Origin of the sequence: Bacillus sp. FJAT-45066 (assembly GCF_002335755.1) — a bacterium.
GTDB classification, from domain to species: Bacteria; Bacillota; Bacilli; order Bacillales; family Bacillaceae_I; genus Bacillus_CD; species Bacillus_CD alkalisoli.
Genome location: NZ_NISQ01000001.1, coordinates 57,672 through 115,342, shown reverse-complemented (window position 1 = coordinate 115,342; position 57,671 = coordinate 57,672). Strand labels below are relative to the sequence as shown.

The window sequence follows — 57,671 nt, the reverse complement described above, 5'->3', positions numbered from 1 at the left end:
AGCAGCATGACTAATAGGACATGTCGTACTGTTTTTTAATAATAAAAAGGTGTCGTTTTTTTCCACAACTTCGTTGAATTCTTCAAGAGTATTTACTTTTACTTTTTTCATTATAGTTTCAACATCCTTCCGGTTAATACACACAAAATAAAGCGGCGAAGTAATCATATCACTTCACCGCATCTTGAATCAAATTATCCGTTTATTTTCTTTTCCACTTCATCAATAGCAGTTTTTGTATCTTCTAATCGTTTTTGTACTTCTTCTGTCATTTCTTCAGATCCACTTTCAATTGCTGAAGCAGCTTCATCAATTATCTCTTGAACTTTTTCTTTAATTTCTTCGGATGCATCTTTCGTTTGCTCTTTTAAGATTTTCACTTTTTCCATTACTTGTTGGGACTGGTCCGTAATAACTTGTGAAAGGTGTTCCGATTTTTCTTTTGCGGTTTGAGCAATCTCATTTGTGTATTGAACAGCTTGTGTTGTCCACTCATCTGTTTTTTCTTTTAAGTGTGTTGCTTGTTCCTGAAGATCATCGCGTAACTCTTTACCTGATTTAGGGGCTAAAAATAGAGCAGTAGTAGCTCCTACAATTCCACCAATTAACGTACCGATTAAAAAATCTTTCGTATTGATCTCTTTACTCATTGAATATTCCTCCCTTTATTCATTATATTGACGCTTTTTTCTTTCATTCCACTTCTCAACAAGTTCCATGACAACATTTGACCATTGAACAACTTGTGTAACTTTTTCTTGGTTTTTGTCCATTTGAAACGTGACATTATTAGATAACCGTTGAACGGAATGATTAAAACCTTGAATAGATGTTCCAACATCTTTTACTGCGACTACAACAGAGTTTAGCTGTTCAGACTTGTCTTGAATATCTTCCATCAATACATTTGTTTTATGTAATAGTTGTTCTGTTTCTGTTGTAATTCCTTGCATTTGTTTTTCAATTCCACCTAGTGTCCCTGCAACTTGATCTAGCGTGCCTTGTACTGATCTTAGTGTTTTAGAAACATAAATCACTAGTACAAAGAAAGCTATTGCGACAATAAGTGCACTAATGTAAAGTAAATTCACCATGGGCTTTTGACACCTCCTGTTGACATATTAAACTATACCCCATGTACATTATTGTAAACATCTTACCTTATAATTCTATTTTGAACATAAAATACCTTCATAAGAATTTTTTATCATACAAAACATTCTACAATTTCTCCTTTTTCGGTTAAAATAATAGTTGTACGTCATATACTACTAGTTATTCTTGAAAAATTCCAGTAAGTAGCATTTTATTTGGTTACTAACCTTGTCTGTTGATTGTAGTGGCAGGAGCTCGCTTTCCGCGGATGGTCTCGTGAGCCTCCTCGGCGCACGGCGCCTGTGGAGGCTCACGAGACGCTCTTCTCCCGCAGGACAAGGACTGCTACGACAGCGGTACATAGCACGAAGAAAATGCGGAGGCATTTTTGAGGAGTCTCGCACCTGCCACTACAATCAACATTAGGTATTAAATTTATGTTTATTTGCAAAAAATTTGCACTTACTAATCATTCAATCACAAAAAGGGAGGAAATAATAATGAAGGATCCTCGTATTCAAACTTTAGCAAAAAATTTAATTAATTATTCCGTACGTCTACAAAAAGGAGAAAAAGTTTTAATTGAAAACTTTGGACTACAAAAGGAACTTGTAACAGCACTAGTTCAAGAAGCATACAAAGCAGGTGGCTATCCATTTGTTTCTTTAAAAGATCACCAAGTTGATCGTGCTTTATTAATGGGGGCACAGGAAGAACAATTTAACATGATTGCTGATTTTGAAGCAAATGTTATGGAAAAAATGGATGCTTACATAGGTTTACGTTCTGGTGATAATATTAACGAACTTGCAGACGTTTCAGATGATAAATTAAAAATTCAAGGAAATACAGTTGGTAAACGCGTGCACCGCGACATACGTGTTCCTAAAACAAAATGGGTTGTATTACGCTATCCGAATGCTTCAATGGCTCAACTTGCGAAAATGAGTACAGAAGCGTTTGAAGACTTTTACTTTGACGTTTGTAACTTAGATTATGGAAAAATGAGCACGGCAATGGATAATCTTGTTGAACTTATGAACAAAACAGATAAAGTCCATATTACTGGAGTAGGAACGGATTTAACATTCTCCATAAAAGATATCCAAGCTATAAAATGTGCTGGTCAAATGAATATACCTGATGGAGAAGTTTATACGGCACCTGTAAAAGATTCAGTTAATGGAACGATTACTTATAACACGCCGTCACCTTATCAAGGTTTTACATTTGAAAATGTAAAGCTGACTTTTAAAGATGGGAAAATTGTTGAGGCAACTTCAAATGATTCAGAACGAATTAACAAAATTTTCGATACGGATGAGGGAGCTCGCTTTATCGGTGAGTTTGCGATTGGAGTAAACCCTTACATCCTTCATCCAATGCAAGACATTTTATTTGATGAGAAAATTGATGGAAGTTTCCATTTTACACCAGGCCAGGCTTATGAAGATACATGGAATGGCAACAGCTCTAACATTCACTGGGATATGGTTATGATTCAACGCCCTGAGTATGGCGGTGGGGAAATTTACTTTGATGAAGTATTAATACGAAAAGATGGTCGTTTCGTTTTACCTGAATTAGAGTGTTTAAATCCAGAAAATTTAAAATAATTTTGACAGCCCCGTTTAACTAAAAGTTTGGCGGGGATTTTTTACGAAAAGCTATGTTAAATCTTAGTGTTGCTATTTAAAAACTAACCTGTTGATTTCCGTGCAAGGCTGAGACTCCTGCGGGAAAAGCAGGGAGCGGGAGACCCCACAGGCGCTTGCGCCGAGGAGGCTCCCGGCCTGCCCGCGGAAAGCGAAGCCTTGCACGGAAATCAACAGTGGCCTTTAACATACCCTAACGAAAAAATGCCCTCCCCACGCACTGTAGAGAGAGTACTTTCCCATTGATTCTATAATTGAGCCTCAAATGCTTGCTGGAATTTTTGAATGTCTCCAGCACCCATAAAAATAATAACGCTATTATCGTGCTTATTTAACACTTTAATATTATCTTCAGAAATAGTTGCACTGTTTTCAATCTTATCTTTTAAATCATTAATAGATAGCTTACCTTGATTTTCCCTTGCCGAACCAAAAATATCACATAAATAGACGTAATCTGCTTTACTTAACGTCTCAGCAAATTCATTTAAGAAAGTTTGTGTTCTACTATACGTGTGTGGCTGAAAGACTGCGATAATATCCTTTTCTGGATACTTTTGTCTCGCTGCTTGTATAGTTGCGCGTATTTCAGTTGGATGATGTGCATAGTCGTCAATTAACACTTGATCTCCAACTATTTTTTGAGAAAACCTTCTTTTAACTCCATTAAAAGTAAGCAATCTATCCTGAATAACCTCTACACTTATACCTTCATAATGGCATAGTGCTATTACAGCTAACGCATTTAAGATGTTATGATCTCCATAACCAGTTATGGAAAATGTCGCATAAGGATTGTTACGTACAAATACATCAAAAGTGGTTCCTGCCGTTGATTTTTCAATAGAACGAGCTTGGAAGTCATTTTCTTCTCCAAAACCATAATAAATCACTGGAACTTTTGCTTGTATTTTTTGAAGATGTTCATCATCTCCACATGCAATGATTCCTTTTTTAACTTGTAGTGCCATGTCTTGAAAGGCACTAAATACATCATCTACACTATGGAAATAATCAGGGTGATCAAAATCAATGTTTGTCATGATGCAATAGTCTGGATGATAGGATAAGAAATGCCTTCTATATTCGCATGCTTCAAAAGCAAAATATTGACTATCTTCTTGTCCTTTACCAGTTCCATCTCCAATTAAATAGGATGTAGGCGCAGCTCCTTGTATTACATGAGCTAACAATCCAGTTGTAGATGTTTTTCCGTGTGCACCAGTAACAGCAACACTCGTAAACTTTTCCATCAACTGTCCTAAAAATTGATGATAACGAATAACTTGTAAACCATGTTCTTTTGCAGTAACTATTTCTTCATGTGTATCTGGGAATGCATTCCCAGCAATAACAATCATATCTTCTTTAATATTGTCCGGATCAAAAGGTAAAATACTGATTCCTTTTTCTTCTAACCCTTTTTGTGTAAAAAATGTTTTTTCTAAATCCGAACCTTGAACATGTAATTTCATATCATGAAGAATGTGTGCTAAAGCACTCATTCCCGTCCCTTTTATACCAACAAAATGATAAATGGTCATGCATAGAACCTCCAACATTTATCTGAGTTGAAAACAACTCATCTATCTACTTTTTTTAAAACAATTTTATCCAAGTTATTATCTATGTACATAGTATATGAAGAATGCCTAAATATGCTATTGTAAAAGCGGCAGACGTTTTCTTACAAGCACTTTCTTTTGTATGCCCAACTTTCCCATACATTCAAACACTTTTTTGTCATTCCATACTATTCTTATTCAACATCATAGCTAACTTATTACAATCTTGCTTTCCAACATCATAAAATTATAGCATTAATGCAACTATAACTCCATGAAAATAAAAAGCTTAATAGTACTTTAATATTTTTATTCGTTTTAGTTTTTACGAAACTGCTTAAGATTACACCTATTTAGGATAAAGTTCAAAAAATTAAAAGCTGACAGAAGAGTATTATCTATCAGCTTAAAGACATTATATGAATAACTTAATAGGTTTTAGTCTACTTTTTCCAGACGCGGATTAAAGCGATATTTTCGCCCTGCTTTCGCTTGTGGTTTTCCGTCTAACATAACGTTGTCTCCAGTGAATCCAACATGGATTTTCAGTAAACTGCTACCTACTCCATAAATATCAACTGGAACTTCTTGTTCTTCAAACTCTTTAATTCTACTTTCGTTAAATCCACCACTTACGACAATCTTCACATGTTGAAAACCTTCTTCGTCAAGCGCTTTACGAAGAGCAAATATTAATGGAGCATTGACTCCACGCGGGTCAAAAGTTCCAAGAACGTCTTGGTTTCTAATGAAGTATTGATCAATCATCGTTTTCGATGTATCAACTCTTACACCCTTTAATTCTGTTCCATATTCTCTTGCTACTTTCAGAGCATCTGTAATGACATCGTTATTATAGTCAACCAATACTAGTAAGTCGTCTTCTGGGAATGTTTCTTTATATGCTTTAGTTGCTGCTACTACATCACCGTTAAACAATTGAATGAGGGCGTGAGGCATTGTGCCCATTCCCTTTTTGCCCCACCATTCATTCATAGCATGTGTTGCCTGTGCAGTTGACCCACCAATATGTGCTGCATAACCGTCACCAGATTGTTGGGTAAAGTGGTCGTCACGGTCTCCCATAAAAATGACTGGTTTCTCACCTGCTGCTTTGACAACATTGTATACATTCGTAGAAACAGATGTTCTCCGAGCTAATATACCATCAATGACTCCTTCTAAGTATCCGAAGTTTTGGTACGGCCCAGTTATCGTTAGCACTGTTTCAAATGGACTGATTTTATCTCCATCTTTTAACGAATAAATTTCTAAAGAATCTGGATCATCAGCAAATGTTTTAATTAGTGCAATCACTTCATCTGTACCACATAGGACAGCATGGTTTTTCTGAAAAAATTGCATGGTTACAACATTATTCGGTTTCGTAGCTTTGACGATTTCACGAGTTTTTAGAAAATAAACCGCTGAGAACCATCCTTCTTTGACTCTTTCGTCAAATTTGAATGTGTTGTTTGTTAAGCGTTTTATTTTTCCATGTAGTTTAAGTTCTATTTCCTTCATCCTATTAAAGCTCCTTACGTCACCAATTATTTTTCTACCAACTATAATATATAAGTAAGAGGTACTTTACAACTATACTTTGTTATTAGAGGCTGTTGATTTCCGCTAATGTCTCCGCTTTCCGCGGGCGGTAAATAGGAAGGTTATTTTCACTGACGTGAAAAAACCTACTCCTCGGCGAAAGCGCCTGTGGGGTCTCCCGCTCCCCGCTTCTCCCGCAGGAGTCTGCGACATGCGCTCCAATCAACATCTAGATTGAATATATAAGTTAATAATAATGTTTTACAAAGTATAGCAATAAATAAATTGGGGCGAAAATAATTGAAAAATAATACTTTAATTATTCATTTGTTACCTTATTATGCAACTCACGCTCGGAAATTAGTACATCTCTTGCTTTACTTCCGTTTGCACCAGTAATTATTCCGTTTGCTTCCATCATATCAATTAGGCGAGCTGCTCGATTATAACCAATTCTGAATTTCCTTTGAAGGCTTGAGGTTGAAGCTGTAGTTTGTTCTACGACAAATTCACAAGCTTCATAAAACAAGTCGTCTTCTTCCTCCTGAACTTTTAGCTCTTGTAAAAGTTCTTCTTGTTGAAATAGGTAGTTTGGCTTTTGTTGTTGTTTCACATGCTCTACAATACGTTCCATCTCTTCATCACTAACAAAGTTACCTTGAACACGTCTAGGCTTTGTCGCGCCATTCTCTAAAAGCAACATATCTCCTCTTCCAAGCAACCTCTCCGCTCCACCAATATCAATTATCGTTCGCGAATCTACTTGTGAGGAAACAGAAAAAGCAATTCTAGTTGGAACGTTAGCTTTAATTAAACCAGTAATAACATCTACGGATGGCCTTTGAGTAGCAATAAGTAAGTGAATTCCACATGCCCTAGCCTTCTGAGCGATTCTACAAATGGATTCCTCTACATCACCAGGAGCCATCATCATTAAATCTGAAAGCTCATCAATAATAATAACTAAATATGGTAGCTTTTCTTGATTATGAGATAGTGCTTTTTCGTTAAACCTAGCAATATCTCTTACTTGTGCATGAACAAACAATTCATATCTTCTTTCCATTTCTTCCACTGCCCATTTAAGCGCAGCAGTAGCCGCTTTTACATCTGTTATTACAGGACTGACTAAGTGCGGAATATGATTGTATGGTGTTAACTCTACCATTTTTGGATCAATTAATAATAGTTTTACTTCATCTGGTCTCGCTTTATATAACAAGCTAATAATAATGGAGTTTACGCAAACACTTTTCCCTGATCCTGTCGCTCCTGCAATTAGTCCATGTGGCATCTTTTGTAAATCTAAAACAACCGGGCTACCAGCAATATCAAGTCCTAAAGCAACAGCTAATGGTGATGGATTTTGAATAAATGATGGATGTCTTACAATTTCTCTCAGCACTACAGGTTGACTAACTCTATTAGGCACTTCGATTCCAATCGTATTTTTTCCAGGTATAGGTGCTTCCATGCGAATGTCCTTTGCCGCAAGACTTAATTTTATATCATCACTTAGATTGGTTATTTTATTTACTTTAACACCAGGCTCGGGGTGTACTTCGAATTGAGTTACACTAGGTCCTTGTGTTGCATTGACAACTGTTGCACCAACTTTAAAATGATGTAAGGTTTCATTCAGCAATCTTCGTTGTTCTTCCACCCACTCATCGTTATCGTCTGCTCTCTTAATAGGAGGATTTAACAATGTAATAGTCGGTAGTTTGTAAGTAGACTCATTCATGCTCGGAGATTGTTGTTCTACTTTCTTCTTCTCTAACATACGTCTATCTTGTTTTAACATCAACACGTTGTAAGGAATAGGTGAGCGTTTTCGTTCTTCCCTTTGTCTATTGCTTACTGTTTGGTTCTTTGAATCTATTTCTCTATTATTATTAGAACTAGTAGTAGTAACTAAGGTGATTTCTTCTTCCTGTTGTACTATTTCCGCTTCATCCATTTCACTTATCTCTGCCACTTCTACTACTTCAATAAGTTCATGAGAATCACTATTTTCATCATAAAAATTATTCTCTTCTAATTCGACCGAAGTATCTTCCACTTTTAAAAGCACTTCATTTGTCTCTTTTTCCTCTATAAATGTTTGTTGTTCTATTCCGTCCGTATCGACAACAAAAGTTGGCTGCCAGTTGCTTTTTAATTCAAACTCAGGTATAGCATCTAGCTCTATTTGCTTTTTTCGCCTATTGAAGCCATACACAGGGGATGGTACCTCTGTCGGATAAAATGGTCTTTTTTTCAATGCTTGTGCTTTTAACGCTTTTTCCCACTGTTTTTCTTCTAATGGTTTTTCTATTAATGGTACACTTTCTTCTTTTTCTTGTTCTTTGTTTCTTTTACTTGTATTGTTTTTCTTGTTAAATGTAGTCTCATTATTTCTTTCATTATTTCTTCTAATTCTTTTAGGTGGCTTTTGTTTTGTTTCTTGCAACACAGGAAATAGATCCGACTTTTCAGGATATTGGTATTTTACTTTTGTTTTAATATCTATTGATTCGATTGGGCTTTCTGCTTCTACTGAATTACTAGAAGTTTTACGTACCTCTTGTTCATTTTCTTCCTTCCATAAAGAACGAACTTTATCTAACCATTTCAACATACATCACACTTTCTATAATCTTTTGAAAAAACCACTAGAAAAAGATCTAGTGGCATTTTATTATTACTCATTTTCTTCCGTATCTTTTTCTACTTTAATATTTCCTAAAATAAAAATAGGTTCTAATTTACCTTCTTCATATAAGAATGATAAAGCAGTGATTGGTACTTTTCCGTTAACGAAAAATCCCATTGTCATTTGAGCCAATATATCATAACCTGTTTTGTTTTCAATATCACCGATAATTAATACGTCTTGGTGAGGAACAGAAATCGTCATAGTTCCCTTAACACTTTGTTTCATGTGCTGTAAAAATGACTCATTTAAAATTCTACTAGCATCATAACCGTCTTTAGTGTTTAAGAAATAATAAGAGTTTCCAGCGACACGATCTTCTTTCATCTCTGTTGAAAGCGAACGGACATTGAACATGGCCATTTCTCTTATTGTTTCATTTGTTAAATCCTCTTTAGCAGCCATACGTTCATCGATAAGACGGTAAGTACTTCCAAGGTCTATAGCATAGTAGACTCTAGTTTCAGCAGTATGGTCATCATAAACCAACGAAACATCATCACTATTTACTATCGGAAAAGAAGTGGAACGAATAACAGGGAAGATGTGGCGTTCCTGTCCATTTAGCGTTATTTGCTTTCTCATACTTGTTAAAGTTTCTTGTACATAGTATACGTACTCTTCTACTGCTTTCTGGCCATTCTGTTCGTATTTTGCAATTAGACCAGAAAGTGAAATAGTAATTCCTTTACTAGAATTTTTATCTTCTACCCTCACAGAGTCTTTCTCTCTATTATATGTAAATATCCAGTTAGGATGGTCTAAACTCTCTTGCAACAGTTTCTTCATTTTTAAACTTGTCATTTTGGTCAAGGTTGTTTCCCCTTTCCATTTCTTAATTGCTACATTTATTTCCAAAAAACATACAAATAAACACGCATACTATATTGTACAATAAAGTTGATTTAATAAGAAGGAAAAAGAAACCTGCTATAGACGCTTCCTCACTTTTTTATTTTTACAATCAATGTAGACAACCTATTTTTCTCTTGTTAAATAATTTGCACTAGGTTTTTTAACCAAACATTTAAACAAGTGGTATCAAGTCCTATTTTTTAAAATTTTATTAGATGACTTATTTCCTCTTTATTCTTCTAGGCATATATTCAATAGGGTAAAATCCATATTTTTATTAATTTAATTTTCGGTTCCCCATCTCTAGTAATTTTTATCTAGTAAATTACTATATGTAAAAAATACCTATATTCTCAATTTATGTTAATCCATCAACGCTTTTAGCCTTACTCCACAAAATTACTTTAGACTCTCATCCATTTCTTTATCCCTATGACAAAAAACGAGCTGTACGACGTTTCTATCATTTTTAGAATATTCAGAAATATTAATTGTTTTTTCGACATTTTTTTTTCACATTGTTTAATACGCTTTACTTGTCACCACGACTTTTACATAAGCCTACTTAGCTGAAAAGCATTAAGGCATACTCTTTTATCCTATTGATAAATAGAGTAAAGGTCAGACAAATACAACGGTGGAAGGAGGGTTTTTCATAGCTTTTCATATCTATTAAAACAAAGGGGATGGGTAAATGAAGTGTCGAACGAAAAAAGTTTTTTCTAAATTTTTACTAGTAGCAATGTGTTTCATGCTAATTGTACCAAGTTTTTTGGCAAGTAATGCATCAGCTCAATCAAAAGGGGCTAGCACTTCCTTTTCGACGGATGCAAAAGAAGCAGCTGCTAATAAAATTAGCAATAAACTCCAAAGTGAGTTTTCAAAAGATGAAATGGTTACATTCCTTGTAAAGTTCAAGGATCAAGTAGATACAATGGAAGTAGCAGCTGAAATGGAGAAAAAAGCACAACTTCAAAAAAACACTCCAGCTCAAACTACTTTAATGAAACGTCATGCAATTGTTTCTGAGCTTCGAGCTACAGCAATTGAAACTCAGGCAAATGCTCTTTCTTACTTAGAAAAAGCAGAAGCAAAAGGAATTGCTAAAGATGTTCAATCTTTCTTCATTGTTAACGGTCTTGCAGTGACTGCTACTAAAGAAGTAATGGAACAATTAGCAGCATTTCCTGAAGTAGAAAAAATCACGCCAAATGAAGAAGTAGAATTATATCCAGCAATTGAATCACCTACTGCATCGGTTGGAGTTGAGGCAGATGTTCCTGAGCCTTCATCCGAAAATGTAGAGTGGAATATTCAACAAGTAGGAGCTCCACAAGCTTGGGAAATGGGTGTTGACGGGCAAGGTACTGTTGTAGCAATAATGGACACTGGTGTTCAATGGAATCACCCAGCATTAATGCACCAATATCGTGGATTTGATCCTAACAATCCTAACAGTCCATCTCACGCTTACAACTTCTTTGATGCTGTTAACGGTCAATCAGCTTCTTACGATGACCATGGTCATGGTACACACGTAGCTGGTACAGCTGTTGGCGGAGAGCAAAACGGCACGAATAAAGTTGGTGTTGCTCCTGGCGCAAAATGGATAGGAGTAAAGATTTTAGCTGCATCTGGTGGAGGAACTCAAGCTCAGATTTTAGCAGGAGCTCAATGGTTACTAGCTCCAACTGATGCAAATGGTACACCAAATCCAGCTATGGCTCCTGATATTGTAAACAACTCTTGGGGTGGCGGTGCTGGAATGAACGAATGGTTCCGTCCTATGGTGCAAGCATGGAAAGCAGCGGACATCTATCCTGTATTCGCAGCTGGAAATACAACAGCAACTAACCCTGGTGGTCCTGGATCTGTAGCCGTTCCAGCAAACTACCCTGAGTCATACGCAGTTGGTGCAACTGACGTTAACATGAACTTAGGTAGCTTCTCTTTACAAGGTCCTTCTCCATATGGAGAAATGAAACCAAATGTTTCTGCTCCTGGTGTAAGTATCCGATCTTCAACCCCCGGAAGTGGATATACTGGTGGATGGAACGGTACTTCCATGGCTGCTCCACACGTAGCTGGTGCAGTTGCATTATTAAAACAAGTAAATGCTTCTCTATCCATTGATGAGATTGCAGAAATTTTAGAAACAACAGCAACTCCAAGAACTAACTCTCAATACCCTGAAGCACCAAACAACGGCTTCGGTCATGGGATTATTAATGTACATGATGCTGTTTCTTCGATTATCTCTGGATTAGGAAAAATTAAAGGGCAAGTTGCAAAAGATGGTGAAGATAACGAACCTCCGACTTTCGAACATGCAGCACCTTCTGAAACATACGCTGGCATGACTTTACCTTTAAGCATTAACGTACAAGATAACGTAAGTATTTCTGCTGTAACATTACAGTATGAAAATCAAGATGGCCAATGGGTAGATGTTGCTGCTACTCGTACTTCTGGTACGTACAATAACGCTACTTTCCGTGCAGCTATTTCTGGTGAAGACATTGCAGTACCAAGTGTATCTTACCGATTCCACATCGTTGATTTTGGTGGAAACGAAGTAACAACAGATACTTATGAAGTAAGTGTTCAACCAGGTATTTCTATCGGATATTTCCAAGACTTTGAGTCTGATCCAGTTGGTTGGTATTCTTTCGGTAACAACAACAGCTGGGAGTGGGGAGTTCCTACAAGCGGTCCTAATGGTGCATTTTCTGGCGAAAAAGTATATGCAACAAACTTAGCTGGTAACTATGCGAACAATGCGAACATGACGCTAGTAATGCCTCCAGTAGAATTACCTGCAAACAGTCCAGCTTATTTACAATATAAGAGTTGGCATAACCTAGAAACTCGTTGGGATTTCGGTCATGTGTTTGTTTCGACTGACGGCGGAGATTCTTGGACTCAAGCATATCGTTTTGATGATGTAACAAATGGATGGGTTGACCGTGAAGTTGACTTATCACAATATGCTGGTCAAACTATTTTAATTGGATTCAACGTAACAACCGATGGTAGTGTTGTACGTGTAGGTTGGTATTTAGATGACGTTCATTTAGCTGATGAGTCACTTAACTTATCTAGTACACATGTAAATGCTACACCTGATAAATCAGTTGCAGCAAAAGAATTAAAAGTAGATCCTAGCAAGATTGTTCCTGCTGGTTCACTTCAAGAATTTAAGGAAGTAAAAGTAAATGAATATCATCCAAACGTACTTCCGCTTGGTGCAACAGTAACGGTAGTGGAATCTAACCGTTCTATTCAAACAAATCCTGCTAATGGCTATTACGAGCTGTTACATGCTGCTGGAGAATATACGGTAAGAGCTGAAGCTTACGGTTATCATTCAGCTGAACAAACTGTTGATATCCCAGCTGATGGTGAAGCAGTTGCTAACTTTGTACTTGAAGAATTAGCTCAAGGTACAGTAAGTGGTACAATCACAAACAGTGCTACTGGTCAACCTGTTACAAACGCAACGCTTCTTCTTGTAGAAGATGCAGCAGTTGCTCCAGTAACTACTGATGAAAATGGGCATTTCTCCATCACTGCTTATGAAGGAGATTACACGTTACGTATTATGGCTCCTTCTTACTACAGTGAAACAATCGAGGTAACAGTTTCTGGTGACACAGAGCTTAACTTAGAATTAAGACCATTTATCGGATACCCTGGTGAAATTGGTTACGATGATGGAACAGCAGAAAATGCACGTGCATTCTTTGATGCTGGTAACGGTTGGGCTGTAAAAATGTCTTTACCTGAAAATCAAGATCAAGCTCTTGTAGCTGGTGGATTATTCCGATTCTGGGATACTTCATGGCCAACTCCTGGTGGAACAGCATTTAAAGTAGCTGTATACGATGCAACTGGTCCAGATGGAGCACCAGGTCAGAGACTAGCTGGTCCAATTGACGCAATTGCGCAACGTGATGGCGGATGGACAGAAGTTGATTTATCTGAATTAGGTATCATCGTAGAACAAGACTTCTACATGGTATATATACAAGCGAATCCAAATCCTAATGCACCTGGTTTAGGTACAGATGAAAACGGACCAAATGCAGGTCGTAGCTGGCAATATGTTGGCGGTGCATGGTCACCTGCTCCTGCGGCAGAAGGTAACTATATGATTCGCGCTATCGTTAATTACGAAGTAACAGCACCAGCTATTACTTCTCCTAGTGATGAAACTTACACTAGCAATGAGAATGTTACAGTAGAAGGTAAAGCTGCTCCGACTACAACTGTTCACTTATTCAATAATGGTGAAGAAGTTGGTACAACAACAGCTACAGAAGCTGGAACATTTACAATTGATACAACATTAACAGAAGGTACAAACACGTTCACAGCTAAAGCTTCTACAGATAGCGGAATAACAGACGAATCCGCACCAGTTACAGTTGTTTTAGATCAACATGCTCCTGAGCTAGCAATTACAAGCCCAGAGAATGGAGATAAAACAAATCGTGAAACAGTTACAGTTACAGGTACTGTAGCAGATACAAACTTAGATTCTGTGAAAGTGAACGGTCAAAACGTAACTGTTACAGATGGTTCTTTCTCTCACCGAGTAATGCTTGAAAATGGGGAAAACCATATTGTAGTAGTTGCGTTAGACAAAGCAGGTAACTCCTCTACGGAAAGTGTAGTAGTATACGCAAACTACGATGCACCAGAAATTTCTAATGTCAAACCTGATCAAGACGTTCACTTAAATGCAGGTCAGACGGTAAAAATTGAGTTAACTAGTGAGCCAGGATTACAAGCATCTTTTACAATCCGCATGCCGCTAACTAACTTAGGTAGTGAGGTCGAAGTTGCAAATGCGATGGAATTACCATTAGTTGAAACATCTCCTGGTAATTACGAAGGTTACTGGACAGCAACTTCAAGTGTCGTTGCAGAAGGCGCTGAAATTGAAGTGAAAGTGGCTGATGAATACGGTAACGTTACACGTCAAATTGCTGATGGAAAGCTATTCATCAATGTAGGTAGTGATAATGACGGCCCTGGAAAGCCAGATAAACCTGGAAAACCAGATAAGCCAGGTAAAGGGAACGGACGAAACTAATACAAAAAAAGGCTTAGTGGCCACTCGTGGCTAACTAAGTCTTTTTTTTCATTATAATGATTGTAAAAACGATTCAATTTCTTGTTGCGTTTTACGGTCTTTGCTTACAAAGCGCCCTGCCTCTTCTCCACCTTTAAAAGCTACAAAGCTTGGGATACCAAAGACACTTAACTCACTACATAAATCAATAAATTCATCGCGATCTACATATAAAAATTTATATTGAGAGAACTTTTCCATGATTTCAGGTAATACTGGCTCAATTATCACACAATCTGGACACCAGCTTGCAGAGAACATAAGTACTACATTTTCCGTTTCTTTTAATGTATGAAATTGCTCCATTGATTGTAATTTTTCCATTCTTCCTTATCCCCCTAAATTAATTTTCATGTCGCCATCTTTAATGTAAGATTTTTTCCTCATCCATTCGGATATGATTAAACTTATCACAGCAGGACCAACAATGTGAAGCATCAACACTTGTAAGAATACAGCGGTTGTAAACCCCATCGCATTGAACGTCATTATTTGGCCAACAAAGCCACTCGTACCCATTCCAGCACCAGCTGCAATGTTCGTCATTGAAAACAATGCAATTCCAATTGGAGCTAAAATAGCACCTGCTACTGTTGGCGGTATTAAAATGAGTGGATTTCTAATAATATTAGGGACTTGTAACATAGACGTACCGATTCCTAATGCAAACAATCCAGAAACTTTGTTGTCTCTATAACTACTCACTGCAAAGCCAACCATTTGAGCTGCACATCCGATCGTAGCTGCTCCAGCTGCCAACCCTTCAAGTCCCAACATTAACGCAATGGCTACACTTGAGATTGGTGCAGTTAAAGCTAATCCCATTAACACAGCAACTATCACACCCATTATAATAGGTTGTTGTTCTGTTGCCCACATAATAACTTCTCCGAAATATTGTAATCCAGTACTGATTGGTGGTCCAATAAATGTACCAACTAAAAATCCAACAAATATAGTTACGAATGGGGTTATGATAATATCAACCTTTGTTTCTTTAGAAACAAGCTTCCCAAATTCTGTCGCTAAAAGAGCCGCAATAAAACTACCTGCTGGTCCACCAAGTGGCGCGCCAGCTGCCCCTGCTACTAGTGCAGAAAAAATTACTAATGGAGGTGCTTTAAGTCCAAAAGCTACCGCAACACCTATACCTGGTCCCATCAACCCCATGGCTAGTACACCCATGTCTTGAAAATATGTACCAATAGTAAAGAAATTAGGAATTAACTGAAGCTGTTCCCCAATTGTTTTAATAATTAAGCCGATAATTAAAGTTGAAAACAACCCTAAAGCCATGAAAGATAAACCATCAATCAAATAAACTTTTGGAGATAAAGTAACACCTTTTTTAGTAAAAAATCTTTTCAAATAATTTCATCTCCTTTCTAACTTAATAATAGCCTATATTCTACCGATATCAATATTACAAGGCTACACAATAAAAATATTTTATTGAGAAATACGTAGAATTATGTCTATAATTGTCTTAAAATATCAGATAATTATCAAAATACATATAATTCGAATTTAGTCGATTTATTATGGGGGTGCAGAATGAAAACAATTAGAGGAAGAGTAAGATTTATTTTAGCAACTGCAATTGCTGGTTTGGTAATCGTGCTATTATGTAACTTTTTATTTTATTTTATTCAGTCAAATGCTAAACAACAAGAAGTTGCGCTACTAGAAACCGTTAATGGCAGTAAAGAAATTAAATTTTCATTTGCTGAAACTAGACGATTTGAGCAAGAATTTTTACGTCAGCCTACCGATGGAACTGCAGAAAAAATTAAAGAAACAGCTGCTTCCATCAATGACATGTCTCAAACATTGTCAACTAATTTTACGGATCAAGAGGAAATTTTAGGTCAATTCCAGCAAATTGAACGAGCAACAAATACATATATTGCTGAATTCGAAGAGTTAGAAAGCTTGTACCGCGAGATAGGCTTTAGCGAGTTTCAAGGTTTGAGAGGAGAAATTACGAGCTTAGCTAGAAACTTGACTGCTAACACTAGAGGTTTGAGTGATCCAGAAATGGATGAACTCCTAACAAATATTCGTTTATATGAACAACAATATTTAACTTTACGTCATGACACTATTTTTAGAGACTTTACAAATGCAACGAACACTTTTAGGCAGTTGCTAACAGAAGGTGATTATTCGGAATCTAATAAATCTACTATTGTTCGATTATTTGATCCTTATGTAGAATCCATGAAAACTATTCAGGATAACTACATGCAATCTTCTAGTTTAATTCGTAATTTTGAACAGATTAGTACAACAGTAGAATTAAGTGTGAGTAGAGTGGAAGATAGTATTTCTACCCTACAACAAGAAATTCAAACGGAACTAAACAATACTTTACAAACAACAATGCTTGCCACAGTTATTTTAAGTATTATCATTTTAATTTTCTTAACGATTATCGGTTACTTTTTAAATAGAAATATATATCGTTCTATTAAGTCATTAAAAGAAGGCGCATCGAAAATAGGAGAAGGCAACTTTGCCCACCGTGTGCCTATTACAACGAAAGATGAAATGGCGGAACTCGGCGAAACTTTTAATAAAATGGCGGAAAAGATGCAATTATCTCTAATTAAAGTAATGGATGCAACAGATATGCTCCATTCTTCGTCTCAAAATTTGGCGGCTATTTCGGAGGAAACGACAGCACAATCAACAGAAGTGAATGAAGCGATAAAACAAGTTGCCATTGGATCAAGTGATCAAGCAAGACATTTAGAAGAAAGTAATGATATTTTACAGCATGTACAAAGAGCTATAAATGAGACGATGAGATTAACGCTTGTTATTAAAGAAAAAGCTGGACAGGCGCAGTTACAAGGTGAAGAAGGATTAGGTATTGTTCAAGAACTTAAGGCCTCATCGAATCAATTCTTACAATTAGCAAATCATTTAACGGAACAAGTTCAAACAGCAACAAATCAATCACAACAAATCAGCTCTATTGTTGGTACCATACAAGAAATTGCAGAAAATACTGACCTACTAGCATTAAATGCAGCCATTGAATCAGCTAGAGCTGGTGAAGCTGGTAGAGGTTTTGCTGTAGTAGCTCAAGAAGTCCGCAAGCTAGCAGAACGTTCCAAAGCGGAAGCATTATCAATTAAAAAGCTAGTTTCTACTATGGGATCACAAATGACAAAACTATCAAAAGAGGCGGAACAGTTCAGCGAGTACCGAAACTTACAAGAAAAATCAGTGGAAGTGACTCAACAATCTTTCGTATCCATTGCTTCTAATGTAAAAGAAATACATGGAAAAGTCGAAGAAGTAGAACAATCTATGAATGCAGTTCATGTAGCAAACAACTCTTTAACAGAAAAAATCTCAGAAGTTCAATACATTTCAGAAGAAGCAGCAGCAACTTCCGAACAAGTAAGCGCTTCAAGTGAACATCAAATTGTTGCAATAGAACAAGTGAACTATGCAGCGATCTCGTTAACTGATATTGCAAATGAATTACAAGATGAAGTTAGTCAGTTCATTGTAAAAGAAGAAATGTCATTTGAAAACTCAGAAGAAAAAGAACCAATTATTTCGGAAGAAGAACTAACGTTTGAAGATAATGAAGCTACAGATGAAAGTGTAGAAGATAACAATATGGAGGAAGAAATTCTTCATACAGAAAAAGATTCGGAAGAACACTACCAGAAATAGAAAAAGGAGACCAATAGTTTAACTACTGGTCTCCTCTTTTTTGTAAGCTTTGATTATAAAATGGATCCTTATTGTTTAATGTTAACCGAATTAATAATATCTATCATATCTTGAACGCTTTGTTTCATATTTGCAGCAGATGTGATGGTAGTCATCTTCATTCCGCCGATACCAACTATTACTTCGTAAGTCTGTTCACTAGGCCCATTGTCTACTATAAAGAATATAAAGTGTTCCTCATTGTTTAATTGTTTATTAACAATAGGATCTTCATAAAAACCTAGTGTTGTTTCATATACAACAACAGATGAAACAGATTCTAAAGGATTAACAAATAAAATGTATGTTTGATCATTATTTTCAATGACAATATTGTTATTTACTTCACTTTCAATGGTAAATGCAGATGGTAGATAATAAGAGATGTTTTCTGTTTCTGTATTAGCTTCTTTCGTTTCTTCAGCTAATGAAGACTCAACAATTTGAATAGAAGCATCAACCGCTTCTTGTTCAGTTATACTACAACCAGCTAAAGAGATTATTATTAATGAAAATAATGATAAATATAATATTTTATGTATGAAGCTATTCTTATTCAACAATACTTCCACTCCTTAGTACATTTCTACTATCTTTCTTTAATACTATCATAACTATCAATGTATAGTGTGACAACATATTTTAAAAATTTACTTAATTCTTTTTCTTATGTTAAAATTTGATAGTTGAATACTTTTTATTCAGAATCTAAGGAGGCGTGTGAGCAGATGAACTTAACCGTATACTTAGCAGGAGAAATTCATACAAATTGGCGTGAGGAATTAAAAGAAAAAACGAAGGCATTAAACTTTGATATCCGATTCGTTGGTCCTATGACAGACCACGATAAATCGGATAATATTGGGGAAATGATCTTAGGAGAGCAACCAAACCCAGTTGCAAAAGATGAGGCCGCATCTAAAATTAACAATGTAAGAACACAAATACTTATGCAAAAATCAGATTTAGTCATTGCTTTGTTCGGTGAAAAATATAAACAGTGGAACACTGCTATGGATGCTAGTACTGCTATAACGATGAATAAACCACTTATCTTAATAAGGCCAGAAAATTTACACCATCCATTAAAAGAACTTTCTAACAAAGCAAATGTTACAGTAGAAACTGTTGATCAAGCATTAAAGGTTTTACATTATATCTTTGAATAAGAAAAAATAAAACAGAGCTTGGGATAAAACTAATTCTCATTCTTAAATAAAATACTAATGTAACTTACCTTTTAAATACCGCAGATGATTGGAGCGCAAGCCTTCGCTTTCCGCGGGCGGTAAAAAGGTAGGTTATTTTCACTGTCGTGAAAAAACCTACTCCTCTGCGCAAGCGCCTGTGGGGTCTCACTTAACACGCTTTCCCGCAGGAGTCTTCGGCTTGCACTCCAATCATCTGCTGGAAAGTTAAGAATGTAAAATTCCATTTTGAAAAATTTAAAAAATCCGAAAAACCCTCGATTTATTAGGGTTAATGTTCGGATTTTACTTATATTAATTTAGTTTTGGCTCAGCCTCGTTTTATTAAATTGCCATTGTCCAATCAACAATTTACATACATGTTCAAACATTTCAATTCGGTTTATTGCTCCATTAGTAAAAATACCAACTGCACCTTCTTTTTTACTAATATCATTTCGATTGCAAAAATCATTCATAATTTGCCCAAGTTCTCTTCCACCTTTAAGCTCCGCTTGAAAATGGTCAGGCAATGGTATTCTTGCTCCACTCGCCAAAAATACGTTTCCTTCCTTATCTACTAACGCACCCCAATTACAAACAATTAACTGTTCATTTACTATATCAATACCACCTTCAAGTCCAATCGCAAAAACAGTCTCATCTTCAGTTGAGCAGTTAAACGCTCTATTTTTAGCGCCTTGTAACGTTTCCGAATCCGTCATAGGCTGAGCTGAAACTCCAGACTCGACTTCTTTTCCAATCACCGTAAGATGTAAACCAAGGGCCTTTATTGCATTTTCAACAGCTTTTATTTTTGCCGGATTCCTCGAACCGATAACCACCTTATCTTCCACAATACCTCAGACTCCTTAAATTAAATAGAGAAAAGCGATGAGAGAAATATCCCATCGCTTGTAAAAATCATCTCACTTTTATTGCATCAACTGTTGCTCTGTCAGCAGATTTCACTAGTTTCACAATTAGTTCTTTTGCTGCAGCGTAATCATCTACATGTACGATAGAAGCATGTGTATGAATATAACGAGAACAAATTCCAACTACCGCAGAAGGAACACCTTCATTAGAAGTATGAACTCTTCCTGCATCTGTTCCGCCTTGCGAAATAAAATATTGGTATGGGATTTTATTAGTTTCAGCTGTATCCAAAATAAAATCTCTCATTCCAACATGTGTAATCATGGAACGGTCGTAAATTCTTAAAAGCGCTCCTTTACCTAAGTGGCCAAACTCATTTTTGTCACCAGTCATATCATTCGCTGGTGATGCATCTAGTGCGAAGAAAATGTCAGGCTTAATCATATTTGCAGCTGTTTGCGCACCACGTAATCCTACCTCTTCTTGCACTGTTGCACCAGAATATAAAACGTTTGGTAATTTTTCGTTTTGTAATTCTTTTAACAGCTCAATAGATAGTCCGCATCCGTAGCGATTGTCCCATGCTTTTGCTAATACTTTCTTTTCGTTTGCCATTGGTGTAAATGGACAGATTGGAACAATTTGTTGTCCAGGTTTTACACCTAAGCGAAGTGCATCTTCTTTATCGTCAGCACCAATATCAATTAGCATGTTTTTCATATCCATTGGCTTACTACGTTTTGCTTCATCTAAAAGATGTGGAGGAATGGAGCCGATCACACCGATAATAGGACCGTTATCAGTAATAATTTGTACACGTTGTGCTAATAGTACTTGGCTCCACCAGCCACCTAATGTTTGAAAGCGTAACATACCATTTTCTGTAATGGATGATACCATAAAACCAACTTCGTCCATGTGACCTGCTACCATTACAGTTGGACCAGTTTCGTCTCCTCTTTTTACCCCGAAAATACTTCCTAATTTGTCTTGAACAATTTCATCTGAATACTTTTCTAATTCTGAACGCATGAATTTGCGTACTTGATGCTCAAATCCAGGTGCTCCTGGTAGCTCTGTTAATGTTTGAAAAAGTGCTTTTGTTTCGTTATTCATTATGTACTCCCCTTTGTAAGTATGTAGTGAATTTTATTTCGTTTAGGTTATCGAAATATTTTTACTACTATTGTACCGAACTTTCAAACTTCTTTCCAGTTTTCCCGTTACTTTTATTGTTTTAGATTGTATACTTATAAATAACATTAACTTTTGCATACACTAATGAATATGGTATGAGAAGAACGTTAGGCATAATAACTATATAAAAATTAGGAGGTTTCCCTAATGAAATGTAGAACTTTTCTCCTTGGAGTAAGCGTTGGGGCTGCTGCTGCATTGTTAATAAATGAAGCAACGAAAGGTCAGCCCATTAAGCCCGAGAAAGCATTAAAAGTCGCAAAAGATGCATTTAAGCAAAAAGGTCCAGTAGACGGGTCCTGGATTCATATGCTACCAGAAGACTATTACGTAAATGAAATTCCTTATAAAGTATATAAAGGTGGAATTTCAAGAAGAAATAATGGCACATTGGAACAATATGAATTTGTAGTAAATTTAAAAGACGGTAACTTGCTTGATGTTAAACAACTAACAACTGTTTAATCTTTACTAAGACTGACCTATCTACAAGGAAGGACAGTCTTTTTTATATTTGTCTATTCACTTTATCTGTTATCTCATACGCATCATTCCATTTTATAGCTCGATATTGTGCATCATGATAAAAAGTGAACCAAACGTTTTGCTGTTGGCCAAATGGTATCCATTTTTCTTTTGCAAAAATAGAAGTCATCGGATAGTCATCATACGCTAATACCCACAGTGATTGTTGGTGTGCATGTGTTGGCATTAAATCACCCATATGAAGTACACGTTCGTCCCCATTCTGAATGTAAATAACGGAATGACCATCACTATGTCCACCTGTATGAATTATCTTTACTCCCTCTACTACTTCTAGTTCATTTGTGAAAGTTTGTACTTGGTCTACAATAGCTTCCCAGTTCATATTCCAATATGTATTTTTAGAGCGTATATTCGGATCTCTCATTTCCTGCCACTCAGTCTCAGAAGTAATAATTGTGGCATTAGGAAAGACAGATACAAACTCTTTACGTGCATCATCCCACATTGTTAAGCCACAGGCATGGTCAAAGTGCATATGAGTCATTAGGATGATGTCTATATTACTTGGAGTAAGTCCAAGTTGTTCCAGTTGCTCTTCTACTCTTGACTCTTCAGTTACACCAAAATTACGCTTCATCTTGTCATTGAGTTTTCCGTTTCCAATTCCAGATTCAATGAGAATATTTTTATCACCAGTTTGCAGTAAAATTGGATCAGTTCTTAGTTCTATCTGGTTCTTTTCATTTACTTTATACTTTTTTGACCATAACGGTTTTGGTACGACACCAAACATTGCTCCCCCATCAAGGTTCGTCACACCACCGTTTAGCCAAGTTAACTTCCAGTTACCTAATGTTAACGTTTCCATTGTTGTCATCCCCCTTCAATAAATATTTTAACATAAAGCTTGGTGAAGCTAATAAGATTACATTGTCCTAAAAATTGAAGTTGAACTTCATACCCGCTTATGAAGTTCATCTGGCACTAAAATTTTGTTGGTATTGAACTTCATACGGCCTATGAAGAAAGAGGCCCACAAGAACTAAAAAATGTTCTTACAGGCCTCTTTCATTTAATTCACTTGGTTTTGTCCCAGTTTCTTATTTATATTTTACTTCGCATCTGTAAATTGGTTGTCCTAGCTCTGAAAACTTTTGCTCATATTCAGTCATTACATTACCTTCATAATCACTATTATGAAGATCTAGACTAACATATTTTAGTTGTAAACCATACTCATTAAAACTAATCAATGAGTATTCAAATAAACCTCTGTTATCTGTCTTAAAATGAATTTCTCCTTTGTCCACTAACACTTTTTTATATAGGTCAAGAAAATCACTATGTGTTAGTCTTCTTTTTTCATGTCGCTTTTTCGGCCAAGGATCTGAAAAGTTCAAGTAAACTTGTCCTACTTCACTAGAAGCAAATATTTCAGGTAGATTAACTGCATCAACATTCAGTAGCTTTACGTTTGGTAATTTTGAATCAATTACCTTTTGTAAGGCAACTACAATTACACTTTCATACAATTCAATACCAATGTAATTAATGTTAGGATTTGCTGCTGCCATTCCAGTAACAAAATTCCCTTTACCAGTGCCTACTTCAATATGGATAGGGTTATTATTACCAAAAACTTCATGCCATTTCCCTTTATGTTCCTCCGGACTTTGGATAATAATATGTGGGTTACCCTCAATTAAATCTTTAGCCCACGGCTTATTTCTAATTCTCACTGTATTCACCTCTAGTTGATTTGATTTATTATAATGGATTTATTATCAATGTAATGCAATAAAAAGTTGTTGTTCCCTGTAGGTGCGAGACTCCTCGAAAATGCATACGCATTTTCTTCGTGCGAAGCATCTCTCAAGTAGCTTCCTTGTCTTGCGGGAGAGTGTGTCAAGGGAGACCCCACAGGCGCTTGCGCTGAGGAGGCTCCCGAGACCACCCGCGGAAAGCGAGCACCTACAGGGAACAACAACAATTTGTAACCAATATATATCTTTATTGTTATGCTAAGAAAACCCGTAAAAAAATCCATCTTTTAAGACCGATTGAATTTCCGTGTATAAGAAACAAAAAAAAACACACGATAATGTTAGAACGGTATGTTAAAGGAGTGTTTATAATGCCATTAAATCACCAAGACCAAATGCATTTACTAAAAGACATATTAGCAGATCACCAAATAGATTGTTGCGCATCTGTTGCCGAATACGAGCAACTAGAACGTGTCATAAAATCACTAATGGTCAATACGGAAGTGGACCAAAATGTGAAACACGTTCTAATGGATATATATTCCTATAGTCAAACGGGACGAGGCATCAAAGACGTGACTAATCATGTTACGTCTCACCAAGGGGACTTAACCAATTGGATTAATAGCATCGACCAATTTTCTTAAATGTTAGTGGGCAGTAAACTTTCAAGGTAAGTTAACCAGTAATTTAATTCTTTTTCCACACCACTTTTGTAATACCATTGAATGGAGTAAATGGATTGTGCAATAACATACCAGTGCATTCGTTGACGTAAATGGCTTGTTAATTCAATACCATACGTGCTTAGCCAACTCTCCCATTCCGATTCTTCCAAATACCAATATAGTACCATGCAAAGATCAATAGCTGGGTCAGCAATCATTGCGCCATCCCAATCAATTAAAAATAATTCATTTTGTTCGGACAATAACCAATTATTATGATTTAAATCACAATGACAAACGACTCTATCTTGAAATGATACGTTTGTCATTTCTTCTGTTAAGAAATGTAAAGCTTGTTGAATGACTTGAAGTTTCGCTAGTTGAGGATCCATACAATGTATGATGTCTTCTACAATTACAGAAGGCTCTAAAGGTTCCTTGCCTAAGCGAGTGAGCATGTCCAAAAGTTCTTTGGAATGATGAATTTTATGCAAGAGCTTAGCGACACCTTCCATTTTCATGTCGTGAGCTTTAAGTTCTCTAGCACTAATCCAATGCTGCGCAGTAATAACATCTCCGCTTTCTAATCTTTTCGTCCATACGAGCTTTGGAACGATTCCTTCTGCAGACAATACAGCTAAAAATGGAGAAGAATTTCTTTTTAAGAAAAGCTTCTTATCATTATTTTCTGCAAAATATGCCTCTCCAGTTAAACCACCTGCAGGACTAATTTTCCATTCATCACCTAATAAATGCTCCAACCAATTCACCTTCAATTTCAACACAACTTTTCATAAGAATTTGTATCAAGCATTCATTACACTATTGTACGAATACTTTCCTAATACGAGTCTATTTCTAAAAATTTATCTTTAATTTTCATAAAATTTAATGGTATATTCACTTCAAACAAAAAAGACAGCTATTGGACAATTTACACAATAGCTATCTTAATAAATTTTATCGTCATTTCCCATTTAAATCAAGTACTTGATGAAAGTTTAATGTTGAATTAACACGGTTGTACTTACAGGAAGAACTTCTATGCTATTTTCAAGCGTTTTTAATGTGGTTGTTCCTGCCTTTTCTCCCAACACGCACGCATTCCATTTCCCACCTGGCAATTTCACCATGTCCTTTTGTATAGCATTATTATATATTACTAAAATATTTTTACTGTTTCCGTATTGTTGTACATCTTTCAACGTGTAGGCGAACAATGAACCTTTTTCCATTACAACAGAAAAATGTTTTCTTATTTTGGAAGCGTTGGAAAATCGAAAGGCACTATGGGACTTACGTAAAGCTATTAAGCCTTGTACATACGATACTTGTTCTAGGTACTTATCTCTTCTTTCCCAATCAAGTGCATTAATCGTATCAGGGGATTTATAACTATTCTCATGGCCGTTTTTTGTTCGGAAAAATTCTTGACCCGCATGGATAAAGGGAACTCCTTGTGATAAAAATACAATTGCTGTTGCTAGTAAGTGACGCTTAATTCTTAAGTTTTCTTCTTCATGTGCATTACAAATGTTCATTTTATCCCATAAAGTATGGTTATCATGTGATTCAACATAGTTGATCGATTGAGTTGGCTCGACAAACAAACCTTTATTTTCATTGTTTAAACAAATACTGCCTATGACAGATTCTTTTAAAATTTGTGTTTTGTGTGTATTTCCTAATGCAAACCCTCTATCAAATAAATTAAATGTGCTTCCCTTTATTCCATCACGAAAGCGATCGTTAAAAAAGCTAATCCCCTGCATCTGCTGTGCATTGCTAATCATCGCCTTTTGTTCAGCCCTTATAGGAGTATTTAATTCCCATCCTTCTCCTAACAAGATGCAACCGCTTTTCACTTCATCTACTGCATTACGAATGTCATTCATCGTATCTATGTCTAAAATTCCCATTAGGTCAAAACGAAAGCCATCCACGTCAAATTCTTTTATCCAATACAGGATAGAATCCAAGATGAACTTTCTTACCATTTTTCTCTCTGAGGCAATATCATTTCCAACCCCAGTACCATTAGACGGCATCCCATGTTCATCATGTCGAAAATAGTATCCTGGAACAATTTTTTCAAAAGAAGATTCTTCTCTTATAAATACATGGTTATAGACCACATCTACTATCACTCTAATGTTTTTCTTATGAAAAGTGTCCACAAGTTGTTTCAGCTCTTTTATTCTTGAAAGTGGATTCGTCACACTTGTCGCATAACTACCTTGTGGTACGTTGAATAACAGTGGGTTATACCCCCAATTGTATTGCTTATCAGGGTGTAATTCATCGACTCCTCCGAATGTATTGATAGGTAGTAATTCCACATGGGTTATTCCTAGTTCTTCTAGATAGTTCAAACCAGTTATATGATTCGAAGATGTCTTGGTGCCTTCTTCAAGAAAAGCTAAATACTTCCCTTTTTGCTTCAACCCACTTTCTGCGTGGATGGAAAAATCCCTCACATGTAACTCGTATATAATCGCGTCTGTTATGCTTTTAAAAGGTGGAAGGGGATGAATGGCCATCCTTGTTTTTTCTGGGTTGATGATGATACCTGCTTCAACATTTGCGCTTACTGCTATTGAATACGGGTCTACTGCTTCACGCCAGACTAAATTTACACAAACTAAAAATGTATAGGTAAAATACTCTAAGTCCCCGTTTACAGTTAACCTCCATACACCTTTCTCTTCTCGTAACAGACTATATAAATTTTCATTTCCATTCAGCTCGATAATTTTTACTTTTACAGCACTTGCACTTGGAGCCCATATTGTAAAAGTAGTATCTGTTTTACTGTACGTGACTCCTAAATCATTACAATCATAATAAAACAATTCATCCCATTGTTCTGTTCGGATGACTGCACCAATTTGTAAGTCTGTTTTTCTACTATGTTCGTCCGTTATCCAATATTCAACACCGATTTGTAGTGGTTCTTCTAGCTGGCAAATGTACTTTATTTTATCTGGCAGATCAATTTTTTCGCCGATTCGCAATGACTTTGGGGGTAATGAGTTAGTTTCTAATGTGAAACTATTACTTAGACCACTATATTCACTTTTGGGCAATAATACTGTAATACTGTCTAATTTATCTATAAAGGCTTCGAATTCTCGCTTAACAGTAATCACCTATTCATTACACCCCCATACCCTTATATTATTTCCACTCAGGACGTTCTACATAACTTGATTGACATTGTTCTAGTAAAGTAGCTGCTGCTTTTAATTGACTATGTTTAATTGGCAATGAAAATCCCCTCATCTGTTGAAACCAGGAATCGTAATTTCTTTTATCGTAAATTTCGATATCAGATTGTTTATCTGGAAAATCAATGTACGAATTTTCACTTAAAATTAATTTATGAATAGGAAAGGTAACATCACTTGCTATAAGAATGTTCTTAACAATATTCCCCATTCTATTCAAGCTGATAGCTGGATTGACGATTTTCTTTTCTGATTCTCCATCTCGCAATTGCCAAAATCGATCATTCTTCCCAATTAACACACTTTCGTCTTTTACATCCGTCATATTAATACATTTGATTTCACCTGGAGTGACCAAAATGATTTCTAACTGAACAGGAGCTTGTTTTACTAAAAAAATAGGATTATACATAACTAAAAATGTATCAGGAAATCGTTGTAGCAAGTATTTTAACCTTTTATCTTTTTTATATCTTACATCTAAGAAAGACTTATCTCTTATAGTGGAGCTTGCCCATTTTAATTGATACGGGTATAGCCCATCAAGGAAGTATTGTTTTTCGCCCTCTTTTGATAAGTTCAATGAATTTGCCTTCTTAAAATATTCATGCAAATCATCCTCTTCACCATTTCTCTCGTAGGTTTTTACATTAAACTCTTCCTCTTCATTTTGTTTCTTTCTTTTAAAACCATTCTTCAAGAAATCTAGGAGTTTATTATTACTATCTTCTTCTTCCATCAGAGAAAAGGGGAGTTCATCTTCTTCTATTACATTTTTTCGGTCTTGGAAATTTTCCCACTGTTGCTTTTTAAAACGTATATATTGATTGGAATATCGATAAATATCTTGTTCATATCTTGAAATATAATCTTGTAACTTAATTAATTGAGCCACACCGCCAACTCCATCTATAAGAAATATAATATTGCAAATGGTAAGATAATAGAATATATGATTGCTGAGATTGTCATACTTATAGAACTCACCGCTGCTTCTTTTTTGCCAAATTCCAAAGCACGAGCGGTCCCAATTCCATGCGAGGCAGCCCCAAGACCTACTCCAATCCCAATATAATGATAGATTTTTAACGTCTTAAATAAAAATGGCCCTAACATCGCTCCTCCTACACCAGCTATCATAACAAAAGCAGCAGCTAAACTTGGGCTTCCACCAATAATATGAGCTATGTCCATGGCTACAGGTGTAGTAACTGATTTCGGAATGGATGAGATGGCTATTTTCGTATCTACAGGTATTATTTTTGCAAAAAGAAACGCAGATACAATACCAGTAACTATTCCAGAAGTGATTGAAAATGTTAATGGCCCTTTATACTCCATAATCATCTTCCGCTGATGATAAAGGGGAAAGGCTAACGCTACAACAGCTGGTCCTAACAGTTCATGCAACCACTTCGTTCCTTCTCTATACTCAGAATAAGATATATTCCATAAAAGTAAAAACAAAATGATTATCACACTACTTGTTAAAACAGGGACAAAAAAGGCATACTTAAACCTTTCATAAAAGAAACGCATAGAAATAAAGATAATTACAGTTAATAAGATAAAACTAACACTAACTAACATTGTCATACGCGTTCCTCTCTAAAGCTTGTTGCTTTCGTTCCATTCTAACAGCTGCTTTTTGTCCGACAGTTCCTGACACAGCCATAATTAGTAATGTGCTTACCAATACAGCAAGAGGCATTAACATACTTTTACCACCAAATAGAGAAAAGTACTCCATGATTCCTACAGTTGCTGGAATAAATAATAAGGGCATGTAGAGTAATAAAAAAGATGCACCTTCTTGAAGGAAAAAATCCTTTATAATACCAAAGGATAGTAATAAAAATAGCAAAAGCATGCCAATGATACTCCCAGGTATTGGGAGGTTGAATAAACTTTTAATAATTGTACCTAATTGATATAAACCGTATAAAAGAATTACTTGTAATGATATTATTATTATTTTCAATGATCTTAGACTCCTACTCAAGTTGTAGATGATATGTTTCAACCACTTCATACTTTGGCAACGAATGTAGATTCGTTTTATATAAAACGAACTTATCGCAAATAAATGTATCTTTTCTTTGATTATAAACATTCAATCTTTCTTCTTCGAATGATTTGCTTTTCCATTTTCTTGCTAGTGTAACATGTGGGTGAAACGGTCTTGTTTCTAACTCATAGCCAACTCGCCCGCAGCTAGTGAATACTTGATCTCTTAAATCGCTTAACTTTTCGTTTTTTTCTACTCCACACCAAAATATTCTCGGGCTTTGTTTATTTCCGAAAGTTCCTAAAGATTGTAATGTTATGGTAAATGGTTCTTTCTGTCTTTTCTTGTTGTTTAGTTCTTCATGTAGCTTTTTTAGCATTTCTTCATTCGTTTTGCCTAAAAAAGCTAACGTAATATGCAAATCTTGAGGATGCACCCAACGTTCAAATGGAATTTCTTTTTTTAGCTCGTTCATATATATAGATAATGACTTTTTAAGTTCGTCTGGTAATGCTACAGCTACAAAATAATGAAGTGATAAGCTCATTCCTATCATCCTTTTCCCTATGTTACTTTTAATTCAACTTGTTACGTCTTATTTTACTATTTATTGAACTCTTTATGAATGTTTGAGCTAGAAATATTTGCTTATTCTCCTACTTTCCCTATTTCTTTTCTTACAAATAAAGATACATTTTATGATAAAATACGTTTAAACTATAGTAAGTGGTTAAGAACGAAAGGTCGTGAGCGAATGAAAGTATATAACAATATGGCAGAATTAATCGGCAATACTCCACTGGTTAAATTACAGCGCATTGTTCCTAAAGGAGCTGCTTCTGTTTATTTAAAATTAGAATTCCAAAATCCTAGTGGTAGCGTTAAAGATAGAGCAGCCTATAATATGATAATCGAAGCTGAAAAAGCGGGATTAATTAAGCCTGGTGCAACAATCATTGAACCAACAAGTGGTAACACTGGAATAGGCATAGCTATGAATGCAGCTGCAAGAGGATATAAAGCTATTTTAATTATGCCTGATACGATGAGCCAAGAGCGTATCAATTTACTAAAAGCATATGGAGCTGAAGTTGTTTTAACTCCTGGTGACGAAAAGATGCCAGGTGCGATCAATAAAGCACATGAACTTGTTAAAAAAATCCCAAATAGCTTTATGCCGATGCAATTTGAAAATGAAGCTAATTCGGATGCTCACAGAAAGTCTACCGCTCTAGAAATTATCGAATCGATGTTGCAAATTGGTAAGCCGTTATCTGCATTTGTTGCTACTGCTGGTACTGGTGGAACAATAACTGGAACTGGTGAAGTGTTAAAAGAGCATTACGAAGGTTTGACTGTACATGTTGTTGAGCCAGCTGGATCCCCAGTTTTATCTGGTGGTAAACCTGGTAAGCATAAGCTTGTTGGAACTAGCCCTGGGTTTGTGCCCGATATTTTAAATACTGATGTATATGATGAAATTTTTAAAATTGAAGATGAAGATGCGTATGAAATTACAAGAAAATTAGCTTCTCAAGAAGGAATCTTAGTTGGTCCATCGAGTGGTGCAGCATGTTATTCTGCAATCGAAGTAGCAAAACGCTTAACAGAAGATGATGTAGTCGTTTGTATCGCTTGCGACACTGGAGAACGATATTTGTCTACAGATTTGTTTCAGTTTGAAAAATAAAAATAAGGAAGGTACCAGCAGAGGTGTTAATGATGCTGGTACTTTTTGTTTGTTTAATGGCTCTTTTTAGTTTAGTTTGTTATTTTACCTTTTTATGGGTACATTTGAGATGCTCTAACTATACTTTTTAAGGTATTATCGTTGCTTTTTCCTTTTCTATCTATACGTTCCTATTCTATGGATACTTTTTGCAAGTCTATGGGTACTTTTGTAATGCTCTATCTATACTTTTTACGGTACTATCGGTACTTTTTGCTTTCCTATCTACACTTTCCTATTCTATGGGTACTTTTTGCAAGTCTATGGGTACTTTTGTAATGCTCTATCTATACTTTTTAAGTTTCTATCGGTACTTTTTGCTTTCCTATCTATATTTCTATTTTATTGGTGCTTATAAGAGTGAGTCTTTATAATTTACCGTTGTCTACTCGATAAATGATGAACAAAATAACAATCCCAAAAGCTGTTAGCACACTAAAACATAAATACAGCATACTTACAGAATAATATTCCACTACAAATCCACCAAAAAATGTACAAAACCAACTACCAAGACCGTTCCCAATAGCTGTATACATTGACACAGCTGTTGCCCTTACATTCGCAGGAGCAATTTCACGCACAAATTGCATCGCGGCTGGAATAAACAGCCCAACGGAAAAGCCTTGGGCAATTGTACTTACAAAAACAACTGCTAAAGGCGGTTCAAAAAAGTACAACAACCAACGTACAGAAGAAACGAATGCTGCAGCAATCATTATTCGAGTCAAGCCAATACGCTGAATCCACCCTCCCGCCACTTTCATAAATGGAGCTTCACTACCTGCTGCGAGTAAAAAGGCAATCCCTATGCCTGTAACCGTTCCACCTATGTCAGTAATAAATAAACCAAAGTAAAAATTGTTTGCAAATACTGGGCCAAAAATTAAAAAGGTTGTCACTAAAAACAATAAGTACTTAGGCATCTTTAATAATGTGGAAAGTCCATCTCTTACGTTTACTCTGATCGGTTGACTTTCACTCGGTAAGTAAAGTGTCACTACAGCACTTAAAAGAAGCGCAACAGAAAAAGTATAAAAGATTACTTTTAATGTAAAGAAGTCAGAAAGCCACCCTGCCACGAGTACAGCAATTGCAAAACCTATCGCTCCCCACAAACGAATCGCACCGTAATTCTCTTTTTCTTTTTGAACATAATTAAGCGCAATACTATCCGATATTGGTACTAGCGCACTTTGTGTGACCGCTAAGAAAAAGGCAATGATGATAATTCCAACATAGTTATCTATAAAAGAAAAAACAATACTAGATACACTAGTAGCAATCAACGTATAAATTAAAATTTGCTTTGGTTTTTGCGTATAATCACTTAAAATTCCCCATAATGGTTGAATCAAAATCATCACAACAGGACTGATGGACATAACCATTCCAATTTGTGATCCTGATAAACCAACAGTATCTTTTAAGTACACGGTTAATAACGGAAATAGCGCTCCAAAACTAAAGAACACTAGTAAATAAAATAATTGAAAGTTTGATTTCGTCGAATATTTTGCTTTTACTGCCACTTGCACAAAAAAGCCCTTCTTTCTTAATGAAGTTCTTTTCATAGAAAAGGTTGCTTTGTCAGCAACCTTCTCATTTTACCACACTATTTTTTTCCGAATATTTTTATTTTGCTAACTCATAAATAGCTTGTGCATAAATAGCTGTTGCTTTTAGTAAGTCTTCTACATAAATATGTTCGTCTTTTTGGTGAGCAACGTCGGCACGACCTGGAAAAAGTGGCCCAAAGGCAACACCTGCTTCTAATGACCTTGCGTACGTTCCTCCACCTATAGATAAAAGCTCAGCTTTCTCACCAGTTTGTTCTTCATACACTTTTTGTAATGTTTGAATTAACGGATGGTCTTGTGGTACATGATGTGCTTTTGAAACGGCATACTTCGTAACTTCCATTCCATAATTTGCAGTTGCTTCCACTAATTTTTGTTTCACCTCATCTGTATCACATGTAACAGGGAAACGAATGTTCACTCCAAGCTTTCCACCGTTGTCGGCTGTATAAGAAAAGATTCCCGTATTTACTGTTAAATCGCCAGTAATATCATCTTGGAAATCAATGCTTAATTTTTCCCCACGAGAATCAAATGCTAATTTATCAGCAACAAATTGAACATAGTTCTTCCCATTGCAGTCAAGCTCTTGTTCCGATAAAAACGTAGCTAAATGGTACCCAGCATTTACACCGTTGTTCGGCTCCATTGCATGTGCAGAAACACCTTTTAAGTTGAACGTAATGGCATTCCCTTCTTTTGTATATTCGCCATCTAGCTCATTCTTTTCTAAATATGAATTAAAAGCAGCTGAGAAGTCTGATAAGTCTCCACTTACTTGCACTGTTGCTGTTGCCAAATCTGGTACCATATTTAATCTTCTACCAGAAGAAAAACTTAAAAGAATAGTTTCTTCACTACTTTCCATTTTTTCTGGATGAAAGGATAATTGAATATCTCCAATCCCTTTTTCCGCGTAGATAATTGGAAAGTCAGCATCCGGAGCAAAGCCAAGAGTTGGCATCGCTTCATGTTTGAAATAGTGATCCACACATTTCCAACTACTTTCTTCATCTGTCCCAATAATAACTCGAACTCTTTTAGAGAGTGGAAGGCCTAACTCCTTCACTATTTTCATTGCATAATAAGCTGCCATTGTTGGACCTTTATCATCCATCGCACCGCGCGCGAATATCTTGCCTTCGCGTATTTCAGCACTATACGGAGCGCTTGTCCAACCATCTCCCTCTGGTACTACGTCCACATGACAAAGCACCCCAACAATATCTTCACCTTGTCCATGTTCAATGTGTCCTGCATAATGGTCTACATTTTTGACAATAAAGCCATCTTGCTCGCCTTTTTTTAATAAAAACTGAAGCGCATCATCTATTCCTTGTCCAAAAGGAGCTGTTGCACTTGCCGATTCTTCATCTAACACACTTTTTATTTGTAAAAAACGTTGCGTTTCTTTCAGTAATTCCTCTTTACGTTTTAATGTTTCTTCCATCCAATTAATAGTTGTCATCTTGTCACCTCTAAGAAAAATGAATAATTGTAGATATGGCTAATATAAAGCCGACCAATCCACATGCCCCATAATAAAAGCTTTGTGTTGCTTTCTCTCGGGATGTTTCGTCTAGTAATCTTTTTCTAAAAACACTTAAGAAAGGATGTGTAACAAATTCCTCATATACTGTATTTAACCATTCTTTTATGAAAAAGAAAAACCCGAAGAACAACCCATACTTAAACCATAGTGGCAAGAAAGCCATAGCAAACACGGTTAGACTAATAAGTTGTAAAAATGTAAAGACATAACGATAATTTCGTATAAAGTATTTCAAGAACATCTCATTAATAATGTTTTGTTCTGTTCTTTCATGAAAAATCCCCTTAGATTTATAAAAAATGATTTTTTTATTCCCTTGTTGTGGTTTTGAATAAGGTACATACTCAGACATTTGAAACATCATCCGAACATACTTCATTCGTTCTTCCTCATTTTCTGTTACGTCCACCGCAAAACTATTTGATTTATAGTAGTAGTAAACTAAATAAAGGAATATCCCTAAAAGTATTATAGAAAAATATACTTCTTTGTAGAAAAGGATAAATAATAAATATAAAAGAATGTAAATAGCCACTATAGCGATTTTATAATTCCAGCCAGTAAACATTCTTTTCCATAATTTCTTCATTAACAATGCACTATAGCTTAATAATAGAATTACGAGGTAGAAAGAAAGATTTTGATAGGTAAAAGTTAACCCAGTCGTAAAAAAGAGATAGATGGTAACAACAAATATAGTTAATATTGTGTTAAAAGTGAACGAAACTATGATACTGTATTTTTTAATTATTTCTATAAACTGTTTATTATGTAGCAAAAAATATTCATCCGCTTCTTCCACATACACTCTTATTCGGCCAGACCAACATAAATGGTAGATAAATAATAAAGAAACAGCTAGAGGAATTTGTTCAATAAATATTGTTGCTTCACTTCTTAATCCGTCTAAAAGTGCAAACATTAGCAAAATAAACAAAAATCCGTATATGACGGTCGTCCAATCTAGTATTGTATTGATGTTATTCCTTTGGTACTCCACGTTTTTATAAAATCTTTTATAAAATAATTGTTTTGCTATCAACTTCTCTCCACCTCTTTACTCGACAGTTTATAAAAACAGTCTAATAAAGATGCACCTTCAAGATTGCACTGAGTTTGAATATCCAATAATGCTCCTTTAGCTTTTATTCTACCGTCTGATAATAGAACGAAAGAGTCGCATATTCTTTCAGCAGTATCTAAAACATGCGTGGATAATAAAATTCCTGCTCCCCTTCTTTTCTCATATTCTAAGAGATTTAATAGCTTTTTTGTTGCATTCGGATCTAAACCGATAAACGGCTCATCGATTACATATAAATCTACTTCTTTCATGAAAGCTAACGAAATCATTGCCTTTTGCTGCATTCCTTTTGAAAAAGTGGATGGAGAGTCATGTAAAACATGATCTATTTCGAATAACTGTAGTAGACTTTCCGTACGTTTTCTCCAGTAGCTTTCTTCTAGATTGAGTAATGTAGCCATCAATTCGATATGCTCATATAATGTCATTTCAAAATAGAATACTGGCTTTTCAGGTAAGTAGGCAAAACTTTGACCATTAGGTAAAGAAACATTTCCTTTATAAAATGGATTCATACCTAATAATGTTTTTATCGTTGTACTTTTTCCTGAGCCATTTGGACCTAATAAACCAATCATTTCCCCTTTTTTCACTTCTAAATTTATGTCATGAATGACCAGTAAGTCATCACTATACCCTGCACATTCAATATGTAAGTCTAGTACTTTTTCCATAGAAAAGACCTCCTTCAGCCAATATTTAATACGATCACAAAGGCTAAAAGTTTCGAATCTTCACACAAAATAGTAGTCATGTAGGAATAAATAGTATAAAATAATGAATAACGATTCATCATGTCATACAATTATTTGTTAATTTTCTGTAAATTATCTTATATTCCTAGCATTTTTTCACAAATTTCGTATAGAATAATAATAACTTAATAATTTTTTCACCCTAACAGCACGAACAAACTCAGTAGTTCCAGAAAAACGGATAAGGAGTGGTTTTTTGAAGCCTTCAACAAACCGTATGCTAACCCGTATTAAAGCTATCTACATGTTTATTCAGGAGAAGGGGACAGTGTCCACACAGCAACTCGTTGATGAATTCGGTATAACACCGAGGACTATTCAGCGCGATTTAAATGTGTTAGCATATAACGACTTAGTTCGCAGCCCTGCTAAAGGGAGATGGACAACTACACAGAAAAAAGTTAGGTTAAGTTCCTAAATTACATAATTCAAATACACTTATAAATAATGAATTTTATGACAATCCTTGTTACATTTAAATATGTAACATAGGGTTGTCTTTTTTTGTAATATTTTTAGTAAAGATTAGTACCACTTGCTTAATCTTTAATATCACATAAGTTGATGATAGCACGAGGCGCGAGACTCCTCGAAAATGCATCCGCATTTTCTTAGTGCGATGTATCGCTGTCGTAGCCTTCCTTGTCCTGCGGGAGAAGTGCGTCAAGGGAGACCCCACAGGCGCTTGCGCCGAGGAGTAGTTTTTTTCACGGTAGTGAAAATAACCTTCCTTTTTACCACCTGCGGAAAGCGAGTGCCTCGTGCTATCATCAACGGTAGTATATTAATATATGTTGATTTTCAATAAAAAATTGTTTGACATAAAATTCAGTAAATATTATATTATTTATGTTAACTAAATTACACAACAAGTTTACAAAGGGTCGAAGGGAGAAACAATCATGAGTAAAGAACAACTAAAATTAAGAACAATGATTATCGTTGCATTGTTCGCAGCAATCACTGGGGTATTAGCACAATTATCAATTCCATTGCCATTCTCACCTGTACCAATTACAGGCCAAACGCTAGCAATCGGATTAGCAGCAACTATTCTCGGGGCACGTTATGGCACTTATGCTATTATTTTATATTTATTAATCGGTGCCGCAGGAGTACCTGTTTTTGCACAAATGAAAGCAGGACTTTCTATCATTGTTGGACCAACTGGAGGATATTTAGTTGCATTTATTCCAACAGCATTGTTTATTGGATGGTACTTACAAAAAACATCTTTTACATTTATTCAAGCTTTAATTGCAAATACGATCGCTATATTTATTCCATTAACAATTGGAACAGCTTGGTTAGCTTATTCTTACCAATTAAGCCTAGGTGCTGCGATGACAGCTGGTTTTACTCCGTTTTTAATCGGTGGTGTCATTAAAGCTGTGTTAGCAGCATGGATCGGAATTTTAGTACGTGAAAGATTAATATCTGCTAATCTTTTATTTACAAATAAATACGCAGAGCAACCAGTAAAAAAAGTTGCCTAAATATAAAAACAGGAGCCAGCATGTTAAAATGCTAGCTCCTTTCTATTATAAATTGCTATTTCTTAATACTTCTACTTCCTCGTCTGTTAGCTCTCTATATTCGCCTAACTCTAACGTTTCATCTAACGGTAAATCTCCCATTTGTATACGTTTTAAGTAAGTAACCTTTTTCCCAACTGATTCAAACATTCTTTTTACTTGATGGAACTTACCTTCTTTTATTACTAATTCTATTTCCGATTGATTCCCTGAAGATAAAATAGTTAAGTCTGCAGGCATTGTTAGGTATCCGTCATCTAACGTAACACCATTTTTAAAAGCTATAATATCTTCATTCGTTACTTCGCCTAGTATAACTGCATAATAAGTTTTAGGAACATGCTTTTTAGGTGACAATAACGAGTGAGAAAGTTGACCATCATTTGTTAATAGTAAAAGTCCTTCTGTATCTTTATCAAGTCTACCTACTGGAAAAGGCGAAAATAATTGATCTTTCTCTTCTAAAATATCGACAACCGTTTGTTGCGATCGGTCCTCTGTTGCAGATAATATTCCTGGAGGTTTGTTCATCATTAGATAGATAAATTCTTTATACTCAACAATCTCACCATGAACCTCTACATTTTGTGTGTCCGGTTCAACGTGTTTTTTCGCATCTTTTTCTACTTTTCCGTCAACCTTAACGACGCCACTTTTTAATAATTTCTTCACTTCTTTTCGCGTTCCATAACCACTATTGGCTAATAATTTGTCCATTCTCACTTACTTATCTCTCCTTTAATGTCCTAGTTTTTTAAAATAGGCATGTGCGGATTCCGCTCTTATCCTTATTTCATACACTATATAGAAATGTTTCATGCAAAACAAAGGAGGAATGTATGTCATGCATTATCGTCAACAAGTTGGAACTTCATTTATTCCTATCCCAGGTGCTGGTGGCATCGGAATAGGATTTCCAGGTGGACCTGGAGGAGGACCTGGTTTTCCTGGACCTGGTGGTGGCTTAGCTGACATAAACCGTCGTTTAAACAGATTAGAACGTCAGAACCAACAGTTAGAGCGCCAAGTTAATAACTTAACACGTAGAGTAACTCGTTTAGAAAGACAATTAGGTTTTGGTTCATCACCTTATTAACCTTTAATATGTAGGGAAAAAGAGGCCTCGTTTACGAGACCTCTTTTTGCTTTCTTAAAAAGCGAATTCGATCACCAAGTAAATAGTAAAGTAGTGTTGATTTGTAACTCAAATACAAGTAAACTCCTGCGCCAACTGTCGCACAAATTAGTAAGAACAAAATGGCGTACATTCTTCCTTCACTATAAGGGATAACTCCCTGAATTAGTGAACTAGTTAGTAACACTGTTAATAGCATTGCCATATTAAAGATTGCCATCAATAAAAATCTTCTTGCTACAAATGAGTAATCAAAACTAGCGTGTTTTTTAATGACCCATAAATTATAAGCACAACTTGCTGAATAACCGATCCCTGTTGCTATAATTGAACCTTCTGCATTAAACCAAAGAATGAATACATAATTCAAACTAAGCTTTAATGATAACCCAATAATTAAGCTGTAAACAGTATGTTTCTGCTTGTTAATGCCTTGTAAAATAGAAGCTGTAACTGTAAAGACAGCCAAGGGAATAGCCACTGGCGCAAACCATGAAAGTAAATAGCCACCAAGCTCTCTATAATCAAAAAATGCTGCATATGCAGGGCCACCTAAAACAGATAAGCCAACACATGCTGGTACTGTTAAGAATAAAAGAATCTGCAACGTTTTACTTATTTGCTTTTGTAATACTTGTTGGTCATCAAGTTGATATGACTTCGTTATCGCCGGTATTAAAGTTAATGCGAACGATGTTGCTAACGTTACCGGGATAATGACTAATTTTTGCCCATACGTATTTATCATGCCAAAAGCTTCTTCTGAAACTTTTGTTAAACCTATTTGAGCCATTGCATGGTTAAAAGTAAACATATCTACCAATTGATATAGTGGTAGCGCTAGTCCAACAAACACAAATGGCCCAGCGTACAATAGAAGCTCTTTATACATCGATTTAATCGATAAATTAACGGTACCTTTATCCTTTTCTAATAATGCATCCAAATACGCCCTTCTTTTTATCCAATACCACACGAGAATAGCTAAACCTGCTAAAGCTCCTACGAAGGCAGCAAATGTAGCCATTCCTACTGCCGTTTGTATATCTCCATCAAGTAAATGAAGAACAACATACGCTCCACCTAATAGAAACGCAATACGGACAATTTGTTCCACAACTTGAGATAATGCAGTTGGTCCCATCGACTCATGTCCTTGGAAAAATCCTCGTATCATACTCATAATCGGAACGAGTAATAAAGCAAAACTGACCATTCGTATGACATAAACTACATCTTCAATGGAATTAGCGGAATCTTCAACGTCTTTAATAATTAACGGTGCTAGCTGTGGCGCTAATAAGAATAACCCTAAAAAGGATATTACACCCATAGCTCCCATTATAATTAAACCAGATGAAAATAGTTTTCTACCAACCTTATACTCCTCTAAAGCATTATATTTCGCAACAAATTTAGAAACCGCTAAAGGAAGACCAAGAGTTGATATACTTAATGCTACGGAATAAAGAATATACGAGTATGTATATAATGCTCCTCCATCCTCTTTTACTAAATTGTAAAATGGAATAATGTATAATAATCCTAACGCACGAGAAAGCATTGTTCCCATCGTTAGGATAAACGTACCTCTTAAAATTTTCGATGTTGACATGTAATCCCTACTTACTCTAATAAACTTATGAACTCAACTTTTGTATTTTAACATAAAATATACTAGTTAGGATTTATTTTTCACCAGCCAGCTAGCACATTTCTCGTTAATTTTATTTTAGGTAAAATTAGGTATGAAGTGTTTTCATCTATCTCTTCTATTAATTCACTAGTTACATAAAGAATAAACTCCCCATAAGCATCTGCATCTAGTAAAAGTTCGCCAGCATGCTTTTCATGGAAAATGATAGCGAAAGGATTCGTATTATTTGCTTCTATTATTAGTACGTATGCCTTTTCTTCCCGGTCATACACCCATTTATAAGAAAACTTATGAACTGTTTTGTTTATATAGCTTTTGGATGATGGAATAGAAAGAAGTAAAATAGATTTACCATTTTCCTCTGTCCATCCTCCATCCTCTGGAATGTGTGCATCAATACTTGTATTTTCATTCATTTTTCACACCACTTTTTTTCTTTATTTCCTACAGACTAACGAAAAAAGAATGGAATGTCTAGAAATGTAGACAAGACAGTTTTGCCTATTTTGCAAGAAAGGATATAATACGAATAGAAAAGAAAATGGTTGGTGAAAAAATGAAATATGATGTAGTAATAATTGGTGGAGGTCCATCCGGCTTAATGGCTGCTATTGCAGCTGCAGAGCAAAAAGTAAAAGTGTTATTAATTGATAAAGGAAATAAACTCGGAAGAAAGCTTGCGATTTCTGGTGGAGGTAGATGCAATGTAACAAATAGACTTCCAGTAGAAGAGATTATAAAGCACATTCCAGGTAACGGCAGATTTTTATATAGTGCTTTTTCTGAATTTAGTAACGAAGATATAATTCGATTCTTTGAAGGGCTTGGAATTGAGTTAAAAGAAGAAGACCATGGTAGAATGTTTCCCGTTACAGACAAGGCTCAAAGTGTAGTCGATGCGTTAATTTCTTTATTAAAAAAATTAAAAGTAGACATTCGTACTAATACTCCAGTAAAAACGGTAGATTACAAAGACGGTATGGTGGACAGTGTTTTATTAAAAGATGGTGAACGGATTTTAACATCAGCTGTCGTTATTGCAGTTGGAGGTGCTTCTGTTCCACACACTGGTTCAACCGGGGACGGTTATGCTTGGGCTGAAAAAGCTGGTCATACAATAACAGAACTATTTCCTACCGAAGTCCCTCTAACTTCAAGTGAGCCGTTTATTAAAGCAAAAGAGCTACAAGGGCTTTCTTTGCGAGATGTGGCCTTAAGCGTTTTAAACCCTAAAGGAAAAATAGTCAAAACACATCAAATGGATATGATATTCACACATTTTGGGATATCAGGTCCCGCTGTTTTAAGGTGTAGTCAATATGTAGTGAAAACGATGAAAAAATTCAATGTTAATAAAGTCACAGTAAGTTTAGATGTATTACCATACCAAAATGAAGAAAACGTTTTTCAAGAAGTGAACAAACGTTTAAAAGAAGATGCTAAAAAAGCCGTGAAAAATAGTTTAAAAGGGCTTGTGCCAGAAAGATATTTACTGTTTTTATTAGAACAAAGCGAGATTGATGCCCAGGCTCTTGGTTCAACTGTTTCTCAAGAAAAAATGAGAGAGTTCTCTAAGGCATGTAAACAGTTTCAATTCTTTGTAAATGGAACTCTTCCATTAGAAAAAGCGTTCGTTACAGGTGGTGGTGTTTCTGTCAAAGAAATTCATCCTAAAGAAATGTCTTCTAAATTAACCGAAGGGCTATATTTCTGTGGTGAGATATTGGATATCCACGGTTATACAGGTGGATACAATATAACGTCTGCATTAGTTACAGGTAGACTTGCAGGCTTGAACGCCGGTAAAAAGGCGGCCAGCCTACGAAGTTACTACTGATACAAATAGTAAAACCATACCTAGGCCAACACCGTAGTAGCTCATTTCAACAAAAAAGTGATTGTCTTGAATATTTTCTATTTTTTTCATAGTAATAGTCTCCTTTATTTTTTATTTATATGTTAGACGAGTTTACCTATTGAATGTTACAAGCTTATATATGTTAAATAACCAAAATAAGAGCGTGATAAACATTTAATTTTCTAAATGTTATCACGCTCTATATATGACCATTGCGGAAAAGCAATATATTTGATCGTTTTCTTCCCCTATACAACTAATTTGATATTTTATGTCTACTAGATCTCTATCTGCAATGCCACGTAAAAAATAATTCACTTTCTCTTCTAAGTCTTTTTCATGTTCTTCATCAAATACTTTTATTTGAATCATTACTTACGCACCTCGCTTTACTACTATATATAACGAATTTTTTTCATTTTATACATGCATTTGGACGAATAGATGCGCTTGTCGAAAGATTTTTCAAATAAATTCCTTTAATCACCGCTGTTGATTTCCGTGCAAGACTACGCTTTCCGCGGGCGGTAAAAAGGTAGGTTATTTTCACTGTCGTGAAAAAACCTACTCCTCGGCTTCGCCTGTGGGGTCTCCCGCTCTCCGCTTCTCCCGCAGGAGTCTCCGCCTTGCCCGGAAATCAACAGCTAAATAGTAAATCAAAAAATATTGCGTTAACATAAAATATCTATTAGGTGATTTTCATTCGAATACTTTACTTTTTATTTGATTGATTCATAATAACTATAGATAGTTTAATCAATTTCATAATTACGGTTCGTTTAGTGAGGAACGATTGTTATACTATTATACGGAGTTATTTATTCGTTTTTAAAGTTGTTTTCAATAAAAATTTGCTGTGATTATTCGTTTTTCGTATAGTAGTAATACATTATGAAACGGACTAGGTAAGTTGAGGTGATGTATGGTGAGCTTAAAAGAAGTAAAGAAAAGTAGAGCTTCGGTTTTACTTCCGAATATTTTTATGCATGTTGTTTGGATTGGGATAGTTATTTATATTATCGTGAATTTACAAAGTTTGAGGGATTCGGGACAGATTAGTTTGTATGTCACGTTTGCAGGAGCAATTTTTGCTGTTGCTACATTCGGCAGTTTTCGTTTGCGTGAGTGGATGAAAAATGGAGTTATATAATGGTTAGTGGTTAGCTTGGAGGCAAAATGTCTCCTGAGCAAACCTAAATTCAGCTACCCTAATTGGCTAATGCATAATTAAAAGGGGGCAGTTTTTTGACCTGCCCCCTTATCAGTTGGTTTTCCTAATCACTAGTAACTAACCACTAATAACTTACTTGACTTCGCCTTCCCACTCTAGCATACCGCCGACCATGTTACGTACTTTATAACCTTGATCTTGTAAGTATGCACAAACATTTTCACTTCGTCTTCCAGAACGACAGATGAAAACATATTCTTTTTCTTTGTCTAACTTATCAAGGTTTGCTGGAATATCTCCCATTTTAATGTGCTTTGCGTTTGGAATCATTCCCATTTCTACTTCTTCATCTTCACGAACGTCTACAAGAAGAACATCTTCTCCCGTTTCTAACTTCTTTTTTAAATCTTCTGTTGTAATTTCAGGAATATTTGACATCACTTTTTCCTCACTTTTGCTTTAAATTTAATAATATATATTATAACTAAACTCATCTTAACATCCTAATTTCACGGTGATTTTCATCTAAAAAACCGTCTATCCCCTATAAAGGACAGACGGTTTACCCATTAATTAGCTACAATATTTACAAGCTTGCCAGGAACAGCAATTATTTTCCTTACTGTTTTCCCTTCGATTTGCTCACGAATTGTATCATCGTTTAGTGCAATTTCTTCCATCTTTTCACGAGTCGCGTCTGCTGGAACGTGAAGTTTAGCTTTTAGTTTTCCGTTAACCTGTACAACAATTTCTACTTCGTCTTCAACAAGTTTGGATTCGTCATAAGCTGGCCACGCTTCATAAGTAACTGTTCCTTCATTCCCAAGCTTCTCCCAAAGTTCTTCCGTAACGTGTGGACAAATTGGGGATAGAAGTTTAACAAATCCTTCTACATACTCTTTAGGTATAACATCTACCTTATATGCTTCATTGATAAACACCATCATTTGCGAGATAGCTGTATTGAAACGAAGACCTTCGTAATCTTCCGTTACTTTCTTCACTGTCGCATGGTATGTTTTCTCTAACGCATCTTCTTCTGTATGCTCTACTACTTTACTACTTAATTTACCGTTTTCATCTACGAATAGGCGCCATACTCTATCTAAGAAACGACGAGAACCATCTAGTCCGTTAGTGGACCATGCGATCGATGCTTCAAGCGGCCCCATGAACATTTCATAAAGACGAAGTGTGTCTGCACCGTGACTTTCAACGATATCGTCAGGATTTACAACATTTCCTTTTGACTTACTCATTTTCTCGTTGTTTTCTCCAAGAATCATCCCTTGGTTGAAAAGCTTTTGGAATGGCTCTTTTGTTGGTACAACACCGATATCGTATAAAAATTTATGCCAGAAACGAGCGTATAGTAAGTGAAGTACTGCATGTTCGGCTCCACCGATATATATATCAACAGGTAGCCATTTTTTCAGTTTTTCTGGATCTGCTAACATTTCACTGTTGTTTGGATCAATGTAACGTAAATAGTACCAACAGCTACCTGCCCAGTTAGGCATCGTATTCGTTTCACGGCGCCCTTTTTTACCTGTAACTGGATCTACAACATTTACCCACTCTTCCATTGCAGCTAATGGAGATTCACCAGTCCCAGATGGGCGGATGTTTTTTGTCTTAGGTAAAAGAAGTGGTAACTCATCTTCCGGTATAGCAGTCATAGTGCCATCTTCCCAATGGATAACTGGGATTGGTTCACCCCAATAACGTTGACGGCTAAATAACCAGTCGCGTAAGCGGAAAGAGATTTTCTTTTCACCTTTGCCGTTTGCTTCTAACCATTGAATCATGTTAGTAATTGCTTCTTCTTTACCAACGCCATTTAAGAAGTCTGAATTTACGTGCTCTCCATCACCAGTGTATGCTTCCTTTGTTACATCGCCGCCTGCAACAACTTCGATAATCGGCAGTTCAAATTTTGTTGCAAATTCATAATCTCTTTCATCGTGTGCAGGGACTGCCATAATAGCACCTGTTCCGTAAGAAATAAGAACATAATCAGCAATCCAAATCGGAAGCTTTTCGCCATTTGCAGGGTTAACAGCGTATGCACCAGTGAATACTCCCGTTTTTTCTTTTGAAAGTTCTGTACGCTCTAAGTCACTCTTACTCTGAACACTCGCAATATATGCATCCACCGCCTCTTTTTGGTCAGCAGTAGTAATGTTAGCAACTAGTGGATGTTCTGGAGCTAATACAGCATAGGTTGCACCAAATAGTGTATCTGGGCGCGTTGTAAACACTGTAAACGTTTCTTCTTTGCCGTCAATATGGAAGTGAACGTTCGCACCTTCTGATCGACCAATCCAGTTACGTTGCATTTCTTTTAAGCTATCTGGCCAATCAAGGTCATCTAAATCATCAATTAGACGATCTGCGTAGGCAGTTATTTTTAACATCCATTGTTTCATTGGTCTACGTTCAACAGGATGGCCACCGCGTTCACTTTTTCCATCAATAACTTCTTCATTTGATAATACGGTTCCTAGTGCAGGACACCAGTTAACTGGTACTTCATCTACATAAGCTAATCCTTTTTCAAAAAGCTTTAAGAAAATCCATTGAGTCCATTTATAATAATCAGGATCTGTTGTTGCTACTTCTTTATCCCAGTCATAAGAAAAGCCTAATTCTTTAATCTGTCTTCTAAATGTATTGATGTTTTTTGTCGTAAATTCAGCTGGATCGTTCCCTGTATCTAGCGCATATTGTTCTGCAGGTAAACCGAAGGCATCCCAGCCCATTGGGTGAAGCACATCAAAACCTTGCATACGCTTCATACGTGATAAAATATCTGTCGCTGTATAACCTTCAGGGTGTCCTACGTGTAAACCTGCTCCTGAAGGGAACGGGAACATGTCTAACGCGTAGAACTTTTCTTTTCCTGCTTCTTCTGTTGTTTTAAATGTTTTGTTTTCTTCCCAATAATGTTGCCACTTTTTCTCTATTTCCTGATGTGGAAATGACATAGTAAATTCCTCCTTAAAAAATGGCTGTGTTAAAGATTGCTGTTGATTTCCGTGCAAGGGCTTCGCTTTCCGCGGGCGGTAAAAAGGAAGGTTATTTTCACCGTCGTGAAAAAACCTACTCCTCGGCGCAAGCGCCTGTGGAGTCTCCCGCTACCCGCTTCTCCCGCAGGAGTCTCAGCCTTGCACGGAAATCAACAGGTGTTTATATTAAAATACCAACACTAAGCTTTAACACAGCTGAAAAAATAAAAAACCCCCCATCCCAAAAAGGGACGAGAGGTTGTGTTTAATAGTTAACTTCCCGCGGTACCACCCACATTAACACTATATAAAAAAGTGTTCGCTCAAATCCTTAACGCGGACGACACGGCGAGTATTACAACCTTTCTAATTAGAAAGGGTTCACACTTGCTACTCCAAGGCGAGTTCATAAACGCTCGTTTGTTGACTTCCACCAACCGTCAACTCTCTCTGCTCGATTCGTTCACTACTAATCCTTATCACTGTAGTCAATATATATTTGAGTTATTTCATAAATACGTTTCGTTTAATGAAAAACGAAAATCAGTTTAGTTTCATCAAAACCTATTTGCAGTTTATAATAGTTATTACTTATTAATATTAACTATTTATTCGTTTTTCATTAGTAGTAATAAATTATAAACGGACTTGATTAATTTGTATTTTAATCTTTTTACTTCAAAGATGCAAGGGACAGATGGAAATTTATATTTTTTTCGCTGTTTTGCATAGATTGTTGTTTTTCACATTATTTAAAACCTAAAGTGCAGCGGAAAGAAATGGCGTAGGTTTTATTCCAAAATCAATTAAGAACAACAAAGATGCAAAAGAAGAATTTTTAAATAAGGTAAAACAGAAACCCAGACATACTTGCCATGGTGATGACGGATCCGATGAAGATGAATACTAATTTTTTCTTAAAAATGGAGTGTAGCATGACTACTTCAGGTAAGCTTGCTCCTGCTGAGCTTATTAACATGGCCATTATTGGTCCTAGAGCCATTCCTTTTAGGAGTAAGATGTTGGCAATTGGTATCATGCTAGCTAAACGAATATATAATGGTACACCTATAATGGCTGCGATAGGGACTAACCACCAACTATCTTGCCCAAAAGTACTTGCAATAAACTCTGTAGGAACAACACCTTTTATTAATGCTCCTACGAATGCACCAATTACTAAATATGGAACTACTTTTTTCATTAATTGCAATGTTTCTTGTAGTGCAATCTTCCAACTGAATTTTTGATTAGAAGTCTCGTAGCCAGACATTACTACTTTTTTCACTTCTTTTTCTAAACCTAGTGCGTGAATCGTGAATCCAATTATATAGGAAAAGATCATCGTTACTAACGTGTAGATGAGAGCCACTTTCCAACCTAATACAACTGACATTACGGTTATTATTGTTGGGTCTAATATTGGAGAAGCAAAAAGGAAAACCATCACAACACCGAAATGAAATTTCTTCTTCAACATGTTTACGATTATTGGAATGGTTGAGCAAGAACAAAATGGCGTAACGAATGCAAATAATAATGCAAATAGTCCACCTACATATTGATTTTTGCCAGCCAAACGTTTTTCTAGCTTTTCAAAAGGTACAAAACCTTGTAGTGCATTTACTAAAAATGAAACAACCAAAAATAAAACCGTTAATTCAACAGCTAAAAATATAAATGATTTAAAAAATTCCATCTCTCTGTCCCTCGCTTTTGTTAAATCAATTTTCCTTGATTAATAAAACATAAAATTAGTTAGAACAACACTTTTCATCCTGCTCATTTTCACAACAATCACTTTCTTCTACTTCGATAATTTGAATATCACAGCAATCCTTTTTGTTGGTTTCGAATAATTTAACTAAATTAATTTTAAACATTTCTTACCACTCCTTTTAATATCAAATTTTATTGATTAATTAAAGTATATTTCAATTAGTAATATTTAGCAACCGAAAAATCAAATATTTTTGATTAATATTTTCGACAAAAACCGCTCCTTTATAGAGCGGTTCTGTTATCTTATTGAACTGTATACCCACCATCAATTACTGCTGCTTGACCTGTAATCCCTTTTGCAATGTCACTTGCTAAAAACATAGCGTAATCAGCTATTTCTAATACTTCTAGTAAGCGTTTTTGTGGAACAAGTGGATAGATTACTTCTTCTAACACTTTTTCTAATGGCACATTTCTTGTTTCTGCAAGATCTTTTAATTGATTTCTAACTAGTGGTGTATCTACATAACCAGGGCAAATAGCATTAACTGTTATTCCGTGTGCTGCACCTTCTAAAGCAGCTACTTTTGTAAGACCAATTACACCGTGTTTGGCACTATTGTATGCTGCTTTACCCGCAAAACCAACTAACCCGTTTATAGAAGCCATGTTTAATACCCTACCGAATTTTTGCTTCTTCATAATCGGAAAGGCATGTTTTATGGCTACAAAAGGAGCAACTAACATCACTTTTGTTAAAAATTCGAATTTTTCCGTTGGGAAATCTTCAATCATTGACACATGCTGTAATCCAGCATTATTTATTAATACATCCAATCGTCCATAGGTTGCTACAGCTGTTTCAATAACATTTTTTATGTTTTCTTCATCTGTAACATCGCATTTTAATCCTAACGTTTCGAATCCACCGTCATTTAAAGATTTAGAGACTTCTATCACTAATGATTCATTAATATCTGTTAAAATTACTTTTGCACCGTTTTTAGCAAAAATCTTGCCCATCTCATACCCTATCCCTTGTGCTGCACCAGTAATTAAGACTACCTTATTTTCAACCACTTAACATCGCTCCTTTTATATCCCAAGACCTAATGAGAATAGCGCGATTGCAATTGCTAATCCAATTAATGGAACAACTACTGTTAACGCCGCAACCGGCCCATATGCTGCTTGATGTGTTTCTCCACAAATCGCACGAACTGTAGTTACCACATACCCGTTATGTGGCAGTGAATCTAACGCTCCTGATGATATGGCTACTGTACGATGCAATGCCTCAGCATTTACGCCCATATCTAAATAATGTGGAGCAAGGATCGGTAACGCTATTGCTTGACCTCCTGATGCAGAACCTGTCATACCAGCAATTACACTTACAGCGATAGCTCCTCCAATTAGTGGACTACCTGGAATACTAGTCATTGCGTTAACGGCTACGTCAAATGCAGGAACAGCTTTTGCAACTCCACCGAACCCTACAACAGCTGCAGTGTTACCGATTGCAATTAATGCTCCCATTGTTCCAGCAGACACTGCTTCCCAGAAGTTACGGAAAAACTTTCTTGCAAGTAAGTACGTTGTGATTACTCCACCTAAAAGAGCAATAATTAAAGCAGATTGTTTTAAGGAATCATGGAAAATATAAGAGATTACTAATACAACAGCTAAAGGTATCATACTTAACAACGGATTTGGTAATGCTCTATTTTCATCAATAGTCGGATCACTGTCACGAGCTTCAAACTTTTCTCCTCTTGCAACAGCCTTTGTCAGCATTCGCTTTAACCACCAATAACCAAATACCATCATAAATACTGCAACAATAATACTTACTTCCAATCCTGCATAAGGAGTCGTTCCTAAATATGGAATCGGAATCCAGTTTTGAATTTCTGGAGAACCAGCAGAAGTCATTGTAAATGTAACGGATCCGAATGCAAGGGCAGCAGGTATAAACCTTCTCGGTAAATTTGCTTGTTTAAACAAACTAATTGCCATTGGATACACAGAGAATGCTACAACGAATAAACTAACTCCACCGTAAGTTAAAATGGCACATGCGGCCACGATAGCTACCACCGCATATTTCATCCCAAGCTTATCTACTACTAACCTTGACACACTATCAGCCGCACCGCTATCCTCCATTACTTTTCCAAAGATAGCACCAAGTAAGAACATTAAGTACCAGGATGTAATAAACCCAGAAAAGCCAGTCATATAGTTACCAACTAAATTTGCCTGCCCTTCTGCTGCTAATTGTGGAAAAAGAGGCATTCCACTAAATAATGCAACGACTAATGCGGAAAGTGGTCCGACTACTAATAAGTTCATTCCCCTCATCGTTAAAAAAATTAAAAGTCCTAAACCTCCAATTAAACCAATCATACTCAACATATTACTCTCTCTCCTTTGCCACACATTAATAGTAAACGCTTACATTAGAAAAATTTATTTTTCCTCCTTCAACTTCTCTAATGCAAAAACCGTGCCAACTTCAAAGTGTAATTGTTTCAATATTTCGAATTAATATTTTTCCAAGAATCCGGACAGTGAGTGCTGATTTCTTGTTAAAAAGCCTGTAAATAGCAAAATCCAGAAATCTGGACTGTATTCCAATTTTCTGGACAAATCAATTATTGTATTTTTTTAGCTTTTCGTAAAAACTTGATTTACTAATTCCAAGTTGTTTGGCAGCAAGTACTTTATCGCCATTACAATTACGTAAAGTTTGTAAAAGAGCTAGTTTCTCTGTATCTTCTAACATCTCTTTTAAGTTCTTTTTGCCAATTGGGAGTGCAAACGATTCCTTTAAATAATCTGGCAATGCATCGTGCGTGAGTGACTCACCTGAAGACAAATGAACTGCAGCTTGAATTACATTTTCTAGTTCACGTATATTACCAGGCCATTGATAAGTAGAAAATGTTTGTATGACGCTTTCTTCCACATTGCTTATCCTTCTACCTGTTCGTTTACATATTTTTTGAATAAAATGTTGAGTTAGTTGCGGTATATCTTCTATTCGCTCTCTTAATGAGGGAATATAAAATGGGATAACATGTATTCTATAATACAAGTCTTCTCTAAACCTTTTTTCTTCCATCATTTTTTCTAAAGGACGGTTAGTAGCTGCAATTATTCGTACATCTACTTGTTGTGAACTACTTGCCCCTACAGGTTCTACTTCTCCCTCTTGTAGAACACGAAGAAGTTTAATTTGCATAGCAAGAGACATATCCCCTATTTCATCAAGAAACAACGTACCTCCATTTGCTAGTAAAAACTTCCCTTTTTTTCCACCTTTTTTCGCACCAGTAAAAGCCCCTTCTTCATAACCAAAAAGCTCCGATTCCAGCAAATGTTCCGGAATGGCTGCACAGTTTACTTTTATAAAAGGCTTTTGACTACGTTCACTTAATTGATGAATGCTATGAGCAAATAACTCTTTTCCTGTGCCACTCTCACCACGAATTAATACGGACACGTCACCTGCTGCTACTTGTTTTACTTTTCTTTTTAAGGAATGAATAATTTCTGATTCACCAATAATATCATCTAGAGAATATTTCACACCTGTATGTAGCTCATATTCTTGAAGATACGATTGAATTCTTGTGAGCATACTTTTTACATGGGTATTCATCTTATCCCATTCGCTCGTATCTCGAAAAATCACCGTACCGAATGCGCCTATTACTTGATCCTGCTTGTTTAGAATAGGGACTCTATTGGCAATCATATAGTTTCCTTTTATGTATTGTAAGTCTGCTATTTCAGCTTTGCCAGATTCCGCTACGATGTGCATTCTTGTGTTTTCAATTACTTCTGTTACATGTCTATCTATTACACCCTCTTTTTCTACACTAAGAAACTGGCAATAACTATCATTCATATATAAAATCTTGCCATGGCGGTCTACTACAACGATCCACTCAAACGCATTAGCTACAATCGTCTCTATCATCTCTTCTGTTAACCTACTACTCCTGAGTACCAATATAGATCCCTCCTGTACTTCTATGAATATATTATCATAATTTTCAAATAATACAGTATATAAATTAGGGGCTGCCTATGAAGTACTTTCTAAACTGCCTTTTTATAGAATACAAAAGCAGTGCCGGTCGTGTGGTCGCTTTCCGCGGGGGAGGCGGTGAGCCTCCTCAAGCCTAAAGGCTCTGCGGGGTCTCACCAGCCTGCCCTCTCCCGCAGGAGTCGACCACACAACCGGCACTTTAATTTACTTTTTACAATTAAATTCTAAAAAAGAATTCTCAGACAGCTCTTTTAAAATTATCGCTTTCCAAATTATGAAGCACTCTTTTGTAAAGTAGCTTCTGTTTCATCTGCATTTTTTATTTTTCTATCGTAAATCATGGTGGTGAAGATTGCTATAACCATAAGTCCCATTAAAGCAAAAACTAAAATATTCATATTGTAGTAATCTACTAAAATACCACCCATTAATGGTCCTAACATTCTTCCACCAGTAGCTGTACTATTAACAATACCTTGGTAAAAACCTTCTCTTCCCTTTGGAGCGAGATCATTCGCAATGGTTGGAACTGCTGGCCATACGAACATTTCACCAATCGTCATGATGATCATCGCCACAGCAAATGCTGTAAATTGTTGTGCCTGAGCGATAATAGCAAACGACCCCATAAATATGATGAGCCCAACAATAATTTGGGTTTTTAATGTTTTCGTATACCTTTTTATTATAAAAGATATAATGGGTTGCCCAAATACAATTAACAATCCATTTATCGTCCAAAGCAAACTATAGTGAGTTAACGGAATTCCAAGTGACTGCGTATGAGTTGCTATCGTTGTTTGCCATTGAACATAACCCATCCAACATAATAAGTAACCAGTACAAACAATTAATAACGCATAAAGTTTTGTATGGTCTTTTATCTTGCCAGATTGGTCAATAACACTAGTTTGTTTTGTTGGATTCGATTGAATGGATTTATAGCCAAATACCGCAATTGCTAGGAAAATTACATACGTAACAGTGGTTGCCATAAATATGTAATCAAAACTATAGTGCGCAATTAGTCCACCAAATGCAGCTCCGACTGCTACTCCAACGTTTTGGGAAACGTACATGGCATTAAACGGTTTACGTCCTCCTTCTTTCCAAACAGAACCAGCCATCGCATACATAGAAGGAAAAACGATACCTGAACCAAAACCAATAATCGTTAGATAAATAACGTAAAAAGGCCAATCATGATTAAATGTCATACCAATGAGTGCCACAATCGTTATAAGGATACCTAATAAAATTGACTTGTAGCCACCTATTTTGTCAAAAAGATACCCACCTATTAAATTACCGACTACACTAGCAGCAGCATTGACCATTAAAACTAATCCTGCAACGGATAATGACTTGCCAAGAATATCGTGAATATATATCATGTTTAACGGCCATAAAAAAGAAGATCCTGTAACATTTATAGCCATTCCAATTATTAATAACCAAAGGGCTTTCGGCATTTTCTTCAAATGAAGCCCTCCTTTACAATTATTTCGAAATCCAAAATAATTGTAATTCGTTTTAAGGAAAGTTGCAATAAGGAATTAGTGGGACAAGTTAACTTATATTCATTTCTGCAAAGAATCATGATAATTTACTCATTATTAACCAAAAAATATAAGATAATCGTCTTCTTTTCTTAGTATTAAATAGTGAGTGATTATGATTAAAAAGGTATACCCTCCCCCTTAAATTCTCTATTTTTCTAGTGATATTGTGCTCCTAGATATAATTATCGTGCGCCGAGAGCTAAATTTAGTTCGCCAAACGCTCGGTCATGTTCGCCAAAGTAGAAATGTTGTGCTGCTAGAATGATTTTTCGTGCACCTAGTCATCATATACCTCACCTAGGTATATCTTCAAATAAACCTTTTGGACACATTGCACATTAAAACGCAAAATTAAAAGAAGGGGCAACAAACACCCTTCTTCTTACATTCCACTATTCATTTTCACTATGGTTTTTAGAACGAACTGGCTGGGCTTTTTTTAAGTTCTTTTGCTTAACTTCCTTCACAGGATTATATTCTTGTCCCATTTCTACGTTGTTCACACCATTTTTCGTTTTTTGTTCTGGATTGTTTTGCTTGGAACGTTTTATCATAGTGTACTACAACTCCTTTTAATGTCTTAACAAGGTCATTTCGTTTTGAAGTTGTTGTAATTGTATACGCATTCTGTTTAATTGTTCCCTTTGCTGTGCATTACAACTCATTGACAGATGCATTAAGTCATTGTATGTTTCTTCGAGTTTTTCCTGTGCATTTAAATATTCACTATCATTGTAATGCTCTTGTGCTTGTGCACTTGTAAATTGATCTTCTGCATACTTTATACTATCTTCACATTGTTGCATAAAATGGTCTACAGATTGTCTTGTTGCCAAAAGTATCACCTCAATGATCATGATATGTCATGTTCCCCTTTATTTTGCTCCAATTTCTTATATACATTCCATAAAAACTACTACCCACTTTTATCCAATAGACTGCACTTCTAAATTGACGGTTTAAATGCTAAAATGGCTAAAGAATTAGGTCAAATAAAAGGATGCGAACTTATGAAACATCTACAAAAAATTCCAAACGCGTTTCCATATTCTTCTGACAATAAAAGATACCATACATGGAACTATCACTTACGCCAAACATTCGGACATAAAGTGTTTAAAGTAGCTTTAGACGGAGGATTTGATTGCCCAAATCGTGATGGCACTGTTGCTCATGGTGGTTGCACATTTTGTAGCGTTGCTGGTTCTGGCGATTTTGCAGGTAATCGCACAGAAGATTTAGTAACTCAATTTCATACGATTAAAGATAAAATGCATACAAAATGGAAAGACGGCAAGTATATGGTTTATTTCCAAGCATATACGAATACACATGCTCCTGTTGAAGAACTTCGAGAAAAGTTCGAATCAGTATTAAATCAAGAAGGTGTAGTTGGAATTTCCATTGCCACAAGACCTGACTGTTTACCAGATGAAGTAGTTGAATATTTAGCGGAACTTAACAAAAGAACATATTTATGGGTAGAACTCGGTCTTCAAACTGTCCATGAAAGAACGGCACTATTAATAAATCGTGCACATGACTATGATTGTTATAAAGAAGGAGTAAACAAACTCCGGAAACATAGCATTAAAGTATGTTCCCATATTATTAACGGCTTACCGCTAGAAAATTACGACATGATGATGGAAACAGCTAGAGAAGTAGCAAAACTCGATGTACAAGGGATTAAACTCCATCTCTTACATTTACTTAAAGGAACACCTATGGTAAAGCAATACGAGAAAGGGATGGTACAATTTTTACAACTAGAAGAATACGTAAACTTAGTTTGTGATCAATTAGAAGTAATTCCACCTGAAATGATTGTTCACCGAATTACTGGTGATGGACCAATTGACTTAATGATTGGACCGATGTGGAGTGTAAACAAATGGGAAGTAATGAATAGCATTGATGCAGAATTGCTTAGAAGGAATAGCTTTCAAGGGAAATTTTTCAAAAAAGGTTGAGTTGAAATGAAGTTAGAGAGAGTATTACCTTACTGTAAAAAATTATTACAACTTTCATTGTCAGAAGGTGACGTTGCGATTGATGCGACAGTTGGCAATGGTAATGATACACATTTTTTATCACAATTGGTTGGAAAAACTGGCCATGTGTATGGATTTGACATTCAAAAAGAAGCAATCCATATTGCCCAGAATCTGTTAAAGGAAAAAATGAGTGATGAAAATGTTACGCTCATTCAAGACAGTCATAGCAATGCATTAAACTATGTTACAAAGCATCATATTGGAAATATTAAAGGTGCTGTCTTTAATTTAGGTTATTTACCTGGTGGAGATAAATCAATAGTTACAGTAGCAGAAAGTACAGTAAGTGCTATTGAACAACTATTAAATGCGATGGCTAGCGGTGGAATTATTGTGATCGTTGTATATCATGGACATCCAGAAGGAAAGCTAGAAAAAGATCACCTTCTACATTACGTTAGTTCACTAGACCAAAAACAAGCAAGCGTATTGCAATATCGATTCTTAAATCAAGTAAATGATCCACCTTTTGTTATTGCAATTGAAAAAAAATAAAGGTAGTTTAGAAATTAAAAGTCGTGCCGGTGGTGTGGCCGCTTTCCGCGGGTGTCTAGGTCAAGCGGCTAGCTCCTCGAGTATAAGCCATGGCCAACTCGAGGGCAAAAAACACCCTCAAGCTGTCCCTGTCTTATACTAGTCGGAGCTGAACGAGCCGCTCTTACTTTTTCGTAGAGGCGGTGAGCCTCCTCGAGCCCAAGGGCTCTGTGGGGTCTCACCAGCCTGCCCTCTCCCGCAGGAGTCGGCCACACCACCGGCACTTGAACAGACTTCACTATATTATTAAATCTAACAAAGACTTTTATATAGCCCCCTTTAAATCATGAAGATCTTTTCCATTTTTGAACGGTGCGATAAACTCTTCCATTTATGTAAAAGAAATAACCTGTTCCGCCACTAGAACGAATCATCTTTCTTGCAATAGTAGAAATATCTTTATTCCCCTGAACTTTTTCATCCGATAAGTAAACCGCTAATAAACCTCGATTAATTAACTTATGAAATTTCTCATAAGGTAAACCTTTTGTATACTCGTCCGCTTTTTCTAAAAAGTGCTGAAGTCTTTCAAGAATTTTCTTTTCACTTGAATAATAAAAGCAGAAATTTAAATCGCCGCCTTCTATGTCTTCATCTTGATCAATAAAATAGTCCAGCAATATATGTAACCCTTGTATGTAAGGAAAATAGCCAGCCATAATTTTTTCCGCACATCGATCTGTAAATGAAGGCTGAAAACTGTTAGAAACTAAGCAAAAAATACCTAATGTAGAACCAGAACAAGCGGAAAATTCATACCATTCCATTGGTGGTAGGTTTTGTTTATGTTCGTTAAACCATGATTGCAAACGCGGTAATCTTTCTTCTTCTTTTACATGTTTATGTATTTGTAAGTCACAATAATATTGTGCGAGTTCCAGTAAATAAGGTTTAATTTTGGCATAGTGTATGTTCTTCTTTAAGACAGATTGACAAGTATCAACTAAATCAAAAAGGTATCCACCATCATTT

Annotated in this window: 53 protein-coding genes and 1 other annotated feature (2 of these 54 cut by a window edge); of the genes, 14 read left to right on the top strand and 39 right to left on the bottom strand. The window is 35.9% G+C overall.

Annotated elements, in window-relative coordinates:
- From ytxJ to CDZ92_RS00600, 3 genes are all read right to left on the bottom strand, one after another.
- Positions 1–111: the beginning of a bacillithiol system redox-active protein YtxJ gene (gene ytxJ, locus CDZ92_RS00610; RefSeq protein ID WP_096152923.1), read on the bottom strand. It extends 216 nt beyond the left edge of the window; the window shows 111 of its 327 coding nt (coding positions 1–111); its start codon is at positions 109–111; its stop codon lies off the left edge, out of view.
- Positions 112–194: 83 nt separating this feature from the next.
- On the bottom strand, positions 195–650 hold the full coding sequence (locus CDZ92_RS00605) for a YtxH domain-containing protein (protein ID WP_096152922.1): 456 nt from the start codon (positions 648–650) through the stop codon (positions 195–197).
- A gap of 15 nt (positions 651–665) precedes the next feature.
- On the bottom strand, positions 666–1,094 hold the full coding sequence (locus CDZ92_RS00600) for a DUF948 domain-containing protein (RefSeq protein ID WP_096152921.1): 429 nt from the start codon (positions 1,092–1,094) through the stop codon (positions 666–668).
- A gap of 501 nt (positions 1,095–1,595) precedes the next feature.
- Here CDZ92_RS00600 and CDZ92_RS00595 point away from each other — a divergent pair.
- Complete coding sequence (locus tag CDZ92_RS00595) at positions 1,596–2,711, top strand: aminopeptidase (RefSeq protein WP_096152920.1); 1,116 nt, start codon at positions 1,596–1,598, stop codon at positions 2,709–2,711.
- 287 nt (positions 2,712–2,998) lie between these two features.
- On the opposite strand, the gene murC is transcribed toward CDZ92_RS00595, so the two are convergent.
- The 4 genes from murC to CDZ92_RS00575 all read right to left on the bottom strand — a co-directional run bounded on the left by murC (position 2,999) and on the right by CDZ92_RS00575 (position 9,359).
- A complete protein-coding gene (murC, locus tag CDZ92_RS00590; protein ID WP_096152919.1) occupies positions 2,999–4,294 on the bottom strand; it encodes a UDP-N-acetylmuramate--L-alanine ligase in 1,296 nt (431 codons plus the stop codon).
- Positions 4,295–4,753: 459 nt separating this feature from the next.
- Positions 4,754–5,839 carry a nicotinate phosphoribosyltransferase gene (locus CDZ92_RS00585; RefSeq protein ID WP_096152918.1) on the bottom strand — a complete coding sequence of 362 codons (1,086 nt, stop codon included), beginning with the start codon at positions 5,837–5,839 and terminating at the stop codon, positions 4,754–4,756.
- Between the two features lie 340 nt (positions 5,840–6,179).
- A complete protein-coding gene (locus tag CDZ92_RS00580; RefSeq protein WP_096152917.1) occupies positions 6,180–8,480 on the bottom strand; it encodes a DNA translocase FtsK in 2,301 nt (766 codons plus the stop codon).
- Positions 8,481–8,543: 63 nt separating this feature from the next.
- Positions 8,544–9,359 carry a DUF1444 domain-containing protein gene (locus CDZ92_RS00575; RefSeq protein ID WP_096156863.1) on the bottom strand — a complete coding sequence of 272 codons (816 nt, stop codon included), beginning with the start codon at positions 9,357–9,359 and terminating at the stop codon, positions 8,544–8,546.
- 745 nt (positions 9,360–10,104) lie between these two features.
- Between CDZ92_RS00575 and CDZ92_RS00570 the strand changes: the two genes are divergently transcribed.
- On the top strand, positions 10,105–14,508 hold the full coding sequence (locus CDZ92_RS00570; RefSeq protein ID WP_096152916.1) for a S8 family peptidase: 4,404 nt from the start codon (positions 10,105–10,107) through the stop codon (positions 14,506–14,508).
- Between the two features lie 51 nt (positions 14,509–14,559).
- On the opposite strand, the gene CDZ92_RS00565 is transcribed toward CDZ92_RS00570, so the two are convergent.
- Together CDZ92_RS00565 and CDZ92_RS00560 are read right to left on the bottom strand one after the other, a co-directional pair.
- Positions 14,560–14,871 carry a thioredoxin family protein gene (locus tag CDZ92_RS00565; RefSeq protein WP_096152915.1) on the bottom strand — a complete coding sequence of 104 codons (312 nt, stop codon included), beginning with the start codon at positions 14,869–14,871 and terminating at the stop codon, positions 14,560–14,562.
- 6 nt (positions 14,872–14,877) lie between these two features.
- Positions 14,878–15,915 carry a PTS transporter subunit IIC gene (locus CDZ92_RS00560; RefSeq protein WP_096152914.1) on the bottom strand — a complete coding sequence of 346 codons (1,038 nt, stop codon included), beginning with the start codon at positions 15,913–15,915 and terminating at the stop codon, positions 14,878–14,880.
- Positions 15,916–16,101: 186 nt separating this feature from the next.
- Between CDZ92_RS00560 and CDZ92_RS00555 the strand changes: the two genes are divergently transcribed.
- Positions 16,102–18,240 carry a methyl-accepting chemotaxis protein gene (locus CDZ92_RS00555; protein ID WP_096152913.1) on the top strand — a complete coding sequence of 713 codons (2,139 nt, stop codon included), beginning with the start codon at positions 16,102–16,104 and terminating at the stop codon, positions 18,238–18,240.
- Positions 18,241–18,308: 68 nt separating this feature from the next.
- Here CDZ92_RS00555 and CDZ92_RS00550 read toward each other — a convergent pair whose 3' ends face one another.
- Complete coding sequence (locus tag CDZ92_RS00550) at positions 18,309–18,842, bottom strand: hypothetical protein (RefSeq protein ID WP_096152912.1); 534 nt, start codon at positions 18,840–18,842, stop codon at positions 18,309–18,311.
- Between the two features lie 165 nt (positions 18,843–19,007).
- On the opposite strand from CDZ92_RS00550, the gene CDZ92_RS00545 reads away from it, so the two are divergent.
- Complete coding sequence (locus CDZ92_RS00545; RefSeq protein ID WP_096152911.1) at positions 19,008–19,448, top strand: YtoQ family protein; 441 nt, start codon at positions 19,008–19,010, stop codon at positions 19,446–19,448.
- Positions 19,449–19,786: 338 nt separating this feature from the next.
- On the opposite strand, the gene CDZ92_RS00540 is transcribed toward CDZ92_RS00545, so the two are convergent.
- A complete protein-coding gene (locus CDZ92_RS00540; protein ID WP_096152910.1) occupies positions 19,787–20,323 on the bottom strand; it encodes a DUF84 family protein in 537 nt (178 codons plus the stop codon).
- Between the two features lie 67 nt (positions 20,324–20,390).
- Complete coding sequence (locus CDZ92_RS00535) at positions 20,391–21,461, bottom strand: M42 family metallopeptidase (protein ID WP_096152909.1); 1,071 nt, start codon at positions 21,459–21,461, stop codon at positions 20,391–20,393.
- A gap of 228 nt (positions 21,462–21,689) precedes the next feature.
- Here CDZ92_RS00535 and CDZ92_RS00530 point away from each other — a divergent pair, with 228 nt between their 5' ends.
- The gene (locus CDZ92_RS00530) at positions 21,690–22,007 is read left to right on the top strand and encodes a PepSY domain-containing protein (protein WP_096152908.1); all 318 of its coding nucleotides are present in this window, start codon (positions 21,690–21,692) and stop codon (positions 22,005–22,007) included.
- 43 nt (positions 22,008–22,050) lie between these two features.
- On the opposite strand, the gene CDZ92_RS00525 is transcribed toward CDZ92_RS00530, so the two are convergent.
- Complete coding sequence (locus CDZ92_RS00525) at positions 22,051–22,899, bottom strand: YtnP family quorum-quenching lactonase (RefSeq protein WP_096152907.1); 849 nt, start codon at positions 22,897–22,899, stop codon at positions 22,051–22,053.
- Between the two features lie 232 nt (positions 22,900–23,131).
- Complete coding sequence (trmB, locus tag CDZ92_RS00520) at positions 23,132–23,770, bottom strand: tRNA (guanosine(46)-N7)-methyltransferase TrmB (protein ID WP_096152906.1); 639 nt, start codon at positions 23,768–23,770, stop codon at positions 23,132–23,134.
- 395 nt (positions 23,771–24,165) lie between these two features.
- Here trmB and CDZ92_RS00515 point away from each other — a divergent pair, with 395 nt between their 5' ends.
- Entirely contained in the window at positions 24,166–24,444 is a 279-nt protein-coding gene (locus tag CDZ92_RS00515; RefSeq protein ID WP_096152905.1) for a YtzH-like family protein, read from the top strand.
- Here CDZ92_RS00515 and CDZ92_RS00510 read toward each other — a convergent pair.
- From CDZ92_RS00510 to thpR, 6 genes are all read right to left on the bottom strand, one after another.
- Positions 24,441–25,247, bottom strand: a complete 807-nt coding sequence (locus tag CDZ92_RS00510; RefSeq protein ID WP_176483676.1) for a phosphotransferase — start codon at positions 25,245–25,247, stop codon at positions 24,441–24,443. The two genes, CDZ92_RS00515 and CDZ92_RS00510, sit on opposite strands and share 4 nt — an antisense overlap.
- A 219-nt stretch (positions 25,248–25,466) precedes the next feature.
- A complete protein-coding gene (gene pulA / locus CDZ92_RS00505; protein WP_096152903.1) occupies positions 25,467–27,614 on the bottom strand; it encodes a type I pullulanase in 2,148 nt (715 codons plus the stop codon).
- A gap of 28 nt (positions 27,615–27,642) precedes the next feature.
- Positions 27,643–28,587 (bottom strand): NERD domain-containing protein, encoded by a 945-nt coding sequence (locus tag CDZ92_RS00500; RefSeq protein ID WP_096152902.1) that lies wholly within the window; start codon positions 28,585–28,587, stop codon positions 27,643–27,645.
- Positions 28,588–28,601: 14 nt separating this feature from the next.
- On the bottom strand, positions 28,602–29,288 hold the full coding sequence (locus CDZ92_RS00495) for an LrgB family protein (RefSeq protein ID WP_227521437.1): 687 nt from the start codon (positions 29,286–29,288) through the stop codon (positions 28,602–28,604).
- Positions 29,272–29,673: a CidA/LrgA family protein gene (locus CDZ92_RS00490; protein ID WP_096152901.1), complete on the bottom strand. Its 402-nt coding sequence runs from the start codon at positions 29,671–29,673 to the stop codon at positions 29,272–29,274. Before CDZ92_RS00490 ends, CDZ92_RS00495 begins: the two co-directional genes overlap by 17 nt.
- A gap of 13 nt (positions 29,674–29,686) precedes the next feature.
- Positions 29,687–30,247 carry an RNA 2',3'-cyclic phosphodiesterase gene (gene thpR / locus CDZ92_RS00485; RefSeq protein WP_157842676.1) on the bottom strand — a complete coding sequence of 187 codons (561 nt, stop codon included), beginning with the start codon at positions 30,245–30,247 and terminating at the stop codon, positions 29,687–29,689.
- 207 nt (positions 30,248–30,454) lie between these two features.
- Here thpR and cysK point away from each other — a divergent pair, with 207 nt between their 5' ends.
- Complete coding sequence (cysK, locus tag CDZ92_RS00480; protein WP_096156861.1) at positions 30,455–31,390, top strand: cysteine synthase A; 936 nt, start codon at positions 30,455–30,457, stop codon at positions 31,388–31,390.
- Positions 31,391–31,797: 407 nt separating this feature from the next.
- On the opposite strand, the gene CDZ92_RS00475 is transcribed toward cysK, so the two are convergent.
- The 4 genes from CDZ92_RS00475 to CDZ92_RS00460 all read right to left on the bottom strand — a co-directional run bounded on the left by CDZ92_RS00475 (position 31,798) and on the right by CDZ92_RS00460 (position 36,319).
- On the bottom strand, positions 31,798–32,967 hold the full coding sequence (locus CDZ92_RS00475; RefSeq protein ID WP_227521436.1) for an MFS transporter: 1,170 nt from the start codon (positions 32,965–32,967) through the stop codon (positions 31,798–31,800).
- Between the two features lie 97 nt (positions 32,968–33,064).
- The gene (gene pepV / locus CDZ92_RS00470) at positions 33,065–34,477 is read right to left on the bottom strand and encodes a dipeptidase PepV (RefSeq protein ID WP_096152898.1); all 1,413 of its coding nucleotides are present in this window, start codon (positions 34,475–34,477) and stop codon (positions 33,065–33,067) included.
- Between the two features lie 10 nt (positions 34,478–34,487).
- Positions 34,488–35,603, bottom strand: coding sequence for an ABC transporter permease (locus CDZ92_RS00465; protein ID WP_096152897.1), 1,116 nt, complete (start codon positions 35,601–35,603; stop codon positions 34,488–34,490).
- Positions 35,600–36,319 carry an ABC transporter ATP-binding protein gene (locus tag CDZ92_RS00460; protein WP_096152896.1) on the bottom strand — a complete coding sequence of 240 codons (720 nt, stop codon included), beginning with the start codon at positions 36,317–36,319 and terminating at the stop codon, positions 35,600–35,602. Before CDZ92_RS00460 ends, CDZ92_RS00465 begins: the two co-directional genes overlap by 4 nt.
- A gap of 277 nt (positions 36,320–36,596) precedes the next feature.
- Between CDZ92_RS00460 and CDZ92_RS00455 the strand changes: the two genes are divergently transcribed.
- The gene (locus CDZ92_RS00455; RefSeq protein WP_096152895.1) at positions 36,597–36,818 is read left to right on the top strand and encodes a DeoR family transcriptional regulator; all 222 of its coding nucleotides are present in this window, start codon (positions 36,597–36,599) and stop codon (positions 36,816–36,818) included.
- Between the two features lie 484 nt (positions 36,819–37,302).
- Positions 37,303–37,896 carry a biotin transporter BioY gene (locus tag CDZ92_RS00450; RefSeq protein ID WP_096152894.1) on the top strand — a complete coding sequence of 198 codons (594 nt, stop codon included), beginning with the start codon at positions 37,303–37,305 and terminating at the stop codon, positions 37,894–37,896.
- A gap of 45 nt (positions 37,897–37,941) precedes the next feature.
- Here the strand turns inward: CDZ92_RS00450 and CDZ92_RS00445 are convergent, their stop codons facing one another.
- Complete coding sequence (locus tag CDZ92_RS00445) at positions 37,942–38,658, bottom strand: pseudouridine synthase (RefSeq protein WP_406564875.1); 717 nt, start codon at positions 38,656–38,658, stop codon at positions 37,942–37,944.
- Between the two features lie 121 nt (positions 38,659–38,779).
- On the opposite strand from CDZ92_RS00445, the gene CDZ92_RS00440 reads away from it, so the two are divergent.
- On the top strand, positions 38,780–39,031 hold the full coding sequence (locus CDZ92_RS00440) for a DUF3450 domain-containing protein (protein WP_255249760.1): 252 nt from the start codon (positions 38,780–38,782) through the stop codon (positions 39,029–39,031).
- 31 nt (positions 39,032–39,062) lie between these two features.
- Here CDZ92_RS00440 and CDZ92_RS00435 read toward each other — a convergent pair whose 3' ends face one another.
- Positions 39,063–40,685 (bottom strand): putative polysaccharide biosynthesis protein, encoded by a 1,623-nt coding sequence (locus tag CDZ92_RS00435; protein WP_096152893.1) that lies wholly within the window; start codon positions 40,683–40,685, stop codon positions 39,063–39,065.
- Positions 40,686–40,765: 80 nt separating this feature from the next.
- Entirely contained in the window at positions 40,766–41,143 is a 378-nt protein-coding gene (locus CDZ92_RS00430; protein WP_096152892.1) for a hypothetical protein, read from the bottom strand.
- A 140-nt stretch (positions 41,144–41,283) separates the two neighbouring features.
- Here CDZ92_RS00430 and CDZ92_RS00425 point away from each other — a divergent pair, with 140 nt between their 5' ends.
- Positions 41,284–42,564, top strand: coding sequence for an NAD(P)/FAD-dependent oxidoreductase (locus CDZ92_RS00425; protein WP_096156858.1), 1,281 nt, complete (start codon positions 41,284–41,286; stop codon positions 42,562–42,564).
- Between the two features lie 213 nt (positions 42,565–42,777).
- On the opposite strand, the gene CDZ92_RS00420 is transcribed toward CDZ92_RS00425, so the two are convergent.
- The gene (locus CDZ92_RS00420) at positions 42,778–42,957 is read right to left on the bottom strand and encodes a sporulation protein Cse60 (RefSeq protein WP_096152891.1); all 180 of its coding nucleotides are present in this window, start codon (positions 42,955–42,957) and stop codon (positions 42,778–42,780) included.
- A 550-nt stretch (positions 42,958–43,507) separates the two neighbouring features.
- Between CDZ92_RS00420 and CDZ92_RS00415 the strand changes: the two genes are divergently transcribed.
- Positions 43,508–43,735 (top strand): hypothetical protein, encoded by a 228-nt coding sequence (locus tag CDZ92_RS00415; protein ID WP_141395180.1) that lies wholly within the window; start codon positions 43,508–43,510, stop codon positions 43,733–43,735.
- 153 nt (positions 43,736–43,888) lie between these two features.
- Here CDZ92_RS00415 and CDZ92_RS00410 read toward each other — a convergent pair whose 3' ends face one another.
- The 10 genes from CDZ92_RS00410 to CDZ92_RS00370 form a co-directional block, all read right to left on the bottom strand.
- Positions 43,889–44,194, bottom strand: coding sequence for a rhodanese-like domain-containing protein (locus tag CDZ92_RS00410; protein ID WP_096152889.1), 306 nt, complete (start codon positions 44,192–44,194; stop codon positions 43,889–43,891).
- A 131-nt stretch (positions 44,195–44,325) separates the two neighbouring features.
- Positions 44,326–46,743, bottom strand: a complete 2,418-nt coding sequence (leuS, locus tag CDZ92_RS00405) for a leucine--tRNA ligase (protein ID WP_096152888.1) — start codon at positions 46,741–46,743, stop codon at positions 44,326–44,328.
- Between the two features lie 265 nt (positions 46,744–47,008).
- Positions 47,009–47,256: a binding site (T-box leader), on the bottom strand.
- Positions 47,257–47,602: 346 nt separating this feature from the next.
- Positions 47,603–48,463 (bottom strand): permease, encoded by an 861-nt coding sequence (locus tag CDZ92_RS00400; protein WP_096152887.1) that lies wholly within the window; start codon positions 48,461–48,463, stop codon positions 47,603–47,605.
- A gap of 55 nt (positions 48,464–48,518) precedes the next feature.
- Positions 48,519–48,647 carry a hypothetical protein gene (locus tag CDZ92_RS20185; protein WP_255249759.1) on the bottom strand — a complete coding sequence of 43 codons (129 nt, stop codon included), beginning with the start codon at positions 48,645–48,647 and terminating at the stop codon, positions 48,519–48,521.
- Positions 48,648–48,789: 142 nt separating this feature from the next.
- Positions 48,790–49,566: a 3-hydroxybutyrate dehydrogenase gene (locus tag CDZ92_RS00395; protein ID WP_096152886.1), complete on the bottom strand. Its 777-nt coding sequence runs from the start codon at positions 49,564–49,566 to the stop codon at positions 48,790–48,792.
- Between the two features lie 15 nt (positions 49,567–49,581).
- Entirely contained in the window at positions 49,582–50,904 is a 1,323-nt protein-coding gene (locus CDZ92_RS00390) for a GntP family permease (protein WP_096152885.1), read from the bottom strand.
- A gap of 235 nt (positions 50,905–51,139) precedes the next feature.
- A complete protein-coding gene (locus CDZ92_RS00385; protein WP_096156857.1) occupies positions 51,140–52,474 on the bottom strand; it encodes a sigma-54 interaction domain-containing protein in 1,335 nt (444 codons plus the stop codon).
- A gap of 344 nt (positions 52,475–52,818) precedes the next feature.
- Positions 52,819–54,018 carry an MDR family MFS transporter gene (locus CDZ92_RS00380; RefSeq protein WP_096156856.1) on the bottom strand — a complete coding sequence of 400 codons (1,200 nt, stop codon included), beginning with the start codon at positions 54,016–54,018 and terminating at the stop codon, positions 52,819–52,821.
- A gap of 482 nt (positions 54,019–54,500) precedes the next feature.
- Complete coding sequence (locus CDZ92_RS00375; RefSeq protein ID WP_096152884.1) at positions 54,501–54,662, bottom strand: glycogen biosynthesis protein GlgD; 162 nt, start codon at positions 54,660–54,662, stop codon at positions 54,501–54,503.
- An 18-nt stretch (positions 54,663–54,680) separates the two neighbouring features.
- Positions 54,681–54,944 carry a YtzC family protein gene (locus CDZ92_RS00370; protein ID WP_096156855.1) on the bottom strand — a complete coding sequence of 88 codons (264 nt, stop codon included), beginning with the start codon at positions 54,942–54,944 and terminating at the stop codon, positions 54,681–54,683.
- 174 nt (positions 54,945–55,118) lie between these two features.
- On the opposite strand from CDZ92_RS00370, the gene CDZ92_RS00365 reads away from it, so the two are divergent.
- Positions 55,119–56,081 carry a TIGR01212 family radical SAM protein gene (locus CDZ92_RS00365; RefSeq protein ID WP_096152883.1) on the top strand — a complete coding sequence of 321 codons (963 nt, stop codon included), beginning with the start codon at positions 55,119–55,121 and terminating at the stop codon, positions 56,079–56,081.
- 6 nt (positions 56,082–56,087) lie between these two features.
- The gene (locus tag CDZ92_RS00360; RefSeq protein WP_096152882.1) at positions 56,088–56,660 is read left to right on the top strand and encodes a tRNA (mnm(5)s(2)U34)-methyltransferase; all 573 of its coding nucleotides are present in this window, start codon (positions 56,088–56,090) and stop codon (positions 56,658–56,660) included.
- 323 nt (positions 56,661–56,983) lie between these two features.
- Here the strand turns inward: CDZ92_RS00360 and CDZ92_RS00350 are convergent, their stop codons facing one another.
- A protein-coding gene (locus CDZ92_RS00350; RefSeq protein ID WP_096152880.1) for a tetraprenyl-beta-curcumene synthase family protein crosses the window boundary here: on the bottom strand, positions 56,984–57,671 show its 3' portion. It continues 386 nt past the right edge of the window; 688 of the gene's 1,074 nt are visible here — the last part of the coding sequence; its start codon lies beyond the right edge, outside the window; the stop codon is at positions 56,984–56,986.

Coding starts and splice junctions, on each gene's coding strand:
- CDZ92_RS00605 (WP_096152922.1), bottom strand. CDS start 650: ATGAGTAAAGAGATCAATACGAAAGATTTTTTAATCGGTACGTTAATT.
- CDZ92_RS00600 (WP_096152921.1), bottom strand. CDS start 1,094: ATGGTGAATTTACTTTACATTAGTGCACTTATTGTCGCAATAGCTTTC.
- CDZ92_RS00595 (WP_096152920.1), top strand. CDS start 1,596: ATGAAGGATCCTCGTATTCAAACTTTAGCAAAAAATTTAATTAATTAT.
- murC (WP_096152919.1), bottom strand. CDS start 4,294: ATGACCATTTATCATTTTGTTGGTATAAAAGGGACGGGAATGAGTGCT.
- CDZ92_RS00585 (WP_096152918.1), bottom strand. CDS start 5,839: ATGAAGGAAATAGAACTTAAACTACATGGAAAAATAAAACGCTTAACA.
- CDZ92_RS00580 (WP_096152917.1), bottom strand. CDS start 8,480: ATGTTGAAATGGTTAGATAAAGTTCGTTCTTTATGGAAGGAAGAAAAT.
- CDZ92_RS00575 (WP_096156863.1), bottom strand. CDS start 9,359: ATGACAAGTTTAAAAATGAAGAAACTGTTGCAAGAGAGTTTAGACCAT.
- CDZ92_RS00570 (WP_096152916.1), top strand. CDS start 10,105: ATGAAGTGTCGAACGAAAAAAGTTTTTTCTAAATTTTTACTAGTAGCA.
- CDZ92_RS00565 (WP_096152915.1), bottom strand. CDS start 14,871: ATGGAAAAATTACAATCAATGGAGCAATTTCATACATTAAAAGAAACG.
- CDZ92_RS00555 (WP_096152913.1), top strand. CDS start 16,102: ATGAAAACAATTAGAGGAAGAGTAAGATTTATTTTAGCAACTGCAATT.
- CDZ92_RS00545 (WP_096152911.1), top strand. CDS start 19,008: ATGAACTTAACCGTATACTTAGCAGGAGAAATTCATACAAATTGGCGT.
- CDZ92_RS00535 (WP_096152909.1), bottom strand. CDS start 21,461: ATGAATAACGAAACAAAAGCACTTTTTCAAACATTAACAGAGCTACCA.
- CDZ92_RS00530 (WP_096152908.1), top strand. CDS start 21,690: ATGAAATGTAGAACTTTTCTCCTTGGAGTAAGCGTTGGGGCTGCTGCT.
- CDZ92_RS00525 (WP_096152907.1), bottom strand. CDS start 22,899: ATGGAAACGTTAACATTAGGTAACTGGAAGTTAACTTGGCTAAACGGT.
- CDZ92_RS00515 (WP_096152905.1), top strand. CDS start 24,166: ATGCCATTAAATCACCAAGACCAAATGCATTTACTAAAAGACATATTA.
- CDZ92_RS00495 (WP_227521437.1), bottom strand. CDS start 29,288: ATGACAATGTTAGTTAGTGTTAGTTTTATCTTATTAACTGTAATTATC.
- thpR (WP_157842676.1), bottom strand. CDS start 30,247: ATGAGCTTATCACTTCATTATTTTGTAGCTGTAGCATTACCAGACGAA.
- cysK (WP_096156861.1), top strand. CDS start 30,455: ATGAAAGTATATAACAATATGGCAGAATTAATCGGCAATACTCCACTG.
- pepV (WP_096152898.1), bottom strand. CDS start 34,477: ATGACAACTATTAATTGGATGGAAGAAACATTAAAACGTAAAGAGGAA.
- CDZ92_RS00460 (WP_096152896.1), bottom strand. CDS start 36,319: ATGGAAAAAGTACTAGACTTACATATTGAATGTGCAGGGTATAGTGAT.
- CDZ92_RS00450 (WP_096152894.1), top strand. CDS start 37,303: ATGAGTAAAGAACAACTAAAATTAAGAACAATGATTATCGTTGCATTG.
- CDZ92_RS00440 (WP_255249760.1), top strand. CDS start 38,780: ATGCATTATCGTCAACAAGTTGGAACTTCATTTATTCCTATCCCAGGT.
- CDZ92_RS00435 (WP_096152893.1), bottom strand. CDS start 40,685: ATGTCAACATCGAAAATTTTAAGAGGTACGTTTATCCTAACGATGGGA.
- CDZ92_RS00430 (WP_096152892.1), bottom strand. CDS start 41,143: ATGAATGAAAATACAAGTATTGATGCACACATTCCAGAGGATGGAGGA.
- CDZ92_RS00425 (WP_096156858.1), top strand. CDS start 41,284: ATGAAATATGATGTAGTAATAATTGGTGGAGGTCCATCCGGCTTAATG.
- CDZ92_RS00420 (WP_096152891.1), bottom strand. CDS start 42,957: ATGATTCAAATAAAAGTATTTGATGAAGAACATGAAAAAGACTTAGAA.
- CDZ92_RS00415 (WP_141395180.1), top strand. CDS start 43,508: ATGGTGAGCTTAAAAGAAGTAAAGAAAAGTAGAGCTTCGGTTTTACTT.
- CDZ92_RS00410 (WP_096152889.1), bottom strand. CDS start 44,194: ATGTCAAATATTCCTGAAATTACAACAGAAGATTTAAAAAAGAAGTTA.
- leuS (WP_096152888.1), bottom strand. CDS start 46,743: ATGTCATTTCCACATCAGGAAATAGAGAAAAAGTGGCAACATTATTGG.
- CDZ92_RS00400 (WP_096152887.1), bottom strand. CDS start 48,463: ATGGAATTTTTTAAATCATTTATATTTTTAGCTGTTGAATTAACGGTT.
- CDZ92_RS20185 (WP_255249759.1), bottom strand. CDS start 48,647: ATGTTTAAAATTAATTTAGTTAAATTATTCGAAACCAACAAAAAGGAT.
- CDZ92_RS00390 (WP_096152885.1), bottom strand. CDS start 50,904: ATGTTGAGTATGATTGGTTTAATTGGAGGTTTAGGACTTTTAATTTTT.
- CDZ92_RS00385 (WP_096156857.1), bottom strand. CDS start 52,474: ATGATAGAGACGATTGTAGCTAATGCGTTTGAGTGGATCGTTGTAGTA.
- CDZ92_RS00380 (WP_096156856.1), bottom strand. CDS start 54,018: ATGCCGAAAGCCCTTTGGTTATTAATAATTGGAATGGCTATAAATGTT.
- CDZ92_RS00375 (WP_096152884.1), bottom strand. CDS start 54,662: ATGATAAAACGTTCCAAGCAAAACAATCCAGAACAAAAAACGAAAAAT.
- CDZ92_RS00365 (WP_096152883.1), top strand. CDS start 55,119: ATGAAACATCTACAAAAAATTCCAAACGCGTTTCCATATTCTTCTGAC.
- CDZ92_RS00360 (WP_096152882.1), top strand. CDS start 56,088: ATGAAGTTAGAGAGAGTATTACCTTACTGTAAAAAATTATTACAACTT.